At 67.0% G+C, this 57671-nt stretch carries 34 protein-coding genes (1 of these 34 running past the window's edge); 15 read left to right on the forward strand and 19 right to left on the reverse strand.

Annotation, left to right across the window (positions count from 1 at the left end; genetic code table 11):
* The 7 genes from KDB67_RS04275 to KDB67_RS04305 all read left to right on the forward strand — a co-directional run.
* On the forward strand, positions 1 to 263 hold a 263-nt coding region (locus KDB67_RS04275), incomplete at its 5' end, for a prolyl oligopeptidase family serine peptidase (RefSeq protein ID WP_291012813.1).
* A 193-nt stretch (positions 264 to 456) separates the two neighbouring features.
* Positions 457 to 1095, forward strand: coding sequence for a hypothetical protein (locus KDB67_RS04280; RefSeq protein WP_291012815.1), 639 nt, complete (start codon positions 457 to 459; stop codon positions 1093 to 1095).
* A complete protein-coding gene (locus KDB67_RS22350; RefSeq protein ID WP_324387946.1) occupies positions 1085 to 2026 on the forward strand; it encodes a DUF6529 family protein in 942 nt (313 codons plus the stop codon). The genes KDB67_RS04280 and KDB67_RS22350 overlap by 11 nt, the downstream gene beginning before the upstream one ends.
* Positions 2027 to 2057: 31 nt before the next feature.
* On the forward strand, positions 2058 to 3482 hold the full coding sequence (locus KDB67_RS04290; protein ID WP_291012817.1) for an FAD-binding oxidoreductase: 1425 nt from the start codon (positions 2058 to 2060) through the stop codon (positions 3480 to 3482).
* Positions 3483 to 3667: 185 nt separating this feature from the next.
* Positions 3668 to 4429: a decaprenylphospho-beta-D-erythro-pentofuranosid-2-ulose 2-reductase gene (locus KDB67_RS04295; protein WP_291012819.1), complete on the forward strand. Its 762-nt coding sequence runs from the start codon at positions 3668 to 3670 to the stop codon at positions 4427 to 4429.
* A gap of 95 nt (positions 4430 to 4524) precedes the next feature.
* Complete coding sequence (locus KDB67_RS04300) at positions 4525 to 6483, forward strand: arabinofuranosyltransferase (RefSeq protein ID WP_291012897.1); 1959 nt, start codon at positions 4525 to 4527, stop codon at positions 6481 to 6483.
* A 73-nt stretch (positions 6484 to 6556) separates the two neighbouring features.
* Positions 6557 to 7318 carry an MBL fold metallo-hydrolase gene (locus KDB67_RS04305; RefSeq protein ID WP_291012821.1) on the forward strand — a complete coding sequence of 254 codons (762 nt, stop codon included), beginning with the start codon at positions 6557 to 6559 and terminating at the stop codon, positions 7316 to 7318.
* Between the two features lie 63 nt (positions 7319 to 7381).
* Here the strand turns inward: KDB67_RS04305 and KDB67_RS04310 are convergent, their stop codons facing one another.
* Both KDB67_RS04310 and KDB67_RS04315 read right to left on the reverse strand, forming a co-directional pair.
* The gene (locus KDB67_RS04310) at positions 7382 to 7801 is read right to left on the reverse strand and encodes a type II toxin-antitoxin system VapC family toxin (protein WP_291012824.1); all 420 of its coding nucleotides are present in this window, start codon (positions 7799 to 7801) and stop codon (positions 7382 to 7384) included.
* Positions 7785 to 8018, reverse strand: coding sequence for an AbrB/MazE/SpoVT family DNA-binding domain-containing protein (locus tag KDB67_RS04315; protein WP_291012826.1), 234 nt, complete (start codon positions 8016 to 8018; stop codon positions 7785 to 7787). The genes KDB67_RS04310 and KDB67_RS04315 overlap by 17 nt, the downstream gene beginning before the upstream one ends.
* Before the next feature lie 68 nt (positions 8019 to 8086).
* On the opposite strand from KDB67_RS04315, the gene aroQ reads away from it, so the two are divergent.
* From aroQ to KDB67_RS04350, 7 genes are all read left to right on the forward strand, one after another.
* A complete protein-coding gene (gene aroQ / locus KDB67_RS04320) occupies positions 8087 to 8545 on the forward strand; it encodes a type II 3-dehydroquinate dehydratase (RefSeq protein ID WP_291012828.1) in 459 nt (152 codons plus the stop codon).
* Between the two features lie 80 nt (positions 8546 to 8625).
* Complete coding sequence (locus KDB67_RS04325; protein ID WP_291012830.1) at positions 8626 to 12048, forward strand: arabinosyltransferase domain-containing protein; 3423 nt, start codon at positions 8626 to 8628, stop codon at positions 12046 to 12048.
* 90 nt (positions 12049 to 12138) lie between these two features.
* Positions 12139 to 15513: an arabinosyltransferase domain-containing protein gene (locus KDB67_RS04330; protein ID WP_291012900.1), complete on the forward strand. Its 3375-nt coding sequence runs from the start codon at positions 12139 to 12141 to the stop codon at positions 15511 to 15513.
* Positions 15503 to 18883, forward strand: a complete 3381-nt coding sequence (locus KDB67_RS04335) for an arabinosyltransferase domain-containing protein (protein ID WP_291012832.1) — start codon at positions 15503 to 15505, stop codon at positions 18881 to 18883. The genes KDB67_RS04330 and KDB67_RS04335 overlap by 11 nt, the downstream gene beginning before the upstream one ends.
* Before the next feature lie 177 nt (positions 18884 to 19060).
* The gene (locus KDB67_RS04340; RefSeq protein ID WP_291012834.1) at positions 19061 to 21937 is read left to right on the forward strand and encodes a hypothetical protein; all 2877 of its coding nucleotides are present in this window, start codon (positions 19061 to 19063) and stop codon (positions 21935 to 21937) included.
* Positions 21938 to 22139: 202 nt separating this feature from the next.
* On the forward strand, positions 22140 to 25409 hold the full coding sequence (locus tag KDB67_RS04345; protein WP_291012902.1) for an arabinosyltransferase domain-containing protein: 3270 nt from the start codon (positions 22140 to 22142) through the stop codon (positions 25407 to 25409).
* Positions 25402 to 28767, forward strand: coding sequence for an arabinosyltransferase domain-containing protein (locus KDB67_RS04350; RefSeq protein ID WP_291012837.1), 3366 nt, complete (start codon positions 25402 to 25404; stop codon positions 28765 to 28767). Before KDB67_RS04345 ends, KDB67_RS04350 begins: the two co-directional genes overlap by 8 nt.
* Positions 28768 to 28825: 58 nt before the next feature.
* On the opposite strand, the gene KDB67_RS04355 is transcribed toward KDB67_RS04350, so the two are convergent.
* The 17 genes from KDB67_RS04355 to KDB67_RS04435 all read right to left on the reverse strand — a co-directional run bounded on the left by KDB67_RS04355 (position 28826) and on the right by KDB67_RS04435 (position 55965).
* Positions 28826 to 29317: an SRPBCC domain-containing protein gene (locus KDB67_RS04355; protein WP_291012839.1), complete on the reverse strand. Its 492-nt coding sequence runs from the start codon at positions 29315 to 29317 to the stop codon at positions 28826 to 28828.
* A 5-nt stretch (positions 29318 to 29322) separates the two neighbouring features.
* Positions 29323 to 29685 (reverse strand): metalloregulator ArsR/SmtB family transcription factor, encoded by a 363-nt coding sequence (locus KDB67_RS04360; protein ID WP_291012841.1) that lies wholly within the window; start codon positions 29683 to 29685, stop codon positions 29323 to 29325.
* A gap of 98 nt (positions 29686 to 29783) precedes the next feature.
* The gene (locus KDB67_RS04365; RefSeq protein WP_291012843.1) at positions 29784 to 31049 is read right to left on the reverse strand and encodes an ATP-binding protein; all 1266 of its coding nucleotides are present in this window, start codon (positions 31047 to 31049) and stop codon (positions 29784 to 29786) included.
* A 419-nt stretch (positions 31050 to 31468) separates the two neighbouring features.
* Entirely contained in the window at positions 31469 to 33016 is a 1548-nt protein-coding gene (locus tag KDB67_RS04370; RefSeq protein WP_291012845.1) for an acyl-CoA carboxylase subunit beta, read from the reverse strand.
* 111 nt (positions 33017 to 33127) lie between these two features.
* Complete coding sequence (pks13, locus tag KDB67_RS04375) at positions 33128 to 38539, reverse strand: polyketide synthase Pks13 (protein ID WP_291012847.1); 5412 nt, start codon at positions 38537 to 38539, stop codon at positions 33128 to 33130.
* 143 nt (positions 38540 to 38682) lie between these two features.
* Positions 38683 to 40584 carry a long-chain-fatty-acid--AMP ligase FadD32 gene (gene fadD32, locus KDB67_RS04380; protein ID WP_291012849.1) on the reverse strand — a complete coding sequence of 634 codons (1902 nt, stop codon included), beginning with the start codon at positions 40582 to 40584 and terminating at the stop codon, positions 38683 to 38685.
* A 319-nt stretch (positions 40585 to 40903) separates the two neighbouring features.
* Positions 40904 to 41899 (reverse strand): LLM class F420-dependent oxidoreductase, encoded by a 996-nt coding sequence (locus KDB67_RS04385; protein WP_291012851.1) that lies wholly within the window; start codon positions 41897 to 41899, stop codon positions 40904 to 40906.
* Positions 41900 to 42116: 217 nt separating this feature from the next.
* Positions 42117 to 43103, reverse strand: coding sequence for a cutinase family protein (locus KDB67_RS04390; RefSeq protein ID WP_291012853.1), 987 nt, complete (start codon positions 43101 to 43103; stop codon positions 42117 to 42119).
* Between the two features lie 10 nt (positions 43104 to 43113).
* A complete protein-coding gene (locus tag KDB67_RS04395) occupies positions 43114 to 43827 on the reverse strand; it encodes a DUF732 domain-containing protein (protein ID WP_291012855.1) in 714 nt (237 codons plus the stop codon).
* Positions 43828 to 44094: 267 nt separating this feature from the next.
* Entirely contained in the window at positions 44095 to 45639 is a 1545-nt protein-coding gene (locus tag KDB67_RS04400) for an alpha/beta hydrolase-fold protein (RefSeq protein ID WP_291012857.1), read from the reverse strand.
* A gap of 224 nt (positions 45640 to 45863) precedes the next feature.
* Positions 45864 to 46904, reverse strand: a complete 1041-nt coding sequence (locus tag KDB67_RS04405) for an alpha/beta hydrolase family protein (protein WP_291012860.1) — start codon at positions 46902 to 46904, stop codon at positions 45864 to 45866.
* A gap of 394 nt (positions 46905 to 47298) precedes the next feature.
* Positions 47299 to 49377: a flagellar motor control protein ZomB gene (zomB, locus tag KDB67_RS04410; protein ID WP_291012862.1), complete on the reverse strand. Its 2079-nt coding sequence runs from the start codon at positions 49375 to 49377 to the stop codon at positions 47299 to 47301.
* On the reverse strand, positions 49367 to 50302 hold the full coding sequence (locus KDB67_RS04415) for a decaprenyl-phosphate phosphoribosyltransferase (protein WP_291012864.1): 936 nt from the start codon (positions 50300 to 50302) through the stop codon (positions 49367 to 49369). The genes zomB and KDB67_RS04415 overlap by 11 nt, the downstream gene beginning before the upstream one ends.
* Positions 50303 to 50383: 81 nt before the next feature.
* Positions 50384 to 50965, reverse strand: coding sequence for a phosphatase PAP2 family protein (locus KDB67_RS04420; RefSeq protein WP_291012866.1), 582 nt, complete (start codon positions 50963 to 50965; stop codon positions 50384 to 50386).
* On the reverse strand, positions 50946 to 52838 hold the full coding sequence (locus tag KDB67_RS04425) for a glycosyltransferase (RefSeq protein WP_291012868.1): 1893 nt from the start codon (positions 52836 to 52838) through the stop codon (positions 50946 to 50948). Before KDB67_RS04425 ends, KDB67_RS04420 begins: the two co-directional genes overlap by 20 nt.
* A 334-nt stretch (positions 52839 to 53172) precedes the next feature.
* On the reverse strand, positions 53173 to 54369 hold the full coding sequence (gene glf, locus KDB67_RS04430) for a UDP-galactopyranose mutase (RefSeq protein ID WP_291012871.1): 1197 nt from the start codon (positions 54367 to 54369) through the stop codon (positions 53173 to 53175).
* A 63-nt stretch (positions 54370 to 54432) separates the two neighbouring features.
* Positions 54433 to 55965 carry a SpoIID/LytB domain-containing protein gene (locus KDB67_RS04435; protein WP_291012873.1) on the reverse strand — a complete coding sequence of 511 codons (1533 nt, stop codon included), beginning with the start codon at positions 55963 to 55965 and terminating at the stop codon, positions 54433 to 54435.
* A 298-nt stretch (positions 55966 to 56263) separates the two neighbouring features.
* On the opposite strand from KDB67_RS04435, the gene KDB67_RS04440 reads away from it, so the two are divergent.
* A protein-coding gene (locus tag KDB67_RS04440) for an N-acetylmuramoyl-L-alanine amidase (protein ID WP_291012875.1) crosses the window boundary here: on the forward strand, positions 56264 to 57671 show its 5' portion. 392 nt of this gene lie beyond the right edge of the window; only the first 1408 of its 1800 coding nucleotides appear in the window; the start codon lies at positions 56264 to 56266; its stop codon lies off the right edge, out of view.

Consider the following 57671-nt stretch of genomic DNA (forward strand, 5'->3'; position numbering starts at 1 on the left):
CGTTGTCGAGCCTGCCGAACGTCCGGGCCGCGCTCACCGAATACATGGGCACGCCGTACAGGGGCTACGACCGGCCGATCTTCCTCGGCCAGGGACTGCTCGACAAGGACGTCCCCGCCCCCTCGGCGCTGTCCCTGTACGCGCAGATGAAGGCCAACAACCAGCCCGTCGAACTGCATGTCTACCCGGACAAGGACCACTCGGGAACGGTGCTGGCCTCGCTGAAGGATTCGACGCCGTTCGTCGCCCGCATCATGCGCTGACCCGCCGGAGGTCTGGATACACCTGGTGCGTGGGGCAGCGCCCATACCAGGTAGTGCGGCGGCGTAGGTCGAGTAGCCGACTACGCTGCCGGGCCTGGCCTGGCGGGCCTACGCTGGTGTGATCGGCCTCACCGGGCCGCAGCCCGTCCCACCATCTCACCAGAGGTCACCCATGAAAAAACGTGGGCCATTGTTGACCATCGCCGCCGTGGCGATACTCGGCCTGATACTGATCGCCATCGCCGTCTTCGACAAACCCGAGGACACCACCGCGCGCACCTCAACGCCACCCGCCACGAGCACCGGCACACCGCCGCCGTCCGGGCCGCCCACTTCGGCCGCTGACCGGACTGCGACAACTCCGTTTCCGCCCAACGCCGACTTCGTCGGGACGCTGCCACCGACATCGGCCAACACCACGACACTCTCGGTCACGGTCGAAGGTGCCAACGTCATCGCCTACGCCTGCGACGGCGCAACCACCGAAACGTGGCTGAGCGGGACCATCACCGACGGGAAGATCGACATCACCGGAAAGAACAACTCGCGGATGACCGGCACCCTCAACGGTGACGACCTCGTCGGAGAGATCGAACTCGGCGACGAGCAGTGGGACTACACCGCCGGTAAGGTCCAGGCGCCTGCGGGACTGTATGTCGCCGAGCAGAACGGTGAGAAGGTGGCCTGGATCGTCGACGCCGCCGGCTCGGTCACCGGAGTCCGGCGCCTGCCCGACGGGACGTTCCGCCCGGCACCCGACCTTCCGATGAAGGATGGCAAGGTCACCGACCCTTCGGTGACCAAGGTGGTCGGACCCGCCGATGTCTCCTGACCAGCCCCGGAATCCTGACCAGCCTCGGAATCCGGGGCAACCCCCGCGCCGGGACACGCCGAGCACCCGGCCCACGCAGCAGATCGCCCGGCCTCCCCAGTTGGCCGGATCCCCGGCAGACGACGCGACGCGGCCGATCGTTCGGCCGGGGAACCCGGCCGGTCCCCAGCGTCCCGGCCCCCAGCATCCCGGTACACCGCCCGGACCTGCCCGCCAGGGTGTCCACCCTGGGCCTCCCGCCCCGTTCGGCCCGGCCCAGCAGGCGCCCTATCCGGGGCCGGGTGCGGGTTTCGGCCCGACCCAGCAGGCCCCGTTCTCGGGCCGCGTACCTCCCGGCCACGTGTCTCCCGGTGGCGCGCACCCGGCGCCGGACCCGCATCCGCCCGGAGTACCCACCGACACCCGGTCGCCGTCACCGGCGGCCGTGTTCGTCCCACTGCTGGTCGGTGCCGCGGTGTCGATCGAACTCGGCGTGTTCGCGAAAGTCCATGAGGCGCAACCAATTTCCTTCGACGTGGCGGGATTCTCCGGACCTGCGTCGATGAAGGCGTGGCTGGCCACCGTCGCGGCTGTGCTCGCACTCACCCAGGTGCTTTCGGCGGTGGTGATGGGCGCAGGATCCGGGAGCCCGAAACGGGCGCTGCGCGTGGTCCATGTGTGGACGGGACGGCTGGCGGTGCTCGTCACGGTCCCCGTGGCGGTGCACTGCCTGTACTCCCTGGGCTTCGACGCCCGCAATGCCCGCGTCCTGCTGCATTCGGTGCTCGGCTGCTTCCTGTACGGCGTCTTCGTCACCAAGATGCTGCTGCTCACGCGGGAATCGGTGCCCAAGTGGGCCGTCCCCGTCGCCGGCGGCATCCTGCTGGCCACGTTCGCCGGCATCTGGGCCACCTCATCGCTGTGGTTCTTCCACAACTCGGGCCCGCAATAGTCTCAGGTTTTCAGGAGTATTCTGTGCCCCGATGTCTACAGAAGAGCTCTTGCCGATCGAAACCCGGAAGCTGGTGGGGTGGTCGCGCACCACACCGATCACCGGGCACGTACTGTCCACGCCGTACCCCGAGGTCATCGCCGAGGCCGTCGCCCGAGTCGCCGACGACAACGCCGACAAGCCCGACTACCTCAAGCGCGGTGTCATCGCCCGTGGCCTGGGCCGTTCGTACAACGAGTCCGGCCAGAACAGCGGTGGCCTGACCGTCGACATGACGCCGCTGCAGCGGATCTACGCCATCGACGCCGACACCGCCACCGTCGACCTCGACGCCGGCGTCAGCCTCGACGCGCTGATGCAGGCGGCGCTGCCGTACGGGCTGTGGGTTCCGGTGCTGCCCGGCACCCGGCAGGTCACCATCGGCGGGGCGATCGCGCACGATATCCACGGCAAGAACCATCACAGCCAGGGCAGCTTCGGCAATCACATCGTCGAGATGCAGCTGCTGGTGGCCGACGGGCGCATCCTCACGCTGACCCCGGACGGTTCCGGCGATGACCCCGACGCGTCGATCTTCTGGGCGACCATCGGCGGTATCGGGCTCACCGGCATCGTGCTGCGGGCCAAGATCCAGATGAAGCGCACCGAGAGCGCGTACTTCATCGCCGATACCGCGCGCACGAGTTCGCTGCAGGAAACCATCGACCTGCATCTGTCCGACGGGTTCGAGGACGGCTACGAGTACGCCTCCGGCTGGTTCGACACCATCAGCGCCCCGCCCAAGCTCGGACGCGGCACGTTCAGCCGCGGCAACCTCGCCCGTGTCGACGAGCTGCCCGCGAAGTACCAGAAGGACCCGCTGAGCTTCAACAACAAGCCGCTGCTGACCTTCCCCGACGTCTTCCCGCGGGGCCTGGCCAACAAGCTGAGCTTCGGCTCGATCGGCGAGGCGTACTACCGGATCGGCCCGCCGAGCGAGGGCAAGGTCAAGAATCTCGCGCAGTTCTATCACATGCTCGACGTGTTCGGTGACTGGAACAACGCCTACGGCCGCGGCGGCGGATTCTGCCAGTACCAGTTCATCGTGCCCACCGGCAACGAAGAAGAGTTCACCCGCACGATCGAGCACATCCAGGCGTCGGGGCACGTCAGCTTCCTCAACGTGATCAAGCTGTTCGGCGACGGCAACAAGGCGCCGCTGAGCTTCCCGTTCAAGGGCTGGAACGTGTGTGTCGACTTCCCCGTCAAGCGGGGGTTGGCCGAGTTCCTCACCGACCTCGACCAGCGGGTCATGGCGATGGGTGGGCGGCTGTACACCGCGAAGGATTCGCGGACGTCGGCGGAGAACTTCCACAAGATGTACCCGCGTATCGACGAGTGGATCGCGGTGCGCCGGCGTATTGACCCGAATCGGGTGTTCATGTCCGACATGGGCCGGCGGCTCGAGCTGGCGTGATCGGTCGCGGGAGGTGGTCACGTCAGGTGTCGAAAGGTCACCGGACCCTTCGTGACCCTCGCTCCTTCGTCGCTTCGGCCTCAGGGATCAAGATGATTGGTCACTTCGGCCTCAGGGATCAAGATGATTGGTCGCTTCGGCCTCAGGGATCACGAAGCGGCACCAGAACTGAAAGAGAGAAATAGATGTTCAACGCCGTCGGCGTTCCCCAATCGATCCTGGTCCTGGGCGGTAGCTCCGAGATCGGGCTGGCCATCACCGAGGAGTATCTGAAGAAGGGGTCGATGCGGGTCGTGCTGGCCACGGTCCCCGGCGATACGGCGGCTGCCGCGGCCGTCGAACAGCTCAAGGCCGCCGGCGCGTCGTCGGTGGAGTGCATCGACTTCGATGCCCGCGCCCCCGAGACCCATCCCGATGTCATCGACAAGGCATTCGCCGGTGGGGACATCGACGTGTCGATCGTCGCGTTCGGTATCCAGGGCGACGACGAGCAGGCGTGGCAGGACCAGAAGCTGGCCGTCGCCGAGGCCGACATCAACTACACGGCCGCGGTGTCGGTGGGTGTGCTGCTGGGGCAGAAGCTGCGTGCGCAGGGGTTCGGACAGATCATCGCTATGAGTTCGGTGGCCGGTGAGCGGGTGCGCCGCTCCAACTTCGTCTACGGCTCCACCAAGGCCGGTCTCGACGGGTTCTATCTCGGCCTCGGTGAGGCGCTGCGCGAATTCGGTATCCGGGTTCTCGTGGTGCGTCCCGGAATGGTCCGCACCCGGCTGTCGGCGCACGTCGCCGAGGCCCCGCTGACCATGAACAAGGAAGACGTGGGCAAGCTCGTGGTGGCCGCCGCCGACAAGGGCAAGGAGATCGTGTGGGCGCCCGCCCCGTTCCGCGTCATCATGTCGGTGCTGCGGCACGTCCCGCGCCCCATCTTCCGCAAGCTGCCGGTGTAGATCCCCCCGTTGGTTGAGGCTCGCAAGCTCGCACCTCAACCGGCGAAGGGGCGGCTGATACAAAGAAGGGCGTGACCGCTACAGCGACCGACACCGTGCCCGCATCCGGCGATACCGGCCGGTCATCGCCCGTGTCGTCGGCGGGTGCACTGGTGGTGGCGGCCGTCGTCGGCGGGGTGGTGGCTTTCGCCGGGCTCGAGGTGATCGCGGCCGTCGACTGGCCGGCCTACAACTCGTCGAATGTGACGCGGTCACTGACGACGCTCGGACAGGTCGTGTCGATCGCGTTCCTGGTGGTCGCGGCGCTGCTGTACCGGTACGGTCGGTCGGCCGTCGGGCAGTTGCTGGCGTCGGTGATCGGCGTGGCCGGGCTGGTGACCGTGACCCTCGGGATGCCGTTGGGGGCTACCAAGCTGTACCTGTTCGGGCTCAGCGTCGATCAGCAGTTCCGCACCGAATACCTGACGCGGCTCACCGACTCGCCGCATCTGTCGGATATGACGTACGCCGACATGCCGCCCTACTATCCGGCCGGCTGGTTCTGGTGGGGTGGGCGATTCGCCGCCGCCCGCGGCCTCGACGGCTGGGAGGCGTACAAGCCGTGGGCGATCATCTCGATGGCCGTGGCCGCGGCGATCGCGGTGGTGCTATGGAACCGGATGGTGGGCACCGACAAGGGTGCCGCCGCCGCACTGGCGGTCACGGTGGCGACGCTGATGTACGCCTCCCCCGAACCCTATTCGGCGGTGCTGATCCTGCTCGGCGTCCCGATGCTGGCGACCGTGCTGTACGCGCTGCGCGGACGATCGCGGCTGGCCGGCGGGGTGGTCGATGACCTGCGCGGTGGGACGAGCTGGGCGGCGGTGGCGGCATCGGGCCTGTTCCTGGGCGTGTGTGCGATGTTCTACACGCTGTACGCGGGACTGTTCGCGTTCGTCGCCTGCCTGCTGGCGCTGTATCTCGCGGGGTCGGGGTGGATGGCCGCCCGCAACTCCTCCCGGCCGGTGGCCGAGGTGCGCGCGGCCCGGCGGCGGGTCGTCGTCGCGGTGGGTGCGCGGTTGGTGGCGATGGCGGCGGTGTCGGGGGTCTTGGCCCTGACGGTGTGGGCGCCGTACCTGCGGGACCGGCTCTCGGGTGAGGCGGCGGGTACCGGAACCGCGACACACTACCTGCCCGAACGTGGTTCGTGGCTGCCGATGCCGATGTTCGAGTGGTCGCTGCTCGGGGCGCTCACCCTGGCCGGGCTGATCTGGGTGGTGCTGCGGTTCCGGGAAAGGACCCTGGCGATGGCGCTGGGTGTCGCCGTCGTCGCCGTATACCTGTTCTGTCTGTTGTCGATGGCCGCGACCGCCGCCGGCACCACCCTGCTGGCGTTCCGCCTCGAACCCGTACTGGTGGCGATCCTTTCCGCCGCAGGTGTTTTTGCTGCCGCCGAGCTGGGTTCGTGGGCGGTGCGGCAGTTCGGCGACGTGCGGACCGTCGTCGGCGTCGTGGCTGTTGCCGCGGCCGTGGCTGTGGCGCAAGGTATTCCGGGACATCTGTCCACCGACATCACCATCGCCTACACCGACACCGACGGCACCGGCCAGCGTGCCGACAAACGGCCCGCGGGCGCCGAGACATACTTCCCGCAGATCAACAAGCTCATCGCCGAACAGACCGGGGCACCGGCGCGCGAGACGATCGTGCTGACCGCTGACTACGGATTCCTGTCGGTGTATCCGTACCGCGGATTCCAGGGACTCACCTCGCACTACGCAAATCCGTTGGCGGAGTTCGACAAACGTGCCGCGGCCATCGCCGACTGGGCGACGTCGATGACGCCCGATGAGTTGATCGGGCACCTCGACAAGTCGCCGTGGCCCGCGCCGGAGGTGTTCCTGTTCCGGCACAGCGACGATGGCTACACATTGCGCCTGGCCCGCGACGTCTACCCCAACGACCCGAACGTCGAACGGTACACCGTCACCTTCAACCCGAAGGTCTTCGCCGACAACCATTTCCAGGTCACAGCGGTCGGTCCGTTCGTACTGGTAGTCCGGAAAGCAAGGTAATCGGAATCCTGGTGCCAGGATGTGACATCAGGATTCCGAATTGGTGTGAGTTCTTAAGAGGTGAGGAGTAAGCATGGGTGAGATGATCGTGTCGCAGGTCGACGCCGGGGCGTCGACGGCGTATCTGGTGGAGACACAGGTCGTGAATTGGGTTCTGCTGCAAGAGGGTACCGATCTCACGCTGATCGACGGCGGGTATCCGGGGCAGGCCGACGCCGTGGTGGAGTCCATTGAGCGGATCGGTCGACGGCCCGAGGACATCCGCGGCGCGCTGCTCACCCACGCCCACGTCGACCATCTCGGCGGGCTGGTGAAACTCCAGCAGCGCTACGGATTCGACGTCTACATGGATCCGATCGAGGTGGCCCACGCCCGACGCGACTATCTCCAACAGGCCAACGCGGCCACCCTGGCGAGCATCCCGCTACGCAATTGGCCGCTGGTGCTGCGGTGGCTGAGCCGGGTGACCCCGCTCGGCGTGCTCAGCCGCAAAGGTCTCGACGGAATAGCTTTCGGCCAGACCGGCCCTCTCGATCTGCCAGGTTCTCCCGAACCCGTTGCCGCACACGGACATACCGATGGTCACAGCGCCTACCTCGTCGCCGGCGGCCAGGGGTTGGTGTCCGGTGACTCCCTTGTCAGCGGTCACGAGGTCTCCCGCATCACCGGACCGCAGTGCCTGCACGGCGCGTTCCAGCACGACGCCGCCGCCAACCGGCGCGCCGTCGAACACTTCACCACCCTCGACGCCGACACTCTGCTTGCCGGCCACGGCCCGTTCCACCGGGGCAGCGTCGCCAAAGCCGCACAGCAAGCCCTCAACCTCGCCAACTGATGCCTATGTGGAACGGTCTCAGGCACTGAGCAGTGTCACACCTACGGCCCATGTGGAACGGTCTCAGGCACTGAGCAGCGTTACACCCACGGCCTGATAGGTCGGTTCGGCACGACGATCGAAAGTCAGCAGCGGCAAGCCGTGCTGGACTGCGGCGGCACCGACGAGCGCGTCGTATACAGATCCACCTGATATGCCCAGCGCCGCGAAGGACCCGATCAGATCGGCACACCGTTCAGCTGGGAGGAACCGGCTCTGCGGGAAATTGGTGGCGATGAGCCGGGCCGCGGCCGCCGCCGACAACCGTTGCGGCGGTGGAAGCCTGGTCAGTACCGAGTACGTTTCGAATGTCGCATGCCCGCTCAATCCGAGCTGTCGCCCGCGAACAGCGGCGACCGCGCTGTCATGACCGTCCTGACCTGGCCGCACAAGTGCGATCGCGGCACTCGTGTCGAGAAGGATCAGGTCAGCGTTGGTCGCCAAGGCGCAGCTCCCGGATGTCGTCGGCTGAAAGCTCCGGACCACCCGCGGGAAGCATCAGCAGGCCATCCGATTCGATGAGCTGATCGGTCACCACGGGTTCGATCACCAGCGCGCTGCCCGACACCGTGATCTCTATTTCGCCCGGCTCGAGTCCGATCCGCGCACGCAGTTCCTTCGGGACGACGATGCGCCCCGAGCGATCGATGGTTGTTCTCATGGCATCAATGGTGCCATGAAAATGGCATCGGGTAGGTGCGGTGCGCCGGACCGCATAACGTAGTCGCCATGACTGAGACCCCGCAATCACCTCACCTGCCGATCCTGCTGCTCAACGGGCCCAACCTGAACACGCTCGGGACGCGGCAGCCGGAGGTGTACGGCACCGATACCCTTGCCGACGTCGTCGAGCTCGCCGAACGCACCGCCGCCGAACTCGGCTTCGGAGTGCGGGCGCTGCAGACCAACCACGAGGGCGAGATGATCGACGCCATCCACGAGGCGGTGGGCAAGATCAGCGGGATAGTCATCAATCCGGCGGGGTGGACGCACACTTCGGTGGCCCTGGCCGACGCGTTGGTGATCCCCGACGTGCCGATCATGGAAGTGCACATCAGCAACGTGCACAAACGGGAGAAGTTCCGGCAGCATTCGTATGTGTCGCCGATCGCGTCGGGCATCGTCGCCGGTTACGGCATCCGCGGCTACGAGTTCGCGGTCAGACGCCTGGCCGAGCTCGTCGGCTAGCCGGTTCAGCGGCGCCCGTTCAGGTGCGAGGCGCCTGGCCGAGCTCGTCGGCTGGTACCCGGCGACTACGATCACTGATTGTGCCAGCGCCGACCGTTCGACGAGCAAAACTTCTCGCCATCGTCACCGGACTTCTGGGACTGGTACTTGCCCTGGCCACACCGTTGATGCCGGTGAAGCAGACCAGCGCCGAAATCGACTGGCCCGCGCAGACCGGGCCGGTGACGTCGGTGTCGGCGCCGCTGACGGCGTATGTGCCGGTCACAATGTCGGCGACGATCCCGTGTGCGGCGATCGATCACCTCGGACCCGACGGCACCGTGTTGCTGTCAACCACACCGAAGGACGCCGAGAAGTCGGCGCAACGCGGCCTGATCGTCCGCAAGACCGGTAGCAGCAACGGGACTTCTGTCGAGGTCGTCATCCGCAATGTGCCGATCGTCGCGGCCACCGTGGCGCAGATGCGGGCCCAGGATTGCCGCGCCATCACCGTCCGGGCCACCGCCGACGAGGTCAGCGCCGAGTTCGTCGGCATGAGCGGTGACGACGGCACACCGCTCGCCGGAACCACCGCGACCCGCATCTCCCCCACCTATCAGGCCGACGAACGACCGCAGGTGACGGGCCTGTTCACCGACCTGACCGGCGACGTATCCGAGCTCACATCCGCACCACCGGCAACTTCGGCCGACGACCTGGCCCGGCTCAACGCGCACGTCGTCATCGATTCCCGGTACGCCACCTCCCCCTCCCTGCTGAAGCTGCTGACGCTGATCATCGGCATCGCGTGCACCCTGCTCTCGCTGGCGGCGCTGGCCGCCCTCGACGCGACCGACGGCCGGCGCCACCGACGGATCTTCCCGGCCCGCTGGTGGCGGCTGCGGCCCCGCGACTACGTGGTGATCGGGGCACTGCTGGTGTGGCACCTGGTCGGGCCCAACACCTCCGACGACGGCTACCTGCTCACCATGTCGCGGGTGGCGCAGAACAGCGACTACACGGCCAACTATTTCCGCTGGTACGGGGCGCCCGAGGCACCCTTCGGCTGGTACTACGAGGTGTTCGGCTGGCTCAGCCAGATCTCGGTGGCCAGCCCATGGGTGCGGCTGCCCGCGCTGGCCTGCGGCATCGCGGTATGGCTGATCGTCAGCCACGAGATCCTGCCGCGCCTGGGTCGGGCCGCGCTGGCCCGGCCGGTGGTCGGCTGGACGGCCGCGTTCGTGTTCCTGGCCTCCTGGTTTCCGTTCAACAACGGTCTGCGGCCCGAACCGATCATCTGCCTGGGCGTGATGCTCACCTGGTGTTCGGTGGAACGGGCCATCGCCACCGGACGTCTGCTGCCGGCCGCGCTCGCCTGCCTGTTCGGCGCGTTCAGCGTGGCCGCCGGGCCGACCGGGCTGCTGGCGGTGGCGGCGCTGATCGCCGGCGCCCGGCCGATGATCACCGCGCTGGTCAAGCGGGCACGGGTCATCACCGACCTCACCACCGACACCGACCGGGCCCCGCGCACGAACCGGCCCGGCATACCGAAACCCGCCGACCTGTGGTCGTCGGCGGCATTGATCGCCCCGATCCTGGCGGCCGGCACGTTCGTGCTGTTCGTGGTGTTCTCGGATCTGACGCTACGGTCGTTCACCGACTCGTCGTCGATGAAGACCGACCTGGGTCCGTCGATGCACTGGTACGACGAGATCAGCCGGTACACCGCACTGTTCTCATATTCTGCCGACGGCTCCCTGGCCAGGCGGTTCGCGGTATTGGCGATGCTGCTGGGCCTGGTGGTATCGGCATCGGTGCTGATCCGCAAGAACCGTATCCCCGGCACCGCGCTCGGCCCGTCGCGACGCATCGTCGGGATCACCTTCGCCTCGCTGGTGTTCCTGATGTTCACCCCCACCAAGTGGACACACCACTTCGGGGTGTTCGCCGGGCTCGCTGCGGCACTCGCGGCGATCGCCGCCATCGCGGCAAGCCATTCGGCGATGCACTCCCGCCGCAACCGGACTTTGTTCGCGGCGTTGGTGCTGTTCATCGGCGGTTTCTCGTTCGCTTCCCCCAACTCGTACTACTACTACTCGGCATGGGGGATGCCGTGGGGCTGGGCACAGACCAAGTTCGGGCCGGTGATGCTGCACGAGGCGTTCCTGTACGCGTCGCTCGCGCTGCTGGTGGTGGCGTTGTGGTTCCACTTCCGCGAACCGTTCGTCGGCGCCGACCCCACCGAACGTCCGCACACCGATGCGCCCGAACCGGGCCGCGCCGCACTCGCCCTCGGCCGAGTGTGGCGTTCGGTGGCCGGCGCCCCGCTCGCCTACCTGGCGGCGGCCGTCGTCGCGTTCGAGCTGCTCACGGCCATTTTCACCGGCATCAACCAGAGCCGCTCATTCTCGGTGCCGCAGTCCAATCTGGCCGCGCTCACCGGTAAGCAGTGCGCGATGGCCGACAAGGTCTGGGTCGAGACCGACCCGAACCGGGACATGCTGACACCTGTCGACGCCACGCTGGAGAATCCGCTCGGTGGTTCGCCGGCCCGGCCCGGTGCCGACGCCAACTACGGTTTCAGCCCGGACGGGGTGCCCGACGAGCTGTACTCGGTGACGTCGTCGGGATCGCTCGGTGTGCTCGCCGGCAACGCCACGGCCGCACCCGACGTGCTGCGATCCAATCCGGGCGGTACGGGCGGCGGAGTCCTCGACACCCCCGGCGTCAACGGCAGCCATGCCGCGCTGCCGTTCGGGCTCGACCCGGCCACCACCCCGGTGCTGGGCAGCTACTCCGAAACCGACCCCGTCCCGGCGCGACTCACCACCGGCTGGTACGCGCTGCCCGCGAACTGGCGCGACCGTCCCCTGCTGACGATGTCGGTGGCCGGGCAGTTCGACACCCCCGAGGTGATGCTCGAATACACCACCACCCCGATCACCCCCGGCATCCGGGACGACGACCTGTTCACGACGGGTGAGACCACCCTCATCGACCCGGGACCGCGGCCGTCGTGGCGCAACCTGCGGTACGAGACCGACGACCTGCCCACCGGCATCACCGCGGTGCGGGTGCGCGTCGTCGACGACAACCTGTCCGACGGACGGTTCGTCGCACTCACCCCGCCCCGGGTTCCGCAGATGGCGACGCTACAGGAGGTCGTCGGCAGCGACGATCCGGTGCACATCGACTGGACGTCGGGGCTGGCGTTCCCGTGCCAGCGCCCGTTCACCCATCGTGCGGGGGTCGCCGAGATCCCGCGGTGGCGGATCAAGCCCGGAGCGGATCTGGCGGCGGCGGTGTCGGCGTGGCAGAACTCCTTCGGTGGCGGCCCGGTCGGCTGGATGGAGCTGTCGCAGCAGCCAACGGCTCTGGCCACGTACCTGCCCGGCGACATCGGGCGCGACTGGGGCGCCCTGGAACGGTTTACGCCGTACAACGGGGTGACGCAGGAGGCCGATATCGTCAAGCGCACGGTCACCCGCAGCGGCCTGTGGAGTCCGGCGCACCTGCGATACTGAGTATTCCGACAACCGAGTACCCGAGGGTATTGAACCCTCCGGAGTGCTGATGCGGTACTGCGCACAATCGCCGGTGGCATACGATCAGACATCGTGTCCACCAGCACCCGGCTTCCCGATCCCACCGCACCCAGGCTGCGGTTGATCGCCCTGGTGGCCGGACTGATCGGCATCCTCGCGTGTGCGCTGACCCCGCTGCTGCCGGTCACCACCACCGAGGCGACGATCACCTGGCCGCAGGGGCAGAAGCTGAGCGGGGACAACTCTTCCGTGTCGGCGCCGCTGATCGCGCAGACCCCGCGCACGCTCGACGCGCGCATCCCGTGTTCGCTGCTCGCCGACGCACCCGCCACCTCGCAGGCCCCAGGTATCCGGGAAACCGCCGGAACCACCGTCACCCGGCCCACGGTCGTCGTGTCGACGACACCCTACGACGCACCGAACGCCAAGGGTTCGGGCATGTTCGTGATCGCCACCCGCGACGCCGTGACCGTCACCTTCCGCAACAATGTCGCCGCCCGCGCCACCCGCGCCGACCTGCGCCGATGCTCGGTCCTGCGGATCTGGTCGGCCCCCACCGGACCGGGTGCGCGGTTCGTCGGCGCCGGTCCGGCGACCACCCTCGAACCCGACAAACGCCCCAAGGTCAACGGCATCTACAGCGACCTGCCCCCCGAGCAGATCAAGGCCGCGCAGATCAAGGCCGCCGGGGGCCTGCGGATGAGCGTGGCCGTCGACAACCGGTACGAGAACTCACCGTCGGCGATCAAACTGCTGGTGATGGCCGTCGCGGTGCTCGCGGTGCTGGTCGCGCTGTGGGCGCTGTGGCAGCTCGATCGAGCCCGGTTCGGTGCGCGGTCGCGGCCGTCAGTGTCCCGGCTCGTGCGGATGCGCCCGACCGATGTGCTGGTCACGACGACGCTGGCGGTGTGGACGTTCCTGGGCGCCGGTTCGCCCGACGACGGCTACATCCTCAACATGGGCCGCACCGCGGATGATTTCGGCTACCTGGCCAACTACTACCGCTTCTACGGCATCCCCGAGGCGCCGTTCGACTGGTACTACTCGTTCCTCGGTCACTGGTCGTCGGTGTCGACGTCGCTGCTGTGGCTGCACGTGCCGCAGCTCGTCGCGGGCCTGGTGTCGTGGTTCGTGCTGTCGCGGGTGCTGCTGCCGCGCCTCGGGCCAGCGGTCAGCCGGGGCGGTTGGCCGGTGTGGGCGGCGGCGCTGACGTTTGCCGCATTCTGGTTGCCGTTCGCGTCCGGCCTGCGCAGCGAGACCGTCATCGTGCTCGGTTCGCTGCTCACCTGGTGGGCGGCCGAATCGGCAATCACGACGCGGCGGCTGCTGCCCGCGGCCCTGGCCGCGCTGACGGCGGGGCTGACGCTGGGGGTGGCGCCGCACGGGGTGATCGGAGTGGCGATCCTGCTGGTCGCCGCCCGGCCTATGCTGCACGTACTGCTCGATCGCTGCGACGACCGCTCACGGTGGCTGTCGGCGGTGAGCCTGGCCGCACCGCTGGTCGCGTCGGGGACGCTGGTGCTGGTGGTGATGTTCCGCGAACAGACCCTGGCCACCGTCTACGAGACGGTCAAGATCCGGTGGAGCGTGGGGCCGGTCATCCCCTGGTACCAGGAGTTCATGCGGTACTACTTCATGTCGGTGGCCACCGACGACGCCGCGCTGGCCCGCCGCGTGCCGCTGCTGCTCCTGCTCGCCTGCGTCGTGGTCACCGTGGCGGTTCTGTTGCGGCGCAGCCACATTCCGGGCCTGAACAACGGTCCGGTATGGCGGCTGATCGGGGGTGTCGGAGTGACCCTGCTGCTGCTGGCGTTCACGCCCACCAAGTGGACCATCCAGTTCGGGGTGCTGGCCGGGCTCGGCGCGGCGCTCGCCGCGACGGCCACCGTGGCGGTGGTGACCGCGGCACGCAGTTCCACCCGCAACCTGACGGTGTTCATCTCCGGGCTGTTGTTCGCGATGGCGGCGGCACTGGCCGGGTACAACGCGTGGGCCTACGTCTACGACTTCGACATCGCCTGGTTCGACCGGGCCCCGCGGATTCTGAACATCGACCTGTCCGCTGCGGCGCTGGCGCTGGCGGTGCTGGCCGCCGCGCTGGCCGCCTGGCAGCATCTGCGCCAGGACTATGTCGCGCACCGGGGTATCGCGCACACCGACAGCGCACACACCGGTGACGCGGGTGACCGACGGCGGCTGCTGGCGGCGTCGTCGCCGATCGCGGTGATCGCCGCACTCATCCTGCTCGTCGACGTGGTGGTGTTCGCCAAGGCCGCGATCACCCGCGCACCCGCCCCCACCATCCTGTCGGAGCATCTGAATGCGTTGGGCGGCAACAGTTGTGGTCTGGCCGACAAAGTGCTGGTGGAGATCGACCCCAATGCGGGGATGCTGACACCCGCGGGTGGACTCTCGGCGACCGAAGCGCTGTCGGGCACGAGGTCCGTCGGTTTCACCCCGGACGGTATCCCCACCGACCTGTATCCCAAGGGCCAGGTGCGCCGCCCCGGGCGCATGAACGTCGACCACACCGTCGCCAAGGCGTTCATCGTCACCGGCGGCCTGGGTGCGGGCACCACCGGCGGCACCGGACCCAAGACGGTCAACGGTTCGACCGCCGCATTGCCATTCGGTCTGGACCCGGCGCGCACCCCCGTGCTCGGCAGTTACGGATACAGGGGTGAGGCCCGGCTGACGACCGGCTGGTACGAGCTGCCCGCGCGGCGTTCGGTGTCACCGTTGCTGGTGTTCGCCACCGCCGGGGCCGTCTCCACCGTCGACGCCTACGGGGTGCGCACCTTCGGCCAGAAGCTGGTGGTCCAGTTCGGAAAAGGGGGCCCGGCAGGACAATTCGAGAAGTTCGGGGACGATGTGCTGCCCATCGACCCCGGCCCACAGATCATGAACATGCCGTGGCGCAACCTCCGCATCCCGATGTCGCGGGTACCCGCTGACGCCACGGTGATGCGATTGTCGTTGCTGGACAACAATCTTGGTCCGAAACAGTTCATCGCCATCACCGGCCCCCGGGCGCCGCGGCTACGCACCCTGCAGCAGGTGGTGGGCGAGAACACCCCGACGTTGATCGATTTCAGTGCGGCAGCACACTTCCCGTGTCAGCGACCGATGCAGGTTCGGCACGGCGTTGCGGAGGTGCCCCGCTGGCGCATCCTGCCCGACTACATCGTCGCCAACTCCCAGTCCAAGACGTGGCAGCGTGGCACCGACGGCGGTCTGCTCGGCATCTCGCAGGCCACGACCACGGCGCAGGCGGTGCCGACATATCTGAAGGACGACTGGGTGCGCGACTGGGGCGCGCTCGAACGGCTGATCCCGTTCGCGCCCGACCCGCCCCCGGCCGCCGTGCGAGCCACCGACATCACACAGTGGGGCTGGTCGCGGACCAGTTCGATCAGGCTGGAGCCGGACACCGATGACGACTGACACAGCACCGGGCACGAGCACCGCCGCACCGGACCGCACCCGGCTGTGGCGAATCGTCGCCGTCGTCGCCGGCCTGATCGGTGCCGTCCTGGCGATCCCGATGCCGCTGCTGCCGGTGAAACAGACCACGGCCGAACTGAATTGGCCGCAGAATGACTCCGTCGGCAATGTGTCGGCACCACTGGCCTCGTTCGTGCCGATCGACATGTCGATGACGGTGCCATGTTCGCTGGCTGCGCACCTGCCCCGCGAGGGCGGCGTCCTGGTGTCGACGATGCCGTCGAAGGGCCAATCCGCCTCGGCACGTGGACTTTTCGTCCGGGCCACCGCAGACTCGCTGACGGTGACCGACCGTGACCTGGTGCTGGTGAGCACCGATCGTCGTGCCGCGCAGTCGAATCCGGACTGCCGCATCAAGTTCTCCGCCGACGGCACCCGCACCCAGGCGCGGTTCGCCGGCATCCCCGCGTCGGCGGACCCCGACGACGAGGACGGTCCGCAGACCGAATTCACCCTCGATGACCAGCAGATGCGTCCGCAGATCGTCGGCGTCTACACCGCGCTGCCCGCCGGCGTTCCGCGCGACGGACTGTCGCTGCACGCCACGATCGACACCCGGTACGTGTCCTCCCCCACGGTGCTGAAACTCGTCGCGATCGTCCTCGGTGTGCTGCTGACGCTGGCGTCGCTGGTGGCGCTGCACATGCTCGACGTCCGCGACGGCCGCCGCCATCGACGTTTCCTTCCTGCGGGCTGGTTCAGCATCCGTCCGCCCGACGTGGTGGTGGCCGCGATCCTGGGCTTCTGGTGGATCGCCGGCGCCAACACCTCCGACGACGGCTACAACTTCGTCGTCGGCCGCATCACCGCCGACGCCGGTTACGCCGACAACTATTTCCGCTATTTCGGGGTGCCGCAGGACCCGTTCGGCTGGCATTTCCAGGTGATCTCGTGGATGTCGCAGATCTCGGTCGCCGGGCCGTGGATGCGCCTGCCCGCGTTCGCGCTCGGGCTGCTCGGCTGGTGGCTGATCAGCCGGGAGGTGATCGGGCGGCTGGGCCGCACGGTGCGGCATTCGTCGCCCGCGGTGTGGTCGGCGGCGTTCGTATTCCTGGCGATGTGGCTGCCGTACAACAACGGTCTGCGGCCCGAACCCGCCGAGGCCGTCGGTGCGCTGCTCACCTGGTGCTGCGTGGAGCGGGCCATCGCCACCCGCAGGTTGCTGCCGTACGCGGTGGGTGTGGTGACCGCCGCGTTCACGCTGGCACTGGCCCCCGGCGGGCTGATGGCGGTAGCCGCGCTGCTGGCCGGTATCCGGCCGATCGTCAAGACCGTCGTAACCCGGCTCGAGCCGAAGGACCGGTGGCTCAGCCTGGCGGCGATGCTCGCACCCATCCTGGCCGCCGGGACCGCGGTGCTGTTCCAGATCTTCGCCGACCAGCCGCTCGGGGTGCTGCTGGAGGGCAGCAGGGTGGCCACCGACGTCGGCCCGACGATGGAGTGGTGGCAGGAGCCGGTGCGGTACTACTGGCTCGATCTGCCCACCGCCGACGGCACCCTCGCGCGCCGGTTCGGGGTGCTGGCGATGATCCTGTGCCTGGTCGTCGTCCTGCTGCGGCTGTTGCGCCGCGAACACCCGAACGGCATTGCCCGCGCACCCATCTGGCGCCTGGTGGCGGTCACCCTGGGCACGATGTTCCTGATCTCGTTCACCCCCACCAAGTGGACGCACCACTTCGGTGTGTACGCGGGTATCGCGGGCGCGCTGGCCGCGGTGGCCGGTGCGATGATGTCGCCGGCGATTCTGCGGTCCCGGCGCAACCGGACGTTCTTCGCCGCCGCCGTGCTCGTCATCATGGGAATCTCGTTCGCCGGGCCCAACGGCTACTGGTTCGTCGGCAGTTACGGTGTGCCGTGGTGGGATCGGGCGCCCCGGATCGCGGGCGTCGACCTGTACTGGTTCATCCTGGCCGCGGCCATTGTCACCGCGCTGGCCGGGCTGTGGTTCCACTTCCGCGACGACTTCGTCGACGAGCAGACTCGCACCCGCGGCGGTGACCACTGGTATTCGAAGCTTAAATTCGCTCCGCTGCCGGTGATCTCACTGCTGATGGTGTTGTTCATGGTGGCCTCACTGGCCAAAGGCGCCTATGGACAGCGTGATTCGTGGTCGTGGGCCAAGTCGAATATCGCTGCATTCCAGGGAAATTCGTGTGCGCTGGCCGAGGACGTCATGGTGGAGGCAGATCCGACCACCGCACTGCTCACACCCGCCGCCGTCGGCGGAAAGCCCACACCGTCCGCGGCCGTCGCACTGGCCGGACGCTCAACCGGTTTCACCCCGAACGGTATCCCCGAATCGGTGATGATCGACGCCACCGAGGAGGAGGCCACCGACGAGGGTACGGACGAGTCGGCCGGCGCCGGGGACTCCGGCAGTACTGAAAGCACCAACAGCACAGACGATTCCGGAAGTGACGAAACCGGCGACACCGAAACCGGTGACACCGAATCCGGCGGAACACCGGTGACCCCGGCGAGCACCCGTGCACCCGGCATCAACGGTTCGACGGCACGCCTGCCGTTCGGCCTCGACCCCGCCCGCACCCCCGTTCTCGGCAACGCCACCACGCCGGGAACGTCGTCGCTGACCACCGGCTGGTACCGGCTGCCCGCCCGGTCGGCGGACCGGCCGCTGCTGACCGTCGCCGTCGCCGGCTTCGTCGCCGCCACCGATCCCGTCGGCGCGGCGGTTCCCGGCCGCACGGTGGTCGCCGAGTTCGGCCGTACCGGCAAGAACGGTGCCGTTCTTCCCATCGCCCGCCTGGCCCCGCGCGACGTCATCGACCCGCCGACGTGGCGCAACCTGCGGTTCCCCCTCGCCGACGCACCGCCCCGCGCCACCCTGGTCCGCATCGTCGTCGACGAAAAGGCCGCCCCCGGTCAGTGGGTGGCGCTCACCCCACCCCGGGTTCCGAAGCTGGCCACCCTCAATGACGTCGTCGGCAGCACCGACCCGGTGTTCATCGACTGGGTCGTCGGGCTGGTGTTCCCCTGCCAACGCCCGATGCGCGTGCAGAACGGCATCCTGGAAGTGCCCAAGTGGCGGATCATGCCCGACGCCGAGGCCACCAAGAAGAACAGCCAGACCTGGATGTCGGGCAAGTCCGGCGGCCCCCTCGGCATCAGCACCGGCCTGCTCACCCCGACGCTGGTCCCCACCTACCTGCGCAACAACTGGGGTCGCGACTGGGGTGGCCTGCAACGCTTCACCGAGATCGTCCCCGCCCCACCGGCCGACCTCACCCTCGGCACCGCCCGCCGCTCCGGCCTGTGGAACCCGGCCCCCATGCGTTCGGTCGGCTACTGACAATCTGCCGCGCCCTATTCTCTTGTTCTGCGGTTGGTTTCGATGTCGAGAATCCGCGCGTCGTTCGGGCCAGGCCGCCCCCGACAGGCATTCACAATTGTGTCCGAACCTTCAACATTCTGTACCGATTCTCAGAAATTGTGATCGATGGCTGCGTAGATGGCACAGAATGATGCGGTGAGCGACGATAACCAGAATCCTACAGGTGAACTCGATGAGATCCCCCGACGATCGTTCGCGTCGCGCATCAGATCGTTCGCGTCGCGTCATAGATACGGACTGCTTGCGATTGCCGCGCTGTCGCTGGCGGCAATATTTGCGGTACTGGCTTTGGGGGGAATATCCGCGAATTCCGGCACATGCAAAAGCAATCTGTCACTATATATTCAGTTCGCGGCGCTCCCGGGCAGCGATTCCGAGAACCAGCTGGCCGAATGCGCTTCGGTGAACCGCAATATGGTCATCGGGTGGGATTTTTTGTTCATACTCGCGTACCTTATTGCCGCCTGCGTGGTCATCAAGGTCGGCTGGTGGCGGTACCGGGCACCACAACTAACGGCGGTAGCGAAGTCCGTCAAATGCCTGCCCTTCGTTGTCGCGGGCATCGATATCGTGGAGAACACCCCCTCCTTCTTCGCCGTCCAGTGCACCACCGGCGGCTGCGAAGTGGCCCATATGACGTTGGCACGGTTCGTCACCACCTTCGCGTCCCTGAAATGGGCGCTGGCCGCGATCCTGCTCGTCGTGTGTGTGATGTCGATTGCCGTACTACTGGCACGGCCTGGAATGGAACCGCAGGACGCCACTCCCGCTTCAGTGTCTGCGCAAGGACACCTCCTCGAGGAACCCGCCATCCTCGCCGGCAGAGAACAGCAGCGGGGTGTGTGCTTGAGCGGCGGCGGAATCCGTGCAACCGGTTTCGCCCTCGGAGCCCTGTCCTCGTTGGAGTCCCAGTGCGTGGCGGAGGTAGACGGCTCCCGTCAGCCGATCATCGATACTGTCCACCGGCTGACCGCTGTCTCCGGCGGGTCATGGGCCGGTACCGCCTGGGTGCTCGACCGGGCGGGGGAAAGCATGCCGGGAGGCGGTCGGAACACCGCAGAAAGCGTTCGCGACCGGGTCGCACCGAACGCGAGAACTCCCTGGTTCACACCAATGCGATACCTGCTCAACGGCCCGGGTGGGCTCCTCGGACCAGTGCTGTGGGTGCTGTTCTGCACCGTCAGTACGCTGTCCACAATTGCCGCCATCACCTATATACCAGCGTGGCTGCTCGGCAAGATTCTCACGCTCCCGTTCCTTTTTTCGCAGTATTCCGGAAGCGCCGATGATATGGCGGGAGTCGCGGCCGTCCCCGTCAATTGGGCCAATCCAGGTGTGTTTGTCGCCGTCTTCGGCCTCGGGCTGCTCGTGGCAGTCTCGCTGCTCCGCGCAGTCAACCTGCTGTGGAAATTCTGTGCGGGGATCATCGTCGGCGGTGCCGTCATCTTCCTGTACACCGGCGTGGCACCGGTGATTCTGAGTGTGGTCGCCGAGAACGCCGGCGCCGACGACGCCAGCGCCGACGGCCAGGCCCTAGGAATGCTCGGCATAGGCGGTGCGGGGGCCACCGCGATCCTCGCCACGCTGTGGAGCCAGTCTGGCAAGACCGCGACCGGTCGGATTGCAGGAAAGCTGTGGACGAACCTGCCGCGGCTGTTCGGCGTGCTTCTCGCTCTGCTGCTCCTGCTGTGCGGGCTGGGCGTCGCCGGTGCCGCTGCGGTAGGCGCAAGCTCCGAGAAATTGTTCAGGATTCCGGTGTGGGTCGCCGACCCGAAAGCATTCTTCGCGACAGTCGCCGTCGTCGTGGTCGCGTACCTGTTCCTCAGTGCCAACTCGCCGACCCTGGCGCAGTTGTACGGCGGGCGCTTGACGCGCAGCTTCGACGGTGTGAGTACGGACGCAGCAAGCCCCCTTCGGTGGCGCCACGGACCACCGTTCCCGGCAGACATCCGGCAGGTGAACCGGGAGAATGCGACACCGCCCAACATCGACACGCTTCGGCGCACGATCAGTACCGACAACCGCCCTGGTACCTGGGCGTGGCTCGCTGACAAGAACAACGTGCCCGAATTGATCCTCTGCTGCGCACAGCAACGCACCGGATTGAGACCCGGAGCCGAGCCCGCCGAGTCGTTCACGATCTCCCCCACACAGGTGACCTGCGGCAACCTGGTACGGCCCCTCGATGACTATCTTCTGGACGCCGCAGGGATCAGCGGGGTTCTCTCCTGGCGTGCGTATCCGCGCATCGAGCACGTCTCGGCGTGGTTGGCGGTGACCGGCGCGGCGTTTTCCTCCGCGATGGGACGGCACAGTCTGGGATCGACCAATGCAGCGCTCGCCGCCTGCAATGCCGACCTCGGAGTCTGGCTGCCGAATCCGACGTGCAGGGTCCGTCCTCGACCCAAACCGCGCATCGCCTATCTCGCCAAGGAGATCCTGGGCTGGTACGAGAAGGAAGACGACTTTATCTTCGCCACCGACGGCGGGCATTGGGACAACCTCGGGCTCATCGAACAACTCCGTCGCGGCAGCACCCGCATCATCTGCATCGACGCATCAGGTGATGCGCCCGGCAGATTCACCACCCTGCGCGAGGCGATCGCCCTCGCGCAACAAGAGTTCAGCACACCTCTGACCATCGAGGATCTCGATGGCCAACTCGCACCTGTCTCGCCACCCGGCGACGGCCTGACGTCCCCCGCGTCAATGGCCGCACGTATTTCCTTCAGATGGGAATCAGGCTCAGGCATCGACGGCGTGATCTATTACGCCAAGCTGCAGATCAGCACCTCCATGAGCCGCGATCTCGCGGAGTACGGGGCCCGCGACAAACAGTTCCCCGGCTACTCGACGTTGAACCAGGTCCTCAAGAATGAGCAGTTCACCAAGCTGTTCGAGGCCGGCGAACAAGCCGGCCTCGACGTCGCCAAGCTGATCCGCGCCGACCATCTGGCCGGCCAGACCCCCTGGAATCCCGACCAGCAACCCAGTACGGAAGCGGAATCATGATGGCCCCAGGCAGGCGCGACAATCTGTCGGTCGGACAGCCCCGCCGGCACCCGGATATCGACCGCCCGCACTACACGCGTGGCGTAATTCGGTAACACTGCGCTGAGCTGACTACGATGCGCGTGTGTCAAGAACGCCGGAAGTGACCCCATCGGACGACGTTTCCGCAGGAAAATACGATGCTGACGGCGCTGCGACCGGTATGTCCCGATCCCAGCTCTACGCGCTGATTGCGACGATCGCGGGGCTGGTGGCGGTGGCCGCGGGGGTGTTGACGCCGCTGCTGCCGGTGTCGACGGTGACCGCAACCATCACCTGGCCGCAGGGGCAGCAGCTCTCGGGTGCCACGCCGTCGGTGACGTCGCCGCTGGTCGCCCAGACCGCCCGTGACCTCGACATTCGTATCCCGTGCAGGTTGCTTGCGCAGACCCCGGCCGACTCCTCGACCGTGGTGCTGGCGACGATGCCGCCGACCGCGCCGCGGGCCAAACCGCTCGGCCTGGTGGTGACAGCCGGTGCCGAACGGGTCGAGGTGTCGATCCGCAACCAGATCCCGGCCCGCGCCGCGCGCACCGACCTCGGCAAGTGCACCGAGTTGCAGATCTGGGCGAACTCGACCAACTCCGGCGCGCGATTCGTCGGGCTCACTCCCGTGGGACTGACCGACCCGGCGGCACAGCCGCAGGTCGCGGGCCTGTTCACCGCGCTCACCACCGCGCAGGTGACCGGCGCCCACGGCCTGGCGGTGCGGATCGTCGTCGACAACCGGTTCGACTCGTCGCCGTCGCTGATCAAGCTGCTGGTGATGATCATCGGTATCCTCGCGGCGATCGTCGCGCTGGTGGCCGTCTGGATGCTCGACCGCATCCACGGCTATCACCGCAGGTTCACGCGGTCGGTGAGCCGCACCCGTGCGCTGATCCCCACGCCGACCGATGGGGTGGTCGGCTTTGTGCTGGTGGCGTGGCATTTCCTCGGCGGCGGCACCGCCGACGACGGCTACATCCTGAACATGGGCCGCGACGCCCAGCACACCGGGGTGCTGGCCAACTACTACCGTTACTACGGCAGCCCCGAAGCACCGTTCGACTGGTACTACAGCTTCCTGTCGCACTGGTCACAGATCTCGACGGCCGGGGTGTGGATGCGGCTGCCCGCGCTGGCGGCCGGGTTGCTGAGCTGGCTGCTGCTGAGCCGGATCCTGCTGCCACGCCTGGGCCGTACGGTCCGGCATTCGCGGTGGGCGATGCTCACCGGCGCCGCGGTGTTCCTGGCGTTCTGGCTGCCGATGTGTTCGGGTCTGCGCGCCGAACCGATCATCGTCGCCGGCACCCTGCTGACCTGGTGGGCCGTCGAGGTGAGCGTGGTGAGCAGGCGAGTACTGCCAGCGGCGCTGGCCGGACTGGCCGCCCTGGCAACACTGGCCGCCGCCCCGCAGGGCGTGATCGCGCTCGCACTGCTGTTCACCGGCGCCCGGCCGATGATCCGCACCCTGGTACGCAGGCGCGGCGAGGCGGGTCTGCTGCCGCTGGTCGCGCCGATGGCCGGCGCACTCGCCGCCGTCGTGATCATTGTGTTCCGCGACCAGACCCTGGCGACGGTGGCCGAGGCGGTGCGCATCAGATACGCCGTCGGCCCCACCCTGGCGTGGTATCAGGAACTGCTGCGCTACTACTTCCTGCTGGTGCCCTCGGCCGACGGCTCGCTGGTCCGCCGGGCACCGGTATTGCTGCTGATCACGGCGCTGCTGGTGATCCTCGCCATCATGTTGCGCCGCAAACGGATCACCGGCGTCGACTCGGCCGTCGTGTGGCGCCTGGTGGGGGCCACCCTCATCACGATCCTGCTGCTGTCGTTCGTCCCCACCAAGTGGACCATCCAGTTCGGGGTGTTCGCGGGCTTCGGCACCGCGCTGGCCGCGCTGGCCTGCGTGGCCGTCGAACAGGCCGCCCGCCGCACAGTGCGCAACTTCTCGCTGTTCGCCGCGGCGCTGCTGGTGGTGTGCGCAATCGTCGCCGCCGGCCGCAACGCGTGGCCGTGGCCGTGGTACTTCGGCATTCCCTGGTACGACAAGGCGCCCGTGCTGGCCGGCAAGCAGATCTCCACCGCCATCCTCGTGCTGGCCGCCGCCGCCCTGCTGATCGCCCTGTGGCAGCACCTGCGGATCGACTACGTCGACGACGCCGGCCTCGGTCACGACAAGGGTGCCGAGCCCGCCCGGTGGAAGGTCGCGGTCGCGTCGTCGCCGATCGCGGTGATCGCGGTCGTGGTGGTCCTGGCCCAGCTCGCGGTGTTCGCCAAGGCGGCCGTGGCCCGGGAGGACACGTTCAGCATCTTCGGCACCAATGTGTCGGCGCTGGCCGGCAACACGTGCGGTATGGCCGACGACGTGCTCGTCGAACCCGACCCCAACAAAGGCATGCTCACCCCCGTCGGCACTCGCGACGTGTCGGCGGCACTCAGCGGTGAAGGCGTGGGCGGCGAGTCCGTCGGTTTCGACCCGAACGGCGTCGCCGACGAACTGCACGCCAAGGGTGAGATCCAGCGTCAGGGCGCGATGCACGCCTCCGGCGACCTGACCACCGGCCTCGTCTCGTACGGTGTCAACCCCGGCACCACCGGCGGCACCGGACCGGTCGGCATCAACGGCAGCACCGCCAAACTGCCGTTCGGCCTCGATCCGTCGACCACCCCGGTCCTCGGGTCGGCCGACGCGACCGGCGCGGCACGCCTGACCACCGGCATGTACCGGCTGCCCAAGAACCGGTCCGCCGGCAACCCGCTCATCGTGATCTCGGCGGCCGGCGCCATCGCCACCCCCGACCGCGACGGCGTGGTCAGCAACGGCCAGTCGCTGACCGTCGAATTCGGTAAACCCGAGAACGGCAAGTTCGTGCAGGTCGGGCGGCCTGCTCCGCTGATCGACGTGATGCGCGCCAAAGGTCCGTGGCGTAACCTGCGGCTGCCGCTCGACCGGGTACCGCGCGGAGCGACGGTGCTGCGGCTGGTGGCCAAGGACAACAACCTCGACACCGCGCAATGGCTGGCGGTGACACCGCCGCGGCTCGCACAGCTCAAGACGCTGCACGAGGTGGTGGGCTCGGAAGATCCGGCGCTCATCGACTTCCCGGTCGGTGCGGTGTTCGCCTGCCAGCGGCCGATGTCCTCGAACGACGGGGTCAGCGAGATCCCCAAGTGGCGGATCCTGCCCGACACCACCACCGCCGGCCTGCAGTCGCGGACCTGGATGTCGGTCAACGGCGGCGGTCCGCTGGCCGTCGTCGAGACGCTGACCACGCCGACATCGCTGGCCACGTACCTGAACAACGACTGGTATCAGGACTGGGGCGATCTGCAGCGTCTCGACCCCCTCGACGACAGTGCCGTGCCCGCGAAGGTGAGCACGGGTACCGAGTCCACCTGGGGCTGGTCGCGGCCGGGAGCGATCCGGGTGGTAGCCGACGATGAGTGATTCGCGTGCCGATACCAGTGACGAGAGGACTTCGCCGGTGAGCGAGGAAACCACAGCAACCGGGGACCGCTGGGAGCGCCTGGCGCCCAGGGCCCGCATCGTCGCAGTCGTCGCCGGGATCGTGGGAGTGCTGGCGGCCGTGCTGAGCCCGATCCTCCCGGTCGACTACACCAAGGCCGAATTGTCTTGGCCGCAAAATGGCTCGGTGGAGAATGTGGCGGCGCCGACTGTGTCGTTCGTGCCGGTGTCGATGACCCTTTCGGTACCGTGCGCGCTCGGTGCCGAACTGCCCGCAGCGGGCGGGGTACTGCTGTCGACGGTCCCCGAGGACGGCGAGGACGCCGCCAAGGTCGGCCTGTTCGTGCGCGCGACCGCCGACTCGCTCCAGGTCACCTCCCGCAACGTGGTGCTGCTGGATGTGCCACGCGCACAAGCACAATCGGCACCCGGCTGTGTGGTGAAGATCCGCGGCGGCGACGACGGCGTGCACGGCGCCATCGAGAACATGCCGCCCACCCCGAATCTCGGTACGGCCGAGGATGATTCGCCGTACAGCTTCGACATCGCCGAACCCAACAAACGGCCGCAGCTGATCGGCGTGTACACCTCGCTGCCCGCAGGCGTGTCGACCGAGGGGTTGTCGTTCCACGCGACGCTCGACACGCGGTTCATCTCCACCCCCACCTCGCTCAAGTTCTGGGTGCTGGCGCTGGGCATCGCCGCCACTATCGCGTCGATCCTGGCGCTGGCCGTACTCGACGCCCGCGACGGCCGCAGCTACCGATTCCGGCTGTCCGCGAGCAAGTGGCGGCCACGCTGGGTCGACGGCTTCGTCGCCGGAATCCTGCTCGTATGGCTGTTCGTCGGCGCCAACACCGCCGACGACGGCTACCAGGTGACGGTCGGCCGCGTCGCCAAGGACGCCGGTTACCTGGACAACTACTACCGGTACTTCAGCGCGCCGCAGGATCCGTTCGGCTGGCACTACCACTACCTGTCGATGTGGATGCAGGTCAGCACCGCGACGCCGTGGCTGCGGTTGCTGCCGTTCATCTTCGCGCTGGCGTCATGGTGGCTGATCTCGCGGTTCGCGATTCCGCGCCTGGGCCGGGGCGTGCGGCAGTCCACGCCCGCGCTGTGGGCGGCGGCGCTGGTGTTCCTGGCGGTGTGGATGCCGTACAACAACGGCCTGCGAGTAGAACCGCTGATCGCGCTCGGTGCGCTGTTCACCTGGGTGTGTGTGGAGCGGTCGATCGCCACCGGCCGGTTCCTGCCGCTGACCATCGGCATCATGGCGGCTGCGCTCACGCTCACCGCCCACCCGACGGGTGTGATGGCCGCGGTCGCGTTGCTCGCCGGGCTGCGTCCGCTGCTGCGCCGGTTCATGGCCCGGCGCCATCGCGACGGCATCCTGCCGATACTGATGCCGATCCTGGCTTCGGGGCTGGCGATCCTGTACCTGATCTTCGCCGATCAGGCACTCGCACCGATCCTCGAAGGTGTGCGCGTCAACGGCGAGGTCGGACCCACCAACAAGTGGTGGGAAGAGCCGCTGCGCTACTACATGCTGATGAACCCGACCGCCGACGGTTCGATCGCCCGGCGATTCGGCATCCTGATCACGTTCGTCTGCGTGATGCTCGTGGTGATCATGCTGCTCAACCGCAAGCGGCTCACCGGGATCGCGACGGCGCCCACGTGGCGCCTGGTGGCGATGGCCCTTGGCTGCACGGCCCTGCTGGCGTTCCAGCCCACCAAGTGGACCCACCAGATGGGCATCTACGCGGCGATCGCAGGAGCGCTGGCGGCGGTCGCCACCACCTGCGCCGACCGCGCCATCATGCGCCGACGGCGCAACCGGACCCTGTTCGCGGCAGCCTGCACCTATGTTCTGGCCGTGGCATTCGCCGGCCGCAACCAGTGGTGGTACGTCGGCAACTACGGCATGCCGTGGCGCGACAGCACCCCGGAGATCAAGGGCATCACATTCTCGTCGGTGTTCCTGGCCTGCGCGGTGGCCTTGACGATTCTCGGTGTGTGGCAACACTTCCGGGACGACTACGTGCCCGACGACCGGCGCCAGGGCGTGCCCGCGGGGATCTTCTCCCGGCTGCGCAGCCCGTCGCTGATCGTCGTGTCCGCGGTGATGCTGCTGTTCACCCTCGTCAGCTTTGCCAAAGCCGATATGACCCAGCGTCATTCGTGGTCGTGGGGCAAATCCAACGTGGACGCGTTACGGGGTAAACCGTGTGCACTCGGCGAGGCCGTGCTGGTGGAGGCCGACCCCAACGACGGCCTGCTGACGCCGGCAAACGTTGCCGGACAACGTAATCTGACACCCGGAGCGGCGCTGGCCGGTAAGGGGATGACCGGATTCGACCCGAACGGGGTCGGTACCGATCTGGCGGCCGACGCATCCGAGGAAGCCCAGAACGAGGTGGACCGGTCCGATGCCGATCCCACCACCGACTCGACGGGAACCGAGGATGCAGGCGGCGACGACTCGACCGCAGGTGGCACCGGAGAACAGCTGGGCGTCAACGGTTCCCGGCAGAAGCTGCCGTTCGGGCTCTCTCCCCGCAAGACCCCGATCCTCGGTACATACGGAAGCCCCGGCGGCACAGGACATCTCGTGTCCGCGTGGTACCAGATGCCGAAGCGTTCCGCCGATCGTCCGCTGATCACGATGTCGGTGGCCGGGCAGGTCGAGTACATCGACGACCTGTCGGTCACCCACAAGGGACAGACGGTGCGCGTGGAGTACGGCCGGGTGGAGGCCGACGGTTCGGTGACCCCGGTGGGTCAGCGGGTGCCGATGGACACCGACCACGCCCCCGAGTGGCGCAACCTGCGGTTCCCGCTCGATCAGGCGCCGCCGCGGGCCACCGTGGTACGCGTTGTCGCCGAAGACACTTCGTCGGTCCCCGACCAGTGGCTGGCGATCACCTCGCCGCGCATGTCGAAGCTGACGGTACTGACCGAGTTGGTCGGCGAGGAGGATCCCGTGCTGCTGGACTGGTCGGTGGCGCTGGCGTTCCCGTGCCAGCGACCCGCCCGCGCCCGGTACGGCGTCCTGGAAACACCGTTGTGGCGTATCGCCCCCGACCGGATCGGCGAGGAGATCAACTCCCAGCGCTGGATGGCCGGCGACTACGGCGGACCGCTCGGCATCATCGACAACGAACTGTCCTCGACAGTGCTGCCGTCGTACCTGCGTAACGACTGGGCCCGCGACTGGGGTGCCCTCATGCGCCTGGAACCGCTTGTGCCACAACGCACAGCCGACCTGGACATCAGCACTGACACCCACACCGGCCTGTGGTCGCCGGGTCCGATGCGAGCGGTCCGCAACAACTGACAGGAGCCGTCACCCCCACCACCGGTTGAGGATCCACCTCAACCGGTGGTGGGCCAGTTCAGCTTGCAAGCAACTCGTCGATCTGGTTGATCGCGGCCGAGGCGCCCTCGATGACGCCCATGTCGAGGACCTGCTGGAGGGCTTCTGCGGTCTCGTAGACGCTGGTGAACACGGCGGTGGTGGTACCGTCACCCTCGGTGAACTTGTAGTCGTTGAACGAAACAGGCATCGAGTCAACGGGTTTGAGATCGTTCGCGGCGTCGGCGAAGCCGTCCTTGAAGGTGAACCCGTTGGGCTTGTCGACGGTGATCATCTCCCACCAGCCGCCGAACTTCTCCCCCTCGGGGCTGGTCATGTAGTAGGTGACCTTGCCGCCGGGCACGAAGTCGTGCTCGACGAAGGTGGCCGGGTAAGTCGGTGGGCCCCAGATCTTTTCGAGCTGACGCGGGTTGGCGTACACCTCCCAAACGCGGTCGCGGGACGCTGCGAACTCGGCGGTGATAACGATGGTGCGGGTGTCGATGTCGTGGGTGACATTGGTGACGGGCATGGCGGCTACACCTCTGATTGTGGTGACGGGGATGGTGGTGACGGGTCTGCGAACAGGAGGTCGTCGATACGTGCGATCCTGCCGCGCCAGACCTGTTCAAGGTCGGCGAGCATGTTCGACACCGCGCGTACCGCTTCGACGTCGCCGGAAGCGAGTTGCTCACGGCCACTGCGTCTTTTGGTGATCAGACCAGCCCGTTCAAGCACGGCGACGTGTTTTTGTACCGCGGCGAAGCTCATGTCGTAGTTCGCCGCGAGCGCCGATACCGAATGCTCCCCGGTCAGCACCCGCCGCAGGATGTCCCTGCGGGTGCGATCGGACAGCGCGTGGAACAGGGCATCGGCCCTGTCCTCGTCGGTCTCGGCCACGACTCCAATATACAACCAAACGGTTGTACGTTGTCAAGAGCGGCCTCCATCTTGTTCGGCCTGTAGGTGGCGTTGGGTAGCGGTAGCCGGTGGCCCGCTCACTGTTGCCACAGGCGGGCGATGGGTAGGACGTGGATGCGGTCTTCGTGTGTGTAGCTGTGGTTTCCGGTGTAGAAGACGATTCCTGCGACCATGGAATCGCCCAGGTGGTCTCGCAGGGCTCGCAGGCCGGTGAAGTCTCGTCCTGTGGTTCGGCCCGCCGCTTTGATTTCGAACGCGAGTACGCGGCCGTTGTCGTCCTCGATGACCAGATCGACCTCTATCCCGTCGCGTGTTCGCCAGTGGCCGGCGGCTGCGATCCCGTCCGTCCACGTGGCTTGGGCTAGGAGTTCACCGATGACGAATGTCTCCAACAGGTGCCCGAACTGCGTCAGGACCGACGGGTCTCGCACAGCGAGCTTGCCCGATGAGAGCCTGGTGAGGCGAGCCGCGATTCCTGAGTCGACTACATGGACCTTGGGTCTGGCGGTCGTCCGTTTGGTCAACGTCCGATCCCAGGGTGGCAGCATCCGAACGACGAATACGGCTTCAAGGAGGCGTACGTAGTCTCGGATGGTCTTCTCTCCGACGCCGAGTCCTTCAGCGAGCTGGGCAGTGTTGAAGACCTGCGCGGTCTGGCCTGCGAGACGCTGAAGGAGTCCGGGCAGTATATGTGCCTGTCGAATACGTGAGAGTTCCTGCACGTCGCGTTCAAGAGTGAGCCGAACCCAATCGTCGATCCACCGTGAGCGGGCCGATTCGCTTCGCGCTGCAAGCTCAAGCGGAAAGCCACCTCGTACAACGCGGCTGATGTACTCGTCCCTGGTCGTCGCCGAGTCCGTTGCACGAGCCGATGCGTCGGGTTCGTGAAAGAGACTCTCGATCAGGCCGCTGCCCGCGTGTTCGATCTCGTTCTGAGACAGAGGAAGAACCTGTAATCGCTGTAGACGGCCAGTAAGCGCCTGTGCTGCACGAGGCAACGATTCGTGGCGGGCAGACCCGGTAAGAACGAACTGGCCAGGCCTGCTCGATCTGTTGAGTCTGGCCTTGATCGCATCGAGCACCACCGGCACGTGCTGGTACTCGTCGATAAGTACCGGACCGGGTCCGCCGATCATCATCGCCGGGTCGCTGGCTACAGCCGCGCGTGTATCGAGGTCATCAAGGTCCAGGATGTTGCCGCCGAGCCGGTCGGCCAACGTTCGCAGGAGTGTCGATTTTCCGACAGTTCGCGGCCCCTCTAGGAGGACGACCGGACTCTCCGCGCACCGTTCTGCGGCGATCGGCAGAATTCGTCGTTGAACCAGGTCACGCTCGTCAGACATACAGCGACCGTACCTGAACTACAGAACTGCCAGCCTACGAACTACAGAACTGCCAGGCCTTGAGTTACAGAACTGCCGCCCTGATAAGTACAAAACAGCCGTCATCCGCGTTGCCGAGGTGGCGGCACTCGACGCTACCACCGCCCCCTCCAGTACCCGAGAGTATCGGTCGGGGTGTCGTCGGGTGCGTATGACCACCGGCTATTGCTCGGCCTGCGTCAGGTCGGTGTTGTCTACGCTGCCGGGCAGAACGTGCACCGGATGCGCAACGAAGCCACCTTCGCCAAACTCTGCGCAGTGGCACCTCGCTCCTCCGTCGCTTCGGCCTCAGGGATCAAGATGGTGGGCGGGGTTCGAGACGGGTGAAAACGTTGTCGGCTCACCAGGTTTCGAAAGGGGCCAAATCAGGCCCGACCAAATCAGATGGGCATGAGGAGGTGTTTGCGTTCGATGAGGCGGTGTTCCTTGTCGCGGAGCTGAGCCAGGGCCTTGCGGAGTTCGAGGCGGGTCTGGCTGGGTTCGATGACGGCGTCGATGTAGCCGCGTTCGGCTGCCTGGTAGGGCGTGGCCATCGTCATGTTGTAGAAGTCGATGAAGTCGCGGCGGACGCGGTCGGCGTCGGCCGCGGACATGTTCTCGGTCTGCCGACGGGTGAGGATGGCGGCGGCCGACTCGGCTCCCATGACCGCGATCTTGCCGGTGGGCCAGGCGAAGTTGATGTCGGTGTGCAGGTGTTTGGAGCCCATGACGGCGTAGGCGCCGCCGTACGCCTTGCGCAGGATGACCGTCACCTTGGGTACCGAGGCTTCCAGGGTGGCGTATCCGAGGCGTCCGGAGCGCCGGATGGTGCCCTTTTGTTCTTCGGCGAGGCCGGGCAGCACACCGGGGGTGTCGACGAGGAAGACGAGCGGGATGTTGTAGGCGTCGCACAGCCGGATGAAGCGGGTGGCCTTCTCGGAGCTGTCGGTGTCGAGGACACCGCCCATGACGGCGGGCTGGTTGGCCACGATGCCCACGGATCGGCCGTCGACGCGGGAGAAGCCGGTGATCATGTTGGGGGCGTACAACTCGCCGATCTCGTGGAACGCACCGTCGTCGAAGACCCGCATGATGATCTCGCGAACATCGTAGGGCGCGTTGTCGCTGTCGGGCATGTAGGTGTTCAGCGACAGATCCGATTCGGTGATCTCCGGTTCGAGACCGGGATTGATGATCGGCGGCGCTTCGTGAGCGCTCGACGGCATGTAGTCGAGGTAGTCACGGACCCATTCGAAGACGGACTTCTCGTCGGGTGCGACGTGGTGCAGGTTGCCCCAGCGCGCCTGGTTGTGGGCACTGCCGAGATCCTCGGGCGAGACGTCCTCGCCGGAGACCTGCTTGATGACGTCGGGCCCGGTGAGGAACATGTAGCTGTTGTTCTCGACGCCGACGAGGACGTCGGTGTTTGTGGGGCAGTACACCGCACCGCCGGCGCATTTGCCGAGGATCACCGACACCTGGGGGGTCAGGCCGGACAGCAGTTCACCGTGCTGGGCCATCTCGCCGTACCAGGCGAGGGAGACCACGGCGTCCTGGATGCGGGCGCCGCCGGAGTCGTTGATGCCGACGATAGGGCAGCCGAGTTTGCCGGCCCATTCCATTAGGTAGCAGACCTTGCGGCCGAACATCTCACCGACCGAGCCGCCGTAGACCGTCTGGTCGTGGGAGAACGCGGCGACGGGCCGGCCGTTGACGAGTCCGTGACCGGTGACGACGCCGTCGCCGTAGCCCGATTCGGCCGCGCCCGGAGCCTTGACCAGCGCACCGAACTCGACGAAGGTGCCGGGGTCGAAGAGCATGTCGAGGCGCTCACGCGGCGACGGAATACCCTTCTTGGCGCGTTTGGCGACGGCCTTGGCACCACCCGGCTCCCGGGCCGTTTCCAGCTTGGCCCGCAGGTCGGCCAGCTTCTCGGCTGTCGTGTTCATTCGCACTCCGCTTCCTTGCGCCCGGCGACGCGGTTGTCGGGCCCTGTCGTGATCGGCCACTGTGGTGCCCATTCGGCGGGGGACGCCGCCTCGGACGTCCCCCTTCTCTCTTTAGTTTTTACCAAGTCCGTTCAGGCGTGCGGTCAGGTCCGCCCCGATCGCCGAGATGTACGGTTCATCGACCATCGACAGGTGGTCGCCGCCGATGTGCACGATCTCCAGGTCGGAGACGATCGGACCCCAGCCGCCGTCGGGATCGATCTTGGCCCATTGTGGGTCGAGTTCGATGGCCCCGTCGTGCATGCGGTCGGCCCGATACAGCACCACCTTGCCGTCGAACGCGGTCGGCTCGATGTTGGTGAGGGCGCGATTGTCGATGAACGAGGTGCGCTGGTGTTCGATGATGCCGCCGGGGATCTTGGCCCCCGACATCGACACCATTTCCATGATGATGCGGAACTGGCCCTCGTCGTCGGCCTCGACGAGCCGGTCCAGCGGGATCGGCACGTCCGGGTCGAGGTCGTAGGTCTTGACCGCGAAGTCCTTCCAGCGTTGTAGCCGGGCACGTTTGGTGTCGGGGGTCTCGATCTCGCGTTCGGCCGGCATCACCGTGTCGATGAGGCCCACGAACGCGACCTGCTCACCCTCCTGAAGCATCAGCTGCGCCGCACCGTAGGCCAGGCCACCGCCGAGCGACCAGCCGACGAACACGTACGGGCCGTGCGGCTGCACCTCGCGGATTCGCGGAAGATATTGGCGCACACGCTCTTCCAGTGAACCTTCGACGCGGTCGAAGCCGATGACCGGCTGATCGGCGGGCAAGCGCTTGAGCAAGGTCTCGTAGGCGGAGGTGTTGCCACCGGCGGGATGGAACAACAGCACCGGAACCCGATCTCCGGCTGTGGTGTCGTAGGACTTCTTGCCGTCCGGCACCAGCCGCAGGTAACGCACGAATCCGTCGACATCGGCTGCGGCGTCGAGGTATTCGCGGACGTAATTCGACATCTCCTCGATGGTCTCGGAGTCGAGGATGTCCTCAATGTCGATGTCGCCGCCGGTGCGTTCGTTGAGGCGATCGGTGAGTGCCTGCGCGGCGTCCTCATCGAGGACGGGCAGCTTATTGAAGATGCCGCCCGCGGAGCGCTTGGTGACCACGGCGTAGACGCCGAAGGTGAGACGTTCGGCGGCGTCGCGGGGTGGGACGTCCGATCCTGCTGCGGCGGCTGCGGCTTCCTGGGAGGAGATACTTTCGGCGGCAGGGGTTTTCGGGGTTTCCGGGACACTGTCGGCTTGCGGGGTCTCGAGGCTCGTCGCTTGTGCTCCTCGCTCCTCAACCGTCGGAGGGGTGGGCTCCTCAACCGGCGAGGGAGTGGGCTCCGTAGCCGACGCCGGTGAGGGGGTCTCGACCGGTGTGGGAGCGGCGGCGTCCTTGGCGAGTTGCTCGTCGATGTAGGCGTTGATGGCCTCGGTGTTGAGTTCGCCTCCGGCGGCGGCGTTTTCGGCGAGGTTGTCGAGCTGATCGCGGTGGGTGACCGCGAACGCGGTGAACTTCTCGACGTCGGCCAGACATGCCGAACGCATCGCCTGCAATTGAAGCTGCGGGATGTCGAACTCGTACTCGACGCGGTTCTTGATGCGTACCGCCATCAGCGAATCGAGGCCCAGGTCGATCAGCGGAACCTCGAACGGCAGGTCCTGCGGGTCGTAGCCCATCGACTCACCGACGATGGTGGCGAGCCGATCATGTACGGACTCACCCGATTCCGCTGTCCACCGGTCGCCCGCGTTCTCGATGATCTCCTCTTCGACGACGAGGGTGTTGTCGGCGAACACTGCGGCCGGCGAGGACTCCGGATCCACCGGCGCCTGCACCGGTGCCGCTCCAGCGGTGACCGCAGCCTCGAACAGGAGCCGGAAGTTCTTGCCGTCCTGGGCGTACAGGGCCACCGATGCGCCGCCGGGGTGGGGGCTGAGGGTGGTGGTGACGGTGCCCGACGCGGGAATCGGTGCGTGGGTTTCGACGGCTCCGACGGCGACGTCGGCCAGGACCTGTCCGGCGGCCGCGGCGACGAGGGCCCGCGGGTCGGTCACCACCGAGGCGTTGACCTCCCAGGCGTGCCGACCGTCGGGCAGAGCCACGTGCGCGCCCGGCACCGCACCGCTGCCGCTCGCCGAATAGCTTGCGGTGAGCCAGAATTGCTTGCGCTCGAACCGGGTGCGCGGCACGTCTGCGTAGCCACGGTCGGCGCCGTCGACGCCGAACAGCGACGCCACGTTCACGGGATGACCATGCACGTACAGCTTCATCAGCGCGTTGATGAGGCCGAAGCTCTCGTCCTCCTTGCGACGCAGCGTCTCGATGAGTTCGGCGTTCTGGATACCCGCACCGAACGTGGTACCCGCGACGGAGATGAGCACAGCCGGATTCGGGGACAGCTCGATGAACGTACGGTGGCCCACCTCAACGGTTTTCGCGACCGCCTGAGCAAACCACACCGAATAACGCAGACCCTTGAGGAAGTATTCGACCTCGTGGATCGCCTTGCCGCCCGGACGGTAGAACTCCTCCCGGTCGATGGAGCTGTAGATGCCGTATTCCAAAGGCAGCGGGTGGATTCCGGCGATCTCGTAGGCCAGTTCGCCGAGGATCGGCTCGACCTGCGAGGTGTGGCTGGCGCCCTTGGTCTGCAGCTTGCGGCCGATCTTGCCCTCGGCCTCGGCGCGCGCGACGATCGCGTCGACCTGCTCCGGCGGACCGCCGATCACCGTGTGCGTGGGTGCGGCGTACACGCAGATCTCCAGATCCGGGTAGTCCACCAGCACGCTCTTGATGTCGTCGGCCGAGTATTCGACCAGCGCCATGAAGCGGACCTCGTCCTCGGTCAGCGCCGCCTCGCCCTCGGCCATCAGCCGCGAACGATGGCAGATCACCCGGGTCGCGTCCTCCAGCGAGAGTCCGCCCGAAATGTAGGCGGCCGACGCCTCACCCATCGAATGCGGCACCAGCACACCGGGTTCGGCGCCGAAATGCCGCAGCGTGTCGGCGAGGGCCACCTGGATGGCGTAGATGGCGACCTGCGCCGACTCACTGCCGTAGGCCTCGGCGTCGTCGAGCACCAGATCGGCGATCTTGTAGCCGAGTTCGTTGTCGATGAACTCGTCGACGCGGTTGAGATACTTGGCGAACACCGGGTTCTCGGTGTAGATCTGCTTGGCCATCTTGCGGTGCTGCGAACCGTAACCGGACAGCAACCACACCGCCGACGCCGCGTCGGGGGCATCGGCCGAATACACGAGCGGGTTGGACTTGCCGTCGGCGATCGCGCGCAGGCCCTTGATCGCATCCTCGTGGGACCGGGCCATCACCACCGCGCGGGAACGGCCGTGGTTGCGGGAGGCCAGGGTGCGGCCGACGCTGACGAGCGAAGCCGACTGTCCCGCTTCGGTTTCCAGCCAGTCGGCGATGTCGGCGGCGCTCTTGCGGCGGCGGGACGGGAGGAAGCCCGAGACCACCAGCGGGACAACGGATCCCTCGGCGGCGCAGGGGGCGAAGCCTTCGGCGGGGTCCTTTTCGGTTGCGGTGGTGTCGGTTTCGGACTTGCGGGCCTGGGCGGCGAGGATCGCGCGTTCGGCTTCGGTCAGGTATTCGTCGTCGTCATCGGTGTCGTCGGCCATGGTGGCGTCAGGCAGGTCGGTCGCCGGACCCTTCGAGACGCGGTCGGCTCCTTCGTCGCGCGACTGCTCCTCAGGGATCAAAAGGCCGGCCCCGGCGGCTCCTTCGTCGCGCGACGGCTCCTCAGGCTTCAAGAGGAGGTCGGTGGGGAGGGGTTCGCGGACGACGATGTGGGCGTTGGTGCCGCCGAAACCGAAACCGGAGATGCCGGCGACGGCGTGACCGCTGTAGCGCGGCCATTCGGTGGCCTCGGTGGTGACCTGCAGGCTGTTGGCGGCGAACTGGATGTACGGGTTCGGTTCGGTGAAGTTGAGGGAGGCCGGGATCTCGCCGTGCTGCATCGACAGCACCACCTTGGCGAGCGCGCCGGCGCCGGCCGCGGACTCCATGTGGCCGTAGTTGGTCTTGACCGAACCCATCAGCAGCGGTTTGCCGGGCAGCCGGCCGCGGCCCACGACGCGGCCGAGGGCGTCGGCCTCGATCGGGTCGCCGAGCACCGTACCGGTGCCGTGCGCCTCCACGTAGTCCACCGACGACGGGTCGAGCGCGGCGTCGGCGTAGGCCGCCCGCAGCACGTCGACCTGCGCCTCCGGGTTGGGGGCGGGCAGACCGTTGGAGCGGCCGTCGGAATTGACGGCCGAGCCGGTGATGACCGCGAGGATCGGGTCACCGTCGCGGCGGGCGTCGGCAACACGTTTGAGGACGAACACGCCGCCGCCCTCGGCGCGACCGATGCCGTCGGCATCGGCGGAGAAGGTCTTGATCTTGCCGTTGGCGGCGATCATGCCGATGCTGTCGAAGCCCAGGCTCGCGGCCGGAGTGAGGATCATGTTGACGCCACCGGCCAGCGCGATCGTCGACTCGCCGTTGCGCAGGCTGCGCACCGCCTGATGTACCGCCACCAGCGACGACGAGCACGCCGTATCGAGCGCGACCGACGGCCCGCGGAAGTCGAAGTAGTAGGAGACGCGGTTGGCGATGATCGATGTCGAGGTGCCGGTCAGCGCGTATGCGGCGGTGTCGGAGGCACCGTCACCGAGGCCCATCGTGGCGAGCATCTGATAGTCGTTGGTGGAGGTGCCCAGGAAGACGCCGACGTCGGTGCCCTTGAGGTCGCTGGCAGGGATGTGCGCGTGTTCGAGCGCCTCCCAGCTCAACTCCAGTGCCAGCCGCTGCTGCGGGTCGACCATCTCGACCTCGCGCGGGCTCATCTGGAAGAAGTCGGCGTCGAACGCCTTCACGTCGTCGAGGTAGCCGCCCTGTACGTTGGCCTCGGCGATGATCTTGGCCAGCTTCGGGTCCTGCTTGAACTCGGCCCAGCGGTCCTCGGGCAGATCGGTGATGCCCGACCTGCCTGCGGCGAGTGCCTCCCACGTGGACTCGGGGGTGTGGCCCGCGCCCGGAAAGCGGGTGGCGAAACCGACGATCGCGATGTCGTCGGCAGCGTCACGCTCACGCTCCCAGAACCGGTCGTCGTCGCCCTTGCCCTCGTCCGGATCGCCCTCGATGATGCGTTTGGCCAGCATCGCGATGGTCGGATGGTTGTAGGCGACGGTCGCGGTGAGCACCACGCCGGTGCGGTCCTCGATGTCGGCGGCCAGCGTCACCGCATCGCGCGAGGCCAGGCCGAACTCGTCCATCGGCCGATCGTCGCCGATCTGGTCGGCGGGCAGCCCGGTGGCCTTCGACACCCAGCTGCGCAGCCAGTCGCGCAGCTCGGCGACCGTCATCCCCCCGGCGGTCTCGGTGTCATGAGTTTCTGGGTCATGAGTTTCGGGGTCATGAGTGCCGGGGTCGGCCTGGGCGTCTTCGGAGGGGTTTACCGGCTGGTCGGTATTCAGTTCAGACATCGCTTCCAGACTACTGTTCGGGGCCCCCGCGACGACCGGCAAGGCGCGACCGCCTCACATACCGGCACATCGTCGGGCGACGAAGTGCCGGAAGCGGGTGAAGGACATGACGTGATCGGCATGGGTGCGTTGCGCCCCGAACGTCATTCGAGGGCGTCGGGGAAAGCGGTCTGCTGGTAGCCGCCGCGCAGGGTGCCGTCGATGTACGCCGCACGCGAGGCCCGGCGGGCGATCTTGCCGCTGGAGGTACGCGGAATCGAACCGGCCGGAACCAGCAGCACGTCGCGGACCATCACGCCGTGCCGGGAGGCGACCGCGGCGCGGACCGTGTCGGCGACGTCCTGCGGATCGGTCCGTTTACCAGGCCCGCGTTCGGCGACGATCACCAGTTGCTCCGACGCGTCGTCAGGATCGTAGGTCAGGCCGCTCGCCGCGAACTCGAATACCTCGGTCGGCAACTGGTTGACGGGTACGGCGAACGCCGAGACGAACCCCGGACGCAGCGCGGTACTGGTTTCCTGCGCGGTGAACTCCAGGTCCTGCGGGTAATGGTTGCGGCCGTCGACGATCACCAGGTCCTTGACACGGCCGGTGATGTACAGCTCGCCGTCGACCCACACGCCGTAGTCACCGGTACGCATCCACTTGGCGTCGTCGGGGACGCCGTCGGCATGGCTGCCCTCGGCGAGCCGGGTGACCAGGCGGTTGTCGAAGGTTTCGCGGGTCTCGTCGTCCTTACCCCAGTAGCCGGCGCCGATGTTGGCGCCGTGCAGCCAGATCTCGCCGATCTGCGCGTCGGGGAGTTCGGTCGCGGTGTCGGCGTCGACGATGGTGGCCCACTGATCCCGGGCGACCTGACCGCACGAGACCTGGGTGACCGCACCCGGTGCGTCGGCGTCGACGAACGCGAAGCGTCCCGCGTTGAGTTCCTCGCGGTCGACGTGGACGACCTTGGCCTCGTTCTCGCGCTTGGTGGCCGACACGAAGAGAGTGGCCTCGGCCATGCCGTAGCACGGCTTGATGGCCGTCTTGGACAGCCCGTACGGCTCGAACGCGTCGTTGAACTTCCTCATCGAACTGACGGTGACCGGCTCCGAGCCGTTGATCAGGCCGATGACGTTGGACAGGTCCAGCTCTTCACCAGGACGTGGCAGGCCGCGCAGCGCGGCGTGCTCGAAGGCGAAGTTGGGCGCGGCGGCGTAGGTCTCGGCGCCGTCGGCGGAGGCGAGTTCCTTGATCCAGCGGCCGGGGCGGCGGATGAACGCCTGCGGGCTCATGATGGTGATGTAGCTGCCGCCGAGCGCGGGCAGGATGACCGTGAGCAGGCCCATGTCGTGGAACAGCGGCAGCCAGGTGACCCCACGTGCGGACTTGTTGATCTCGATGGTGTCGCAGATCTGCAGCACGTTGGTGGCCACGGCCCGGTGGGTGATCTCGACGCCCGCGGGGGTGCGGGTGGAGCCGGACGTGTATTGCAGGTAGGCGATGGTGTCGAGGTTGTGTTCGGGGCCGACGACCGGCGGGGTCCAGCCCGAGCCGACCGAATCCGGGACCGCGTCGACCGCGATCACCCTGGGGCGCTGCTTGGCAGGCAGGGGGGCGAAGTAGTCGCGCACCGCCTCCGCCGCCTTGGTGGAGGTGAGGATCGCGGCGGGCGTACAGTCGGCGAGCACCGCCTCGAGCCGGTCGGTGTGGCCGGGCTCGTCGGGCGAGAACAGCGGCACGGCCACATTGCCTGCGTAGAGGGCGGCGAAGAAGCCGATCACGTACTCGAGCCCCTGCGGGGCGAGGATCGCGACCCGGTCGCCGCGCGCGGTGACCTGCTGCAGGCGGGCGGCCACGGCACGCAGTCGTTTACCGAACTGGGCCCAGGTCAGGTCCTGCGGTTCGCCGTCACGTTCCCGGCTGTAGTCGATGAACCTGTACGCCAGCGTGTCAGCCTGCTCGCGTACGTTGCGTTCGACATAGGCGACGAGCGTCACATTCTCCTGTAGCCGGAGATGTCCGTCCTCATCGACGAACTCCGAGAGTTCGGTGTTCAGCATCACTTCTCCTGTGGTCCCGGTGGACCTGTTGTCTCCACCCCGTATGCCGTGCCACCGGTCCCCGCACCGGCGTTGGCACGACCCTGCATTTCCCTACACCACCGGTTTCCCTGTGCCCCCACCAATTGCGACCTGGTAGTGACGCAACCGTAGCGCAAACGTTATCTCAGTGGAAACGGACTCCGTATCATCAATTGCCAGTTCAGCGGCCTGAACCGGCGTTCTTGCCGGGGCCAGGTCGTATTTCGTCAAAGCTGCCACAGAGGTTACTCGCGACAGTCGGACATCGTACTTGAGTCCGCTCAATATCCGGGAACGCTCATTCGCCCTTCAGCAACGCCAGCACCGGCGCGAACGCGTCGAGTTGCGTGGGGAACACACCGACGTACGACATCGTCGTGCGTCGACGCACCTCACGGATCTGGTCGGCGATCTGCTCGAACGTCCCGAACGCCAGGTACGGCGACTGCAACACGTCCTCGACGGTCAGCTCGACGTCCTTGGCGATGTTCGGCGGGTAGCCCTGATCGATCGCCTGCAGGGCCATCTCGGCCGTCGCCTCCCGGTCGTCGGTGATCACGATGGTGGCGATCGTCCAGTTCAGCTCGATCTCGCTGAACCGGTCACCGGCGGCCTGCCTGATCCGGTCGACCCGTTCGAGCGTCTTCTCCATCGTCATGTCCGACAGCCGCAGCTTGCCCTCGGCAGTGGTGCCTGTGGCCACCGAGATGATGTTGGCGTGCTTGGCGGCCAGCGCCAGCATCCTGGGGCCGCCGCCGCCGACCGCGATCGGCGGACGCGGACCCTGGCGCGGGCGCGGAGTGCCCTGCAAACCGTTGATGGTGTAGAACTCGCCCTCGAAATCGACCGTCTGTCCGCGCATCAGGCCGTCGAGGATCGTCAGCGCCTCATCGAGCCGGCGGATGCGCACACCCGGCTTCTCGAACTCCAGACCGGCCTTGTCGAACTCCTCTTTCATCCAGCCCGCACCGATGCCCAGCTCGAGCCGCCCCTTGGACAGGACGTCGATGGTGTTGGCCTCCTTGGCCAGCAGCGCGGGGTGACGCCACCCGTTGGCCAGCACCGAGGTGCCCAGCCGGATCCGGTCGGTGGCCTGCGACAAAGCGCCGAGCGCGGCGAGCGGTCCGACCTGGTTGCCCAGGTGATCGGGCACCGCGAAGGTGTCGTAGCCGTACTCTTCGGCGGTCTGGGCGAGCTGGACGAACTTGCGCGCACCACCCTCCTCTTTGTTGCCCTCGCCGCCCGCGCCGAAGCGGAACTTGCGCAGGCCCTCAGGCGTGGTGACCTCGCTCAAGAGAACTCCTCTATTGTCTCCGTCATGTGTGGGCAGCCAGGTGGGGGCAACGACCACGGTGGTGGCCGCTTCCCGGTCTGCACGACGTGGCTATTTTTGCACGCGCCCGACGTGGCTCTGCCGGGAGTCACCTGTTTGGGGACGTTTCGGCGGCGCGTGGATCTCAGCCATTGTCACACGTGATCTTACTCACGAGTAAGGGAGATGTTGACGAGCACTAGTAGTGCTCGGGCACCGGAGCCTCATCGATGCGTTTGGCGGCCCAGCCGTACAGCCAGTCGGTGGCGCTCATGCCGCCGGCCGACCAGTACCTGGTGGTTCCGTACATCGCGTGGACCGGGCTGTTGAGCGCGCCCGAGAGCTGCGAGATCGCCTTGATCGGATTGGTGACCGTCGGTGCGTCGCAGATCATGTCACCTGACGCGCAGATCGAGTACACCCGGTCCCCGAGCTCCCCGAAACCCCCGCGACCACCGGTCATGGTGATGCCGGGGACGAGGCTGCCGAAACCGCTGAGCGACACCTCCGCACCGACACCGTCCGGGCTCGGGCCGACGTCGTGCTGCTTGCCGGACTCGCGCCGCCCGTCGGCGATGAGACCGACCCCGAGGACCAGATCCTGATCGGAGGCGGCGATCGGTCCACGACCCGCGGCAATGCTCTGGGCCAGGTCACCGACGATGACCGCACCCTGCGAGAAACCCATCAGCACGAAGCCGGTCAACGGACACTCGCGGTTGAGCTTGGCCATCTTGGCAGCGGCCCGCTGATACCCCTGCTTGCGTGAGTCGTTGTAGTCCATCTGCCGGTCGGCCAGATTGGTGGGATTCCGGAACTGCGCCGTGTACGGCACGGTGTACACGTCGGTGCGCGATTGCTCGAACTGCTTCTGCAGCGGTGCGGACACCTTCAGCAGCAGCGACCTCGGGTTGGCCGTCGGGTTGTGCGGATCGTCGTCGGCGGACGACTCCCAGGTGCCGGGGACCACGAGCGTCAGCACATCGGGACAGTCGGCCGGTTGCGCCGTCGGTCGCGGGGTGGACGGTGAACTGGGCGGATTCTCGGGTATCCAACCGGTTCCGGGTTTCAGCAGCATGACCACCAGGACGACGACGAGGGCAATCGCCACCACCGCGAGAAGTCCCAGGAACAGCAGAAACTTGGGCACTCGCCGCTTGGGCGGTGCCGCTTTCGAGCGGGCCATCGACGACTCGCTAACAGTATTCGGTGCGCGCGGCCCGGATCACCTTGTCGGCCTTGGCACTGGCCTCGGTGACGGAATTGGTGCCCGGCCCCACGGACGCGGTCACATACGCCTTGACGGTCACCGGATCGGTGCCCTTCTTCTTCTCGCTGCAGATGTACGCGCCCATGGTGAGAGCGACGTTGTTGTCGGTGTCACCCATGAACGTGACGTTCTGGCGTTTGAGGGCCCGCAGGTAGTTCTCCTGCTTCGGGGTGAGCTTGACGTTCTGGGGTGCGGCAACGCTCTCGGTGGCAGCGTCGTTCTGGGCAGGGGTGTTCCGGCTCCCGCCGTTCTGGGCTCCGCCGTTCTGGGCTCCCCCGTTCTGGGCTCCCCCGTTCCCGTTGTCCTGGCCACCGTTGTTGCGGACGCTGTTGCGCCGGGTGCTCGGCGCGTTGGTCACCTCGGTCGACTCGTCCGCACCGGCGGCTGTGGATTCGGCGCCCGTGCTCTCGGCGCCGGTCCCGTTGTCGTCGGGCTCCTCGGTGCGGGACTCGGAGCTGGAGATCTTGTCGACCGTCGTGCCGGCGGTGGCTCCCGACCTCATCGACGTGGTGGTGACCTGGTTATTGGTGAGCGGTGCCGAGGCCGTCGAATCATCCGAGCAGGCGGTCATGGCTCCGGCCACCAGTGCCGCACCGGCCGCCAGCATCGCCGACCGAATGATCGTCCTCGTCGTCGTCATCGCCACTTCCTCTTGTGTCACGCGTTTGCACCCCGCCAGAGGCCAGGCTACAACCGCGTGGCGACGATTCTTGCCGCCGGAACGCCCCACCAGCGGAAACACCGCAATTCCTCAGCGAAGATTTAGGCTTTTGGGCGCCTCACACCCAGACAAGCGCCTCTCCGGCGGGCCCTGATGAACCGGCCGGAGAGGCGCTTGCGTGTCGCTGTCCGAAGATCGCTGAGCTGAAGATCCCCTATCTGAAAGATCCCCTATCTGAAAGATCCCCTATCTGAATATCTTCGTCCCGTTCTTCGCATCCCAGGTGATTCTGCCGCGCTGGAACGTGTTGTAGCGGCCCTTGCGGTCGCGCGTGGAAAGTTCGTCACTGGTGGGCAGTCCGAGAGGACCGCCGGGACCGCCGGCGCCGGAGTAAGCGCCGCCGATCGCGCCGACCACGATCTTGGGACCCTTGGGTCCGGAGATGATCCGGCCGCCGAAGAAATCCTGGGCCCGGCCACCGGGCACCGCGTAGTCGGGTGTCAGGCAGTTCCCGAGAACCTTCTTGTGCTTGGCGGCGGCCTTCTTGAAGTTGCCGTAGACGGCGCAGTTGACCTTGTCACCGGCCAGGCCCAGCGCCGACGCCGCCTGCGGCCAGGCCTGCTGCATCTCGAACTGCCAGTACGGCCAGGTGTGGGTGCCCGACGGCCGGTACACCACACGTGCTGCGACGCCCTCCTCGGCGAGCTTGATGGCGAACTGCTGGCTGGTGACGCGGGAGAGCAGTTCGAGGCCGACACCGGCGTAGTTGGTGGCCAGCAGCGGAATGTCGGACGGTTGGTCGTGCGGACCGATGACACCGTTGCCCGACGAGATGTAGAGGCTGGTGCCCTGCAGCTTGTCAGCGAGCAGGTAGGGGTCATGTTCCTGCCAGGCCGGGTCGCTCGGCTTGCCGAACATCTTTTCCGAGTCGTAGCCGCCACCGTCATTCTGGGCGAACTGGATGGCCTGGGCCATGCCGGGCGAGGTGAACTGCAGAATGCCGGAGAACGACGCCGCGAACTTGTAGAAGCCGGGGTTGCGCGCAGCGAGCATCATCGCCGCCGAACCACCCATCGACAGGCCCATGATGCCGCGCACCTTGGTCGAGCGCCAGTCCTTCTCCAGGATCGGTGGCAGTTCCTTCATCAGGAAGGTCTCCCACATGTAGTGCTTGCCGCGGTCGGGCTGCTGCCAGTCGGTGTAGAAGCTCGACTCACCACCGACGGGCAGGACGACGTTGACGTTCTTGTCCTTGTAGAAGTCGATCACGTTGGTGTTGAGGATCCAGCCGCTCTGGTTGTCCTGGGCGCGCAGGCCGTCGAGCATGGTCAGCTGCGGGAACCTGGCGTTCGGCTTGGCATACCAGTCGCGGGCGAGCAGCAGCTGCACCTGGATATTGGTCTTCATCGCGGGCGAGTACACCCAGATCGCCACCCGGCGACTGCTGTACCAGTAGATGTTGGTGACCTTGACGCGGTCGTTGGTGGTTGCCGCCGGGGCGGGCACCTTCGTCGGCTCGGCGGCCGGTTTGCGGACTGCCTGGGGCGCCGGTTTCGGTGCGGGCCTGGCCGGGGTCACCTTGGCCGGTGCGGGTGCTGCCGGCGCCGCGTCCGCGGGTACCGTCCCGGCCACGAGACTCAGTGCGATAGCACCCGCACCGACCGCGGAAGCCGCGGCGACCCTCGTACGTCCCGAAGCCCGGCCGGCGCCACGCCGCGCCGCCCGGTTACCGATGCCGTCATCACCGCAGGCACCGCTACTGCCGTTGGTACCGCGCGCCGTTTGCCACATCGCTGATCTCCTCCGCCGGGCACGAACACATAAGTCACATTTGCACCACTGACCACAAATGTCTCAGGTGTTTCATACACTGCCCAGGCCGACAACGCACCCCCGCCACGCTGTGTCGCATGTGATCAATGTGATTTGTGATGCTCTTGTGACACCGATACACGAAAAAATCCCCCGATCCGCGCGAACGGATCGGGGGATTTCAGACGAGAGGCGCGGCGGTGCTACCTGAAGAAGCCGCGGTTCTTGGCGTCCCAGACCATGTCCTGCCAGTAGCCCCACGAGTGGGTGCCCATCGCGTAACTGCTCATGACGGGGACTCCGTTGAGGTTGGCGAACAGTTCGAACGCCTTGGTCTGGGTGAACGAGAGCAGCTCGAGCGGCGCTCCCTTGAACACGTCGTTGAACAGGCTCATGGAGCTGCTGCCACCGTCGAAGCTGTGCTGACCGACGATGCCGTTTCCGGAACCGACGTACACCTTCATGCCGCGCAGGCCTTGGATATTCCAGGCGGCGTCATTGCTGCGCCAGCGGGGGCTCCAGGGCGGTCCGAACATGGAGTCGACGTTGAACGGCGAGGGCGAGATGTCAAGCATCGACAGCCGGATCGCGGTGCGCATGCCGGGGGCGGTCATCCAGTTGTAGCCGGACAGCGAGGCGGCGCGGTCGAAGTTCTGCCGGTTCTGGGCGGCGATGGTCAGTGCGGCACCACCACCGGAGGACAGGCCCATGATGGCGTACTTGCCGTTGCCCACACGGAAGCCGTTGGCATCGAGCGTGCGGATGAGGCTCCTGGTGATGACGCAGCGCCACTTGTAAGTGAACGGCTGGGCGTTGAAGTTGGAGGGGGCATCCCAGTCGGCATAGAAGCTGGCCGGGCCGCCGACCGGCTGGACGACGTTGACGCCGGCGTTGACGAGCTTCTGGACGTTGGTGTTGATCTCCCAGCCGCTGTAGCCGTATTCGGCGCGCATGCCGTCGAGGAGGATGACGGTCTTGTAGTTGCCCTGCTTCTTCCAGGTGCGGACCTTCACGCCGTCGGCCTCACCGGCCGACTTGTTCTTCCAGGGACCGCTGGTGAAGTTCGGCATCCCGCAGCTGTTGATGCGGTATTCCTTGAACAGAGGGGTGTCGTTGATCCTGGCGCCGGCCTCACCTGCGGTTACGCCGACCAGCCCTACCGCTGTGGCCAACGACAGCAAGCCCACAAGTAGGCGGGACCGGCCTTTACGGCGCCCCGTGTGCTTTTCTGCACCTTCGCGCATCGACTACTACTCCTCATTTCGGGACCGGGCATCGGTGGTGTACCGATGACCCCGCCACCCTGCTTATGCGACAGCGGCGCTCACCACATAGATCGCTGCACATCTGCGTGCATGCATCGGTTGGCGAGCCTATTGCAAGCCGGGCAGGCTGACAAACGGTGTGATCTGTATCACTATCTCATAGCGATCACATCTGCTGTTCAGCCGACTCACAGTGGGACTGTCGTCAGTGTCCCCGCGAACGTTACCGATTCGAGATACGAAGACACAACTGTTCGGCGGCATCATTCGCAGATTCTCAGCCGGCCGTGGTCTCAGTTGCCGGTGTTGTCAGTTTCCCGGTGTTCTTCAGTCCGGTGTTCTTCAGTCCGGTGTTCTTCAGTTCCGCTGTTCTTCAGTTCCCAGGGCTGGGCGGGGTCAGCCCGCAGCGCAGGATCTCGTACTTCGGCTCACGCTGGATGCGGTAGCCGTTGAAGCGGTAGGCGTTCTTCAGGTTGTCGACGAACCGGTCCCACGTCCAGGTGCCTTCATAGGAGCGGTAACGCTCCTTGGTCTCCGGGCAGGTCAGCGCCACCTTGGCCTCGGCGACGGTGTCCTCGTCGAGGTAGCTGGGCAGTTCCGGCTTCTTCGACACCGCCCTGGCCTCGGCGACCACCCACTCCGACCGCAGGTTCTTGTCGTGCCCGATGCGGCCGTCGATGAGTCGTTCGGTGTGCGCGGCGAGCGGATAGGCCAGCCCCATCTGGTCGACGACGCGCACGTCGAGCGGCGCGTTCATGCTCGTCATTCCCAGGTTGAGGAAGTAGACGGTCAGCTTGCGCTTGGCCTCCGGCGTCGAGTCGGGCAGCGGCGCGACGTACCAGTCGTCGTAGTCGGACGACGGCAGGATGACCCCGCCCTGCCCGCGGTACTCCTCGATCCGCCGGGCCATCGCCCGCATGCGCGGATAGTCGAGATAGTCCTCCGCTGTCACCGGGTTCTGGATGCCCATGTTGGTGACGTAGAAGCGACGTTCGTCGACGATGCCGCTGCGGCCGATGCTCGTGCCGGCGTTCGGCAGGACCGTCGAGTGGTACAGACAGCCCCACACGAGGGTCGCGACCCAGATCGCCGCGAGCGCCACGGCCCCGCCGACGCGGATCCTGGCCCGGCGTGCGGCGGGCGCTCCGGCGGTGCCGCGCAACTGCGACCAACTCGCCGGGATCGTCACCGGCACGGTCATCAGCGGCAGCAGCAGCGTGAACATCGGGTTGAGCAGCACCCGGCCGTGCATGAAGTCGCCGCCCTGCCGCATCCAGTACACGGCACCGATGGCGCCGGCCACGACGACGGTCACGGTCACCCCCGTGGGCGACTGCAGCCGCGCCGACCAGCCGGCCGCCCGCTCCCGCAATCCGGTGACCTCACCTTGTACCGGGCCGCGCACCAGCCGGCCGTCGACGCCGAGCACCACGGCGACGACGATCAGCAGGATCAGCGGCAGCACCAGCAGGTACGGCGAGAACAGGTTGCCGACGTAGTCGAAGCCCTGCGCCCACTTGGAGCCGCTGGCGTCCTTGGCGACTGCCGGGTTGGGTACGAGCAGGGCGTAATAGCCCATCCGGAAGATCTGGTAGCCCACGGGCAGCACGCCGGCGACGACGACGATCCCGGCGCGTAGCCGCCACGACGCAGGTGCGGCCACCATCGCCAGCAGCACCAGCCCGCCGAGCACGGCCAGTTCGGGGCGGATCAGTGGGGCAAGGCCCGCGGTGAACGCGAGCCCCAGTGTGGCCGGGCTATTGGTGCGTCCCGAGGCGCTGCGAATATCCCCCCTCGCTTCGCTCGACCGGCCGCGTCTGCCCCACGCCACGAACTGACACCACAGCGCCGCGATCCAGAAGATGCACAGCCCGTTCTCCAGGCCGCTGGTCGCGAAGTCGCGGGCCGGTGGCACCGCGATGTAGACGATCGCGCCCAGCGGCAGCAGCAGCGTCCAGCCGGGAGCCGCCGACGATCGGTCACGCCCGATGCGGTCGGCGTACAGCCGGGCCGTGCCGTACATGGCTAGCGGGATGGCCGTCACCGACAGCACCAGCGCCACCCACAGCGCCACGTACTCGAGTTGGCCGTCGGTGATCCACGCCCAGAACCACAGCAGATACGTCCACGCGGTGGATGTGTTGGCCTCGACCCGCTCGCCCGCGTTGAACACCGGGCCGTTGCCGGCGAACAGGTTGCGCAGGGTACGCAGGACGATCAGGCCGTCGTCGGCGATCCACCTGCGCTGCCAGGCACCGATCGCGAAGAAGACGGTGACCCCGATCGCGCCGACGGCGAAGCTGACCGCGCTCACCCACTGCCGTGCGCCCAGCCCCTTGATGCGGGCGGTCACCCCGGTGTCGCGATCCTCGTCGTCGCCGAACAGGTCGGCAAGGCTCGCCGCCGGTGGGGCTGTTTTCTCAGAACGCCGTGTTCGTCTCTCAGAACGCATAAACCGCCACACCCACGCAGATGATCCAGGCAACCGCCAAGAACTGCAGGATGCGGTCGCCCAGGGCGATCTCTTCGGGTTCGCCCGCGGCACCGCCGTCGACGTCGACCGCGTACCGCAGGATCGCGACGGTGAACGGGACTATGGAGATCGAGTAGAAGACGTTGTCGCCGTGGCTACCGCCGGGGCCGGTGTCCAGCGCCCACAGGCCGTAGCAGAGCACCACCGACGTCGCCGACAGCGTCCACACGAACCGCAGGTAGGTAGCGGTATAGTACTCCAGCGACTTGCGGATCTTGGCGCCGGTTCGCTCGGCGTACACGAGTTCGGCGTAGCGTTTGCCGGCCGCCATGAACAGCGATCCGAATGCCATGACCAGCAGGAACCAGCGCGACAGACCCTCGGGCAGCTGCGCGGCCACACCACCGGCGATGGCCCGGATCAAGAAGCCCGACGACACGATGCAGATGTCGATGACGGCCTGGTGTTTGAGGCCGAAGCAGTAACCGAGCTGGATGGCGAAGTAGACGGCGATGGTGACCGCTGTCTGCCAGTTCGCCAGGAACGAAATACCGATCGCCGCGAGCGCGAGCACCGCCGCAAGCACGAATGCCAGCTTCTGCGGCACCACTCCCGCCGCGATCGGCCGGAACCGCTTGGTCGGATGGTTACGGTCGGCCTCGACGTCGAGGGCATCGTTGATCAGGTAGGTGGCCGAGGCGATCAGGCAGAACGCGACGAATGCGATGAGCACCCGCAGCATGGTGGCGCCGTCGGTGAGCACGTCGGTGCCCGCGGCCATCGGTGCGGCGAGGACCAGGACGTTCTTGACCCACTGCCGGGGCCGCAACGCCTTCACCAGTCCGGTCGCCAAGTTTTTCGGCGGGCCGAGCTGGGGGCCGTGCTCGATCGGTTCCTCGCTCATCGAAATGCTCGTCTCACTCCATGCCCGCGACGGTGCGGGCGATTCACTGCTGGGTCTGTCTCTCCGCGTTCGGTGCGCGAGTCACTCGGTGGGCGCACCCGATCGGTCCGGGAACAGTCTGTCACCTGCGACCACGGCCGCTGCGCTGACCGCTCCGATTCCGGCCCCGGCCAGCACATCGGTCGGATAGTGCACGCCCAGGACCAGCCGCGACAGCAGCATCGGCGGCACCAGCACCGCGGGCAGCGCGGCGGGCGGCAGACCCGCGGCCCGGCCGATCAGGATCGCGGCGGCCGTCGTCGACGTGGCGTGCGAGGACGGGAAGCTCAGCTTGGACGGGGTGCCCACACCGATCTCGATATCGGGATGGTTCGGTCGGGGCCTGCGCACCACCCGTTTGATGACGACGGACGCGGCGTGCGCACCGAACGCGCCGACACCGGCCTCGATCCAGCGGCGACGTGCGGCGTGATCGCCTTTCACGTGCGCGAGCGCAGCGCCCGCTCCGGCGATCGCGAGCCAGCCGAGGGAGTGCTCACCGAAATGGGACAGTCCGCGGGCGGACTCCCGGACACCCGGCCGGTGCGCCAGCGCCGACTGAATACCGACCAGGACGGCCGCTTCCCCTGTCGGGGCTCCCAGGTCAGTCGATTCCGAAGACATTCGCCCAGCTCTCCTTGCTCGTCAGGTCCGCATGCGCGCGGCGGTAGGCCTCGCGCATCTCGGGGAAGCGGTCCTTGACCTCTTTCACCAGCGCCGCCGACTCGCGGGCCAGCGCGATCATCTTGTCACGATCACGCTGCCGGTAGACCACCCCACGGCCGTCGGCTGTGGTCACGGTCACGCCGTCGACGCGGCCGAGGCTGAACCATCGCGCCTCGATGGGCGGGTAGTTGGCCTGCGGCACCTCGTGGTGACGGGGATCGGCCGGACGCAGATTGTTGCGCACCGCCCCGGCCAGGGCCTTCACCTTGGCGATCGGGTTCTTCGGTTCGTTGACTCCGAGATGGGTGGCCTCGCCGCTGGTGCGCGGCAGGTCCTGCGCCGACGGCAGCACGACGGCGTCGGGGAACTCCTTGCGCATCGCCGCCACCTTGGGCAGCGCGGTGGGCAGCAGGCTGCGGATGTGGTCGGGGCCGGCGAGGAAGTCGCGGATCGCCTCGTTCTGGATGGCGACCGTCGAATACTCCAGGCACAGCAGATGTTTGGCGGTCGCCTTGGCCATCGACTGCAGAATGCCGCCGATCGGACCGTCGTGATGGATGGAGGCGACCACGAGGCGGTTGCGCAGATGGAAGTAGGCCTGCCAGTCGATGGCGTCGTCCTTGTCGCTCCACGCCATGTGCCAGATCGCAATGCCCGGCACCGTCGCCGTCGGATAGCCGGCTTTGGCTGCGCGCAAGGCGAATTCCCAGTCGTCCCACTTGATGAACAGCGGCATCGGCAGGCCGATCTTCTCCGCGCATTCGCGGGGGATCATGCACATCCACCAGCCGTTGCCCTCAACATCGATGCGCCGGTGCAGATTCTTGGAGTTATCACGGTCGCGCAGTGGGTATTTGGCGAAGTCGTGGTCGTATTCGACGAACGGTGCCGCCGTCCACATGAAGGTGTGCCGGTCGATGGCCTCACCCATGCAGTGCAGGTGACTGCGGTCCTGCAGATTGAGCATCTGACCGCCGACGAGCATGGGGGACTTGGCGAATCGCGACAGCGCCAGGGCCCGCAGGATCGAGTCGGGTTCGATGGCGATGTCGTCGTCCATGTACAGCACGTACGGGCTGTCGGTCAGGCGCAGCGCCTCGTACATGATGCGGGCGTATCCGCCTGAGCCGCCGAGGTTTCCCTGGTCGAAGATGTGCAGCCGGTCGCCGAGCGCGGCGGCGGCGTCGGTGTAGCCGGGTTCGTCGACCACCTTGCGGGTGCCCTGATCGGGCATCAGCACGGCGTCGACGACTGCGTCGACGAGCGGGTCGGAGGTGAGCGCGGCGAGTGCGGCGACGGCGTCGGTGGGCCGGTTGAACGTGGGGATGCCGACGGTGACCCGTTTGGTCTCCTCGTCGGGGGTGGGTGCCTCGATCGCCGAATACCATCCGGCGGAGACGATTTCGGTGTCGGTGTCGGTGGTGAGGTCGAACCAGATCCAGCCGCCGTCCTCGAACGGGCCGAGGTCGACTTCGAGTTCGATGCTGCCGCGGCCGGATTCGTCGACAGGAATCAGTTCGCCGCCGATACCGATGCGCGCACCGTCGAACTTGGAGCGGTACAGGTCGATCCGGCAGGTGCCGATCACCTCCACGCGCAGCACCACCGACTCCAGGATCGACCACCGTCGCCAGTAGGCGGCGGCGAAGGCGTTGAAGTACGCCTCGAAGCTGACCTGCGAATCCGGGCCCAGCACAACGGAAGTACGGCTCGGTGAGTGCGCCCTTCGCGAGTTCCGCTCGTCCTCCACCAGATACAGCGACCGCACGTCGACGGGTTCGCCGGGACGTGGGAAGATGACCCGCTGCAGAAGGGATTTCGCCTTGCTCATCGGTTCGCAAACTCCTTCTTCCTCGGGCTGGTTACGTCATGCGGCAGGGTCACCGGACCCCTCGTGACCCTCGCTCGTTCCTCGCATCGGCCTCGGGGATCAAAATGTGTCCCCGACCTTCCCGCGCCTTGCAAACAGGGATCAAGATGTGTCCCCAACTTTCTTGACCCCCGAAGAACCGCAACACCGACAGTCGACGGCCACCTTCTTGACCCCCGAAGAACCGCAACACCGACAGTTGACGGCCACCTTCTTGATCCCTGAGGAGCCGAGCCGCTAGGCGAGGCGTCTCGAAGGGTCCGGTGAGTCGCGGCTCCCAAACCTGTCACCTCACTCATGCGCCCCCCACCAGCGCCGCGCCGTCACGCAGGTGCGGCGCGAGGGTGTTGTCGAACATGGTGAGCGCACTGGCGATGGCCATGTGCATGTCCAGATACTGGTAGGTGCCCAGGCGACCACCGAAAAGAACTCTCGCCGAGACGGTTTCGCCCTTGGCCAGGTCGCGGTAGGCCGACAGCATCGTGCGATCGTCCGGGGTGTTGATCGGGTAGTACGGTTCGTCGGATTCGCCTGCGGCGCGGCTGTATTCACGCATGATGACTGTCTTGTCGGCCGGGTAGGTATCGCGTTCGGGATGGAAGTGCCGGAACTCGTGGATGCGGGTGTACGGGACGTCGGCGTCGTTGTAGTTCATCACCGGCGTGCCCTGGAAGTCACCGGTATCGAGCACCTCGGTCTCGAAATCGAGTGTGCGCCAGCCGAGCCGGCCCGCGGAGTAGTCGAAGTAGCGATCCAGCGGCCCGGTGTAGACGACCGGCGCGTCCGGGCTCGCGGCCCGCAGGTCGTCGCGGACGTCGAACCAGTCCGTGTCCAGCCGCACTTCGATCTTCTCGTCGGCGGCCATCTTCTCCAGCCACGCGGTGTACCCGTCGACGGGCAGCCCCTCGTAGGTGTCGTTGAAGTAGCGGTTGTCGAAGTTGTAGCGCACCGGCAGCCGGGTGATGTTGCCGGCGGGCAGCTCGGTGGGGTCGGTCTGCCACTGCTTGGCGGTGTAGTGCTTGAAAAACGCCTCGTACAGCGGCCGGCCGATCAGGCTGATCGCCTTCTCCTCGAAGTTCTGGGCGTCGGCGGTGTCGATCTCGCCGGCCTGCTCGGCGATCAGTGCGCGTGCCTCGTCGGGGCTGTAGTACTTGTCGAAGAACTGGCTGATCAGGCCCAGGCCCACCGGCAGCGGATAGGCCTGCCCCCGGTACAGCCCGAACACCCGGTGCTGGTAGCCGGTGAAGTCGGTGAACTGCCGCACGTAATCCCACACCCGCTTGTTGGAGGTATGGAACAGGTGCGCACCGTACTTGTGGATCTCGATGCCGGTCTCCGGCTCGGCCTCCGAGTAGGCATTGCCCCCGATGTGGTGCCGCCGTTCGACGACGAGGACCCGTTTGCCGAGCTGGGTTGCCGCCCGTTCCGCGATCGTCAGTCCGAAAAACCCTGATCCCACCACGAACAGGTCGTACTCATTACTCGATGCCACGAGTGCTCAGCCTATCGGACCGAACCTGAGGATAAGCAGAACGCGCCCCATGCGCTGCCGGGATCAGCGCAGGGCATCGTATCGGGGGAAGCCGACGACCGGTACCCCGCCCTTGCTCAGATAGTCGGCGAGAGCACGCCCGGCCAGCGCGTGGACTCCGGTGTCGGCGGAGAAGAACATCATGCCGCGCTGGAACAACGCGATGACGCCCTGACCGTCGGGGGTGAGGTTGGGGATGCCGATCGCCCGTCCGAGTACCCCGGTGAGGCCGCCGAGGTCGTCGAATCTGCCGTTGATCAGCTGCGTGCCCACCTCGAGCAGCTGCGCCGCACCAGGCAGAAGCTCGTCGAAGATGGTTTCGAGGATGCCGAGATCCGATCCGCCGCCGCGCGGCGGTGCGACAATCCTCGGCTTGCTCGTCTGCCCCTTGATCGCGAAGAACGACGACCGCAGGCCCAGCGTGGTGCGGGCATCCTCGCCGGTCACGACGACGCTGCCGGCCGAGCCGACCACCCGCACCTTCACGGCGCGGCCCCAGTTCGGTCCCAGTCCGTTGGCCTCGATCACCTCGAAGGAGCGCAGGGCACCCACGCCGAAGGCGCCGCCGATGGTGTTGGGACTCAGCGTCACGGTCCAGTTGTGCGACGGCGAGATGACGTCGCCCTTGTCCTCGACCGCGGGGAACTGCCCGCCTGCGGTGTAGCCGCCCGTCGACGCCGAGAACTCGGTGAACGCCGGCTTGCCCGCAGCGAGCCGGACCTGCCCGGCGGTCGCGTCGGCCGCGGCGTTGGTACGCCGATCCTCGACGGACGCACCGCCGTAGACCTGCGAGTTCTGGGTGTCGTCGATTCTCTTGCCGTCGGCGAGCGCGGCGAGCGCGTAGGTGCGTGCGGCCACGGCCTGCGCCTTGATGGCCTCGGCGCCACCGCCGTCGGCCCAGCCGGGGGATATCTCCTTCGGCAGGACACCCTTGACGTAGTCGTCGATGTGCACACGGTTGACCACGCGCCCGCCCGCGAAGCCCAGCGCGCCGCGATACTTGGCGCCCGAGCCGCAGAAGGTGAGGATCTCCCCGGCCGGCCTGCTCGGTCCGGCATGCAGCGGTTCGACGAAGGTGGCCCGCACGGATCGTACGATCGGCCCACCGCAGCCGCTGGTGATGTTCGCTGTGCCCCCGGCCAGGCTCACCGCCTGTCCGGGGGCGACGGTCTGCCCGCCGACCCGCATTCCGGCGACCGCACGCACAGAAACCGAGCCCCGATTCGTCAGAATGACGTCGATCTCGGACCTGTCCGCCTTCCCCGCGGTGGTGCCGCCGTAAAAATGGCGCAGGATCCTGCTTGCAGACCAGCCCTTCTTCGCATAGCCGTACGCACCCCATTGCCCCAGACCACGGCCATGACCGTGACCGTGACCGATCAAGGTCACCGGGCCGTTGGCGGCGAGTTCGACGTCGTCGGCCGAGTCGAATCCGGTCCCGAGCACGAGACCGCCGGCGACGATCACGGGCGCCAGGCCCAGCGCCGTCAACGACAGCCTGCGCTTGCGTGCATCCCGTGGCCGGGTGCCGGTCGTGAACATTCTCAGACGTGGCATGACCGCCGGACTCCCCTCGGGTTACCCCCGCATGTGGTTCGTAGCAGTGGGTGCGTACACGGGCAGGTCACCCGCCGCGAAGCCGTTGCAGCGGGAGACCAGCCGTGACTCATGTGACTAATGTTGCGAATGAGACTGTAGTGACCATAGTGAATCTCTCGCGATAACGATAACCCCACTAGATAACAACAGCATCACGAGTTTCATCTGAACGGCGCGTCGCTCACACCACAGGGCACAGCAGGCGCACAGGATGTACACGGTCGGCGACGCCGCATGACCCGGCAGGAGACTCACCGTGCGATACCCCAGAACCAAGCCACCGATCGTGCTCGCGATCGTCGCCGCGCTGGCCGTCGCGAGCCCGTTCGCGGTCACCTACTTCGGAGCCGATCCCGTCCCGGTCGATCGCACGAACACCGCCGGCATGACATCGGTCGAGGAGATCTCCCTGGCCGACCTCCCTACCTACGCCCTCGACATCGCCACATCGGGCCTCGCCGACCTCGGGATCAAGCTGCCGACGATCGATCCGGCACTGTTCCCCGACCCGGAGACCGGACGCACGGCCCCGGCACCGCCACGAGAACCATCGGCACCGCCGACACGAGAATCATCGGCACCGCCGAGGGGGTCGTTGCCGGACACCGAAGTCGTCAGAACCCCGGCGCCGCGGACCGTGAACCCCGTGCCCAGCTCGAAGATCACACCGGCCAAGCCGGCACCTGCGAAGACCGCGCCGACCAAGACGACACCGACCAAGACGACCTCGACAAGGACGGCACCGACAAGGCGTTCACCGCCGAAGACCACACCCGCAAAGGACGCCCCGGCAAAACGGTCTCCCACAAACAAGAAGCCGCCCACGAAAACGCCAACGGCGAAGCGATCACCGAAAACGGTCGCCCCGGGCTCGGACACGGCGGCGAGGATGCCGGTGGTCTCGCCGCGGATGGCCGACGGCCGACCCGTCGGCGCCGCTGTGCAACGCATCGCCAACAACGGAAAGCCCCTCAAGATGGTGGCGCTGACCTGGGACAAACCCATCGACGCCACCCCTTACCTGCGGGTCCAGGACAAGACCGGCAGATGGGGCCCGTGGACCGAGCTCGACACCGTCGACAGTGCGGGCAGCCCGGGACCGGGAGAACGGCGGCGCCAGAAGTACGTGGGCGGCACCGAACCGCTCTGGGTGGGCGACGCGAAGGCTGCCGAGGTCCTGCTCACCAGGAGCCGCAGAGCCATCCCCGCAGCCGAGACGCAGAGCGGGCTGCTCACCCAGCTGGGCATCGGATCGTCCGATTCGATCATCGCGACGCTCGTCGACACCGTGCTGTCGGCGGTCCGCGCGACGGTGATCACGCCGCGGGGCCTGTTGTCGATCGGATCGTCGGTGCTGACGTCGCTGGCCGGTGGTCCGAAGGTGATCTCGCGGGCCCAGTGGGGTGCCGACGAGAGAATCCGCTGCTCACGGCCCCGCTACAGTCCCCAGCTCAAGGGGGCGGTCGTCCACCACACCGCCGGATCCAACGACTACACGCCCCAGCAGTCCGCCGAGATCGTCCGCGGCATCTACGCGTATCACGCACAGGTCCTCAACTGGTGCGATATCGGCTACAACGTGCTCGTCGACAAGTACGGGCAGATCTTCGAAGGCGCCTACGGCGGTCTGGGCCGCAACGTGGAAGGCAACCACACCGGCGGGT

Source organism: Gordonia sp. (in: high G+C Gram-positive bacteria) (genome assembly GCF_020438995.1).
GTDB lineage: Bacteria > Actinomycetota > Actinomycetes > Mycobacteriales > Mycobacteriaceae > Gordonia.

Coding starts and splice junctions, on each gene's coding strand:
- KDB67_RS22350 (WP_324387946.1), top strand. CDS start 1,085: ATGTCTCCTGACCAGCCCCGGAATCCTGACCAGCCTCGGAATCCGGGG.
- KDB67_RS04290 (WP_291012817.1), top strand. CDS start 2,058: ATGTCTACAGAAGAGCTCTTGCCGATCGAAACCCGGAAGCTGGTGGGG.
- KDB67_RS04295 (WP_291012819.1), top strand. CDS start 3,668: ATGTTCAACGCCGTCGGCGTTCCCCAATCGATCCTGGTCCTGGGCGGT.
- KDB67_RS04305 (WP_291012821.1), top strand. CDS start 6,557: ATGGGTGAGATGATCGTGTCGCAGGTCGACGCCGGGGCGTCGACGGCG.
- KDB67_RS04315 (WP_291012826.1), bottom strand. CDS start 8,018: ATGAGAACAACCATCGATCGCTCGGGGCGCATCGTCGTCCCGAAGGAA.
- aroQ (WP_291012828.1), top strand. CDS start 8,087: ATGACTGAGACCCCGCAATCACCTCACCTGCCGATCCTGCTGCTCAAC.
- KDB67_RS04335 (WP_291012832.1), top strand. CDS start 15,503: ATGACGACTGACACAGCACCGGGCACGAGCACCGCCGCACCGGACCGC.
- KDB67_RS04345 (WP_291012902.1), top strand. CDS start 22,140: ATGTCCCGATCCCAGCTCTACGCGCTGATTGCGACGATCGCGGGGCTG.
- KDB67_RS04350 (WP_291012837.1), top strand. CDS start 25,402: ATGAGTGATTCGCGTGCCGATACCAGTGACGAGAGGACTTCGCCGGTG.
- KDB67_RS04355 (WP_291012839.1), bottom strand. CDS start 29,317: ATGCCCGTCACCAATGTCACCCACGACATCGACACCCGCACCATCGTT.
- KDB67_RS04365 (WP_291012843.1), bottom strand. CDS start 31,049: ATGTCTGACGAGCGTGACCTGGTTCAACGACGAATTCTGCCGATCGCC.
- KDB67_RS04370 (WP_291012845.1), bottom strand. CDS start 33,016: ATGAACACGACAGCCGAGAAGCTGGCCGACCTGCGGGCCAAGCTGGAA.
- pks13 (WP_291012847.1), bottom strand. CDS start 38,539: ATGTCTGAACTGAATACCGACCAGCCGGTAAACCCCTCCGAAGACGCC.
- fadD32 (WP_291012849.1), bottom strand. CDS start 40,584: ATGCTGAACACCGAACTCTCGGAGTTCGTCGATGAGGACGGACATCTC.
- KDB67_RS04390 (WP_291012853.1), bottom strand. CDS start 43,103: ATGGCCCGCTCGAAAGCGGCACCGCCCAAGCGGCGAGTGCCCAAGTTT.
- KDB67_RS04395 (WP_291012855.1), bottom strand. CDS start 43,827: ATGACGACGACGAGGACGATCATTCGGTCGGCGATGCTGGCGGCCGGT.
- KDB67_RS04400 (WP_291012857.1), bottom strand. CDS start 45,639: ATGTGGCAAACGGCGCGCGGTACCAACGGCAGTAGCGGTGCCTGCGGT.
- KDB67_RS04405 (WP_291012860.1), bottom strand. CDS start 46,904: ATGCGCGAAGGTGCAGAAAAGCACACGGGGCGCCGTAAAGGCCGGTCC.
- zomB (WP_291012862.1), bottom strand. CDS start 49,377: ATGCGTTCTGAGAGACGAACACGGCGTTCTGAGAAAACAGCCCCACCG.
- KDB67_RS04415 (WP_291012864.1), bottom strand. CDS start 50,302: ATGAGCGAGGAACCGATCGAGCACGGCCCCCAGCTCGGCCCGCCGAAA.
- KDB67_RS04420 (WP_291012866.1), bottom strand. CDS start 50,965: ATGTCTTCGGAATCGACTGACCTGGGAGCCCCGACAGGGGAAGCGGCC.
- KDB67_RS04425 (WP_291012868.1), bottom strand. CDS start 52,838: ATGAGCAAGGCGAAATCCCTTCTGCAGCGGGTCATCTTCCCACGTCCC.
- KDB67_RS04435 (WP_291012873.1), bottom strand. CDS start 55,965: ATGCCACGTCTGAGAATGTTCACGACCGGCACCCGGCCACGGGATGCA.